The 41,991-nt window shown below is 39.8% G+C and carries 37 protein-coding genes, 1 tRNA gene and 2 pseudogenes; 17 read left to right on the top strand and 23 right to left on the bottom strand.

Going from position 1 to position 41,991, the window contains the following annotated elements; genetic code table 11:
- Window positions 1-146 precede the first annotated feature (146 nt).
- The 4 genes and pseudogenes from VB715_RS22010 to VB715_RS20880 form a co-directional block, all read left to right on the top strand.
- Window positions 147-251 (top strand): annotated as a pseudogene (locus VB715_RS22010) (hypothetical protein); the annotation flags it as partial.
- A gap of 21 nt (window positions 252-272) precedes the next feature.
- A complete protein-coding gene (locus tag VB715_RS20890; RefSeq protein ID WP_323303127.1) occupies window positions 273-443 on the top strand; it encodes a hypothetical protein in 171 nt (56 codons plus the stop codon).
- 363 nt (window positions 444-806) lie between these two features.
- Window positions 807-2,330: a photosystem II chlorophyll-binding protein CP47 gene (gene psbB / locus VB715_RS20885; RefSeq protein ID WP_323303126.1), complete on the top strand. Its 1,524-nt coding sequence runs from the start codon at window positions 807-809 to the stop codon at window positions 2,328-2,330.
- A gap of 85 nt (window positions 2,331-2,415) precedes the next feature.
- Complete coding sequence (locus VB715_RS20880) at window positions 2,416-3,141, top strand: sulfite exporter TauE/SafE family protein (RefSeq protein WP_323303125.1); 726 nt, start codon at window positions 2,416-2,418, stop codon at window positions 3,139-3,141.
- An 11-nt stretch (window positions 3,142-3,152) separates the two neighbouring features.
- Here the strand turns inward: VB715_RS20880 and VB715_RS20875 are convergent, their stop codons facing one another.
- The 6 genes from VB715_RS20875 to VB715_RS20850 all read right to left on the bottom strand — a co-directional run bounded on the left by VB715_RS20875 (window position 3,153) and on the right by VB715_RS20850 (window position 13,328).
- Entirely contained in the window at window positions 3,153-5,411 is a 2,259-nt protein-coding gene (locus VB715_RS20875; protein ID WP_323303124.1) for a GumC family protein, read from the bottom strand.
- 68 nt (window positions 5,412-5,479) lie between these two features.
- On the bottom strand, window positions 5,480-7,195 hold the full coding sequence (locus VB715_RS20870) for an ATP-binding protein (RefSeq protein WP_323303123.1): 1,716 nt from the start codon (window positions 7,193-7,195) through the stop codon (window positions 5,480-5,482).
- Window positions 7,196-7,437: 242 nt separating this feature from the next.
- The gene (locus VB715_RS20865) at window positions 7,438-9,234 is read right to left on the bottom strand and encodes an iron uptake porin (RefSeq protein ID WP_323303122.1); all 1,797 of its coding nucleotides are present in this window, start codon (window positions 9,232-9,234) and stop codon (window positions 7,438-7,440) included.
- A 244-nt stretch (window positions 9,235-9,478) separates the two neighbouring features.
- The gene (locus tag VB715_RS20860; RefSeq protein WP_323303121.1) at window positions 9,479-11,254 is read right to left on the bottom strand and encodes an iron uptake porin; all 1,776 of its coding nucleotides are present in this window, start codon (window positions 11,252-11,254) and stop codon (window positions 9,479-9,481) included.
- A gap of 43 nt (window positions 11,255-11,297) precedes the next feature.
- Entirely contained in the window at window positions 11,298-11,966 is a 669-nt protein-coding gene (phoU, locus tag VB715_RS20855; protein ID WP_323303120.1) for a phosphate signaling complex protein PhoU, read from the bottom strand.
- A 75-nt stretch (window positions 11,967-12,041) separates the two neighbouring features.
- Window positions 12,042-13,328, bottom strand: a complete 1,287-nt coding sequence (locus VB715_RS20850) for a sensor histidine kinase (protein WP_323303128.1) — start codon at window positions 13,326-13,328, stop codon at window positions 12,042-12,044.
- 160 nt (window positions 13,329-13,488) lie between these two features.
- Between VB715_RS20850 and VB715_RS20845 the strand changes: the two genes are divergently transcribed.
- Entirely contained in the window at window positions 13,489-14,631 is a 1,143-nt protein-coding gene (locus VB715_RS20845; RefSeq protein ID WP_323303119.1) for an SGNH/GDSL hydrolase family protein, read from the top strand.
- A 146-nt stretch (window positions 14,632-14,777) separates the two neighbouring features.
- Entirely contained in the window at window positions 14,778-16,115 is a 1,338-nt protein-coding gene (locus VB715_RS20840) for a glycerophosphodiester phosphodiesterase family protein (protein ID WP_323303118.1), read from the top strand.
- Window positions 16,116-16,176: 61 nt separating this feature from the next.
- On the opposite strand, the pseudogene VB715_RS20835 reads toward VB715_RS20840, so the two are convergent.
- Window positions 16,177-16,578, bottom strand: a pseudogene (locus VB715_RS20835) (RNA-guided endonuclease InsQ/TnpB family protein); the annotation flags it as partial.
- A gap of 239 nt (window positions 16,579-16,817) precedes the next feature.
- On the opposite strand from VB715_RS20835, the gene VB715_RS20830 reads away from it, so the two are divergent.
- Together VB715_RS20830 and VB715_RS20825 are read left to right on the top strand one after the other, a co-directional pair.
- A complete protein-coding gene (locus tag VB715_RS20830; protein ID WP_323303117.1) occupies window positions 16,818-17,765 on the top strand; it encodes a TAXI family TRAP transporter solute-binding subunit in 948 nt (315 codons plus the stop codon).
- Between the two features lie 30 nt (window positions 17,766-17,795).
- A complete protein-coding gene (locus VB715_RS20825; protein ID WP_323303116.1) occupies window positions 17,796-18,428 on the top strand; it encodes a DUF3011 domain-containing protein in 633 nt (210 codons plus the stop codon).
- Between the two features lie 143 nt (window positions 18,429-18,571).
- On the opposite strand, the gene VB715_RS20820 is transcribed toward VB715_RS20825, so the two are convergent.
- Entirely contained in the window at window positions 18,572-18,892 is a 321-nt protein-coding gene (locus VB715_RS20820) for an SH3 domain-containing protein (RefSeq protein WP_323303115.1), read from the bottom strand.
- 116 nt (window positions 18,893-19,008) lie between these two features.
- Window positions 19,009-20,610, bottom strand: coding sequence for an NAD(P)H-quinone oxidoreductase subunit 4 (locus VB715_RS20815; protein ID WP_323303114.1), 1,602 nt, complete (start codon window positions 20,608-20,610; stop codon window positions 19,009-19,011).
- 220 nt (window positions 20,611-20,830) lie between these two features.
- Here VB715_RS20815 and VB715_RS20810 point away from each other — a divergent pair, with 220 nt between their 5' ends.
- The gene (locus VB715_RS20810) at window positions 20,831-22,519 is read left to right on the top strand and encodes an alpha/beta hydrolase (protein ID WP_323303113.1); all 1,689 of its coding nucleotides are present in this window, start codon (window positions 20,831-20,833) and stop codon (window positions 22,517-22,519) included.
- 136 nt (window positions 22,520-22,655) lie between these two features.
- Here VB715_RS20810 and VB715_RS20805 read toward each other — a convergent pair whose 3' ends face one another.
- The 7 genes from VB715_RS20805 to VB715_RS20775 all read right to left on the bottom strand — a co-directional run bounded on the left by VB715_RS20805 (window position 22,656) and on the right by VB715_RS20775 (window position 28,917).
- On the bottom strand, window positions 22,656-23,078 hold the full coding sequence (locus VB715_RS20805) for a hypothetical protein (RefSeq protein WP_323303112.1): 423 nt from the start codon (window positions 23,076-23,078) through the stop codon (window positions 22,656-22,658).
- Window positions 23,079-23,205: 127 nt separating this feature from the next.
- Window positions 23,206-23,808, bottom strand: a complete 603-nt coding sequence (locus VB715_RS20800) for a sulfite oxidase-like oxidoreductase (protein WP_323303111.1) — start codon at window positions 23,806-23,808, stop codon at window positions 23,206-23,208.
- 97 nt (window positions 23,809-23,905) lie between these two features.
- Window positions 23,906-25,171, bottom strand: coding sequence for an MgtC/SapB family protein (locus VB715_RS20795; protein ID WP_323303110.1), 1,266 nt, complete (start codon window positions 25,169-25,171; stop codon window positions 23,906-23,908).
- 57 nt (window positions 25,172-25,228) lie between these two features.
- On the bottom strand, window positions 25,229-25,714 hold the full coding sequence (locus tag VB715_RS20790; protein ID WP_323303109.1) for an allophycocyanin subunit alpha-B: 486 nt from the start codon (window positions 25,712-25,714) through the stop codon (window positions 25,229-25,231).
- A gap of 294 nt (window positions 25,715-26,008) precedes the next feature.
- Window positions 26,009-26,710, bottom strand: coding sequence for a Uma2 family endonuclease (locus tag VB715_RS20785; RefSeq protein ID WP_323303108.1), 702 nt, complete (start codon window positions 26,708-26,710; stop codon window positions 26,009-26,011).
- Window positions 26,711-26,777: 67 nt separating this feature from the next.
- The gene (locus VB715_RS20780; protein WP_323303107.1) at window positions 26,778-28,172 is read right to left on the bottom strand and encodes a hemolysin family protein; all 1,395 of its coding nucleotides are present in this window, start codon (window positions 28,170-28,172) and stop codon (window positions 26,778-26,780) included.
- A gap of 28 nt (window positions 28,173-28,200) precedes the next feature.
- Window positions 28,201-28,917, bottom strand: a complete 717-nt coding sequence (locus VB715_RS20775) for a hypothetical protein (RefSeq protein WP_323303106.1) — start codon at window positions 28,915-28,917, stop codon at window positions 28,201-28,203.
- A 116-nt stretch (window positions 28,918-29,033) separates the two neighbouring features.
- On the opposite strand from VB715_RS20775, the gene VB715_RS20770 reads away from it, so the two are divergent.
- Window positions 29,034-29,106: transfer RNA gene (locus VB715_RS20770), tRNA-Ile, on the top strand.
- Between the two features lie 85 nt (window positions 29,107-29,191).
- On the opposite strand, the gene purE is transcribed toward VB715_RS20770, so the two are convergent.
- Window positions 29,192-29,722: a 5-(carboxyamino)imidazole ribonucleotide mutase gene (purE, locus tag VB715_RS20765; protein ID WP_323303105.1), complete on the bottom strand. Its 531-nt coding sequence runs from the start codon at window positions 29,720-29,722 to the stop codon at window positions 29,192-29,194.
- 94 nt (window positions 29,723-29,816) lie between these two features.
- Between purE and glgA the strand changes: the two genes are divergently transcribed.
- Window positions 29,817-31,253, top strand: coding sequence for a glycogen synthase GlgA (glgA, locus tag VB715_RS20760; protein WP_323303104.1), 1,437 nt, complete (start codon window positions 29,817-29,819; stop codon window positions 31,251-31,253).
- Window positions 31,254-31,362: 109 nt separating this feature from the next.
- Here glgA and VB715_RS20755 read toward each other — a convergent pair whose 3' ends face one another.
- The 6 genes from VB715_RS20755 to VB715_RS20730 all read right to left on the bottom strand — a co-directional run bounded on the left by VB715_RS20755 (window position 31,363) and on the right by VB715_RS20730 (window position 36,360).
- Window positions 31,363-32,079 (bottom strand): cyanoexosortase B system-associated protein, encoded by a 717-nt coding sequence (locus VB715_RS20755; protein ID WP_323303103.1) that lies wholly within the window; start codon window positions 32,077-32,079, stop codon window positions 31,363-31,365.
- Between the two features lie 4 nt (window positions 32,080-32,083).
- On the bottom strand, window positions 32,084-32,992 hold the full coding sequence (gene crtB, locus VB715_RS20750) for a cyanoexosortase B (protein WP_323303102.1): 909 nt from the start codon (window positions 32,990-32,992) through the stop codon (window positions 32,084-32,086).
- A 67-nt stretch (window positions 32,993-33,059) separates the two neighbouring features.
- Window positions 33,060-34,199 carry a DegT/DnrJ/EryC1/StrS family aminotransferase gene (locus VB715_RS20745; RefSeq protein ID WP_323303101.1) on the bottom strand — a complete coding sequence of 380 codons (1,140 nt, stop codon included), beginning with the start codon at window positions 34,197-34,199 and terminating at the stop codon, window positions 33,060-33,062.
- 164 nt (window positions 34,200-34,363) lie between these two features.
- Complete coding sequence (locus VB715_RS20740) at window positions 34,364-35,242, bottom strand: ABC transporter permease (protein WP_323303100.1); 879 nt, start codon at window positions 35,240-35,242, stop codon at window positions 34,364-34,366.
- Window positions 35,243-35,362: 120 nt separating this feature from the next.
- Window positions 35,363-36,007 carry a hypothetical protein gene (locus VB715_RS20735; protein WP_323303099.1) on the bottom strand — a complete coding sequence of 215 codons (645 nt, stop codon included), beginning with the start codon at window positions 36,005-36,007 and terminating at the stop codon, window positions 35,363-35,365.
- A gap of 74 nt (window positions 36,008-36,081) precedes the next feature.
- Entirely contained in the window at window positions 36,082-36,360 is a 279-nt protein-coding gene (locus VB715_RS20730; RefSeq protein ID WP_323303098.1) for a hypothetical protein, read from the bottom strand.
- A 231-nt stretch (window positions 36,361-36,591) separates the two neighbouring features.
- Between VB715_RS20730 and VB715_RS20725 the strand changes: the two genes are divergently transcribed.
- From VB715_RS20725 to VB715_RS20700, 6 genes are all read left to right on the top strand, one after another.
- Complete coding sequence (locus tag VB715_RS20725) at window positions 36,592-36,876, top strand: DNA polymerase beta (RefSeq protein ID WP_323303097.1); 285 nt, start codon at window positions 36,592-36,594, stop codon at window positions 36,874-36,876.
- Between the two features lie 86 nt (window positions 36,877-36,962).
- Window positions 36,963-37,961 carry a hopanoid-associated sugar epimerase gene (gene hpnA, locus VB715_RS20720; RefSeq protein ID WP_323303096.1) on the top strand — a complete coding sequence of 333 codons (999 nt, stop codon included), beginning with the start codon at window positions 36,963-36,965 and terminating at the stop codon, window positions 37,959-37,961.
- 5 nt (window positions 37,962-37,966) lie between these two features.
- Window positions 37,967-38,713, top strand: coding sequence for a chemotaxis protein CheW (locus tag VB715_RS20715; protein WP_323303095.1), 747 nt, complete (start codon window positions 37,967-37,969; stop codon window positions 38,711-38,713).
- Window positions 38,714-38,764: 51 nt separating this feature from the next.
- Window positions 38,765-39,745 (top strand): ATP-binding cassette domain-containing protein, encoded by a 981-nt coding sequence (locus tag VB715_RS20710; protein ID WP_323303094.1) that lies wholly within the window; start codon window positions 38,765-38,767, stop codon window positions 39,743-39,745.
- Between the two features lie 13 nt (window positions 39,746-39,758).
- The gene (locus VB715_RS20705) at window positions 39,759-41,171 is read left to right on the top strand and encodes an aminopeptidase P family protein (protein ID WP_323303093.1); all 1,413 of its coding nucleotides are present in this window, start codon (window positions 39,759-39,761) and stop codon (window positions 41,169-41,171) included.
- Window positions 41,172-41,256: 85 nt separating this feature from the next.
- Complete coding sequence (locus tag VB715_RS20700; RefSeq protein ID WP_323303092.1) at window positions 41,257-41,871, top strand: Crp/Fnr family transcriptional regulator; 615 nt, start codon at window positions 41,257-41,259, stop codon at window positions 41,869-41,871.
- Window positions 41,872-41,991: the final 120 nt, after the last annotated feature.

Below are 41,991 nucleotides of genomic sequence, written 5' to 3'. Positions count from 1 at the left end.
AAATGACATTCTTGTAACCGTCCCTATGAAAACAGGCTAGTTAGACTAGGAGCCGGATGAGGTGAAAGTCTCATGTCCGGTTTTGAATGGGAGTTGTGGTAGGTGACTACCACTTCGACCCCTAATCTTGTCTTTCGAGTAAGTCGATGCTAGTTGATGATTTTCTGCAATTAAAACTAATTACTAAGATTTTTAGCATAAAATCTGACTCAAAGGGCTTGACTCTCCTTGAACTTCTAATTTCTGTCATAATTTTGGGCATTCTTGCCACTATGGTTATCCCTAGTTTATTAAGTCAAGCCGCTCGTTCTAGAGAGACAGAAGCCATCTCTAATTTAGCAGCAATTAATCGAGTTCAAATTGCTCATCGCTTTGAATATGGTACCTTTGGGTTAAATAGAGCCTACCAATACTTTCGATGTTGTCCTTTGTCGAGACAATGATCATAGAGAAGATGATTTAAAAAAGATTCGACCAAACTTAGAATTGCCAACATGGAAATGGATGTGTTTGGGCAATAGCACTCAAATTAGGTAAAATACCTCCCACTGGGCTGTCACTATAGGGAGGGCTTGCCAATTGAGAACAAGAGAACTACTAAAATTAAGACAATCACTTGCAATCGATCCTAACAATAGTTACACTTCTTTAAATAATTTTCACTTTCTTGGCATAATGAAGGTTAGCTGACTTTGGGGCCTTGATGGTTGTTAACCAGCGATCGCCCCCAAAGAATCATCCATAAGCCAACACCATAAGAAAAAAGCGTCTAAGTAGACATATTGTCAATAGGAGGAGCGTAGTCAATGGGACTACCTTGGTATCGAGTTCACACCGTTGTCCTGAATGATCCAGGACGACTCATTTCCGTTCACCTGATGCACACCGCTTTAGTAGCTGGTTGGGCAGGTTCCATGGCTCTTTATGAGTTAGCTATTTTTGATCCCAGTGACCCCGTACTCAACCCCATGTGGCGACAAGGGATGTTTGTACTTCCCTTCATGGCCCGTTTAGGGGTAACAGGTTCTTGGGGTGGCTGGAGTGTCACCGGAGAAACGGGAGTTAATCCTGGTTTCTGGTCTTTTGAAGGCGTTGCCGCCGCCCATATTGTCTTATCTGGTTTGCTGTTCTTAGCAGCGGTTTGGCACTGGGTTTTCTGGGACTTAGAGCTATTTGTTGATGCTCGGACAGGAGAACCCGCCCTTGACTTACCGAAGATGTTCGGGATTCACTTGTTCTTATCTGGCCTACTCTGCTTTGGTTTCGGAGCTTTTCACTTAACTGGACTTTGGGGCCCAGGAATGTGGGTATCTGACCCCTATGGTTTAACGGGCCATGTCCAACCCGTTGCACCAGAATGGGGGCCAGCAGGCTTCAACCCCTTTAATCCAGGGGGTGTGGTCGCTCACCACATTGCTGCGGGTATTGTGGGCATTATTGCGGGTCTATTCCACTTAACAGTAAGACCCCCAGAAAGGCTCTACAAAGCTCTGAGAATGGGTAACATTGAAACCGTACTCTCTAGCAGTATTGCTGCTGTGTTCTTTGCGGCTTTCGTGGTAGCTGGAACCATGTGGTATGGTAATGCCACCACTCCCATCGAATTGTTTGGCCCAACCCGTTATCAGTGGGATGGCAGCTACTTCCAGCAAGAAATTGATCGTCGTGTGGAAGCGAACTTAGCGGCAGGGGATAGCTTATCAGAAGCTTGGTCAAAAATTCCCGAAAAACTCGCCTTTTATGATTACGTGGGTAATAGCCCCGCTAAAGGCGGTTTATTCCGTACTGGTGCCATGGTTAGTGGGGATGGCATTGCCCAAGAATGGTTGGGACACCCCGTGTTTAAAGACCCTGAAGGTCGGGTATTAACCGTTCGTCGGATGCCTAACTTCTTTGAAACTTTCCCCATTGTTTTAACTGACGAACAAGGAATTGTTCGTGCTGACATTCCTTTCCGTCGGGCGGAGTCTAAACTCAGTGTTGAACAAAGTGGTGTCACTGTTAGTTTTTACGGTGGTGCTTTAGGGGGTCAAACCTTCTCTAATCCGGCTGAGGTGAAGCAATTTGCTCGTAAGGCGCAATTAGGGGAACCCTTTAACTTTGACCGTGAAACCCTCGGTTCTGACGGGGTATTCCGTACCAGTCCCAGAGGTTGGTTTACCTTTGGACACGCGGTATTTGCTTTATTGTTCTTCTTTGGCCACATCTGGCATGGTTCTCGGACTCTCTACCGTGATGTATTTGCGGGTATTGATCCCGATCTTGAAGAACAAGTGGAATTCGGTTTGTTTGCTAAAGTGGGTGACTTGAGTACCCGTAAAGAAGCTTAAGGCTATCTCTTTAGTAACAAATAATTGTTAATCTAAATTTTTGAGAGTCAAGGTAATTTATCCTTGACTCTTATTTTGTAAAAATATGGATCATTTATTGATTTCTTTAATTATTTTTTTAGGGGTGTTTATTCAAACGCTGTCCGGGTTTGGGTTAGGTTTGGTCGTGATGCCTTTATTAACGCAAGTGATAGATGTAAGTCTTGCTGCCCCTTTATTGGCTTTAATTGCGTTAGTTACTTTGTTGACTCTTTCGATTTTTTATGGTAAAAACTTTGAATTTACCTCTATGTCTAGGTTAATTATTACTTCTAGTGTAGCCATTCCTTTCGGGATATTTTGTCTGAAAAATCTTAATGAAACGATTACCCTGACCTTTTTGGGCATTATAGTTTTAAGTTACGGTTTTTATTCCTTATTTGAGTTTCCTTTTCCTTTAATTAGTTCTCCAAAATGGGGCTATGGATTTGCTTTTTTCTCAGGATTATTGTCAGGAGCCTATAATACAGGTGGGCCACCCATTGTAATTTATGCCACTTGTTGTCGCTGGCCACCTGAACAGTTTAAAAGTAATCTCAATGTTTTCTTGTTATCTAATGTGATTGTGGTTTTGATTAATCATTTAATTCAGCATAATGTTAAGCCCGAAGTTTGGCAACTTTTCATCACTAATATTCCCACAATATTAATAGGTTTATTAGCAGGTTTTTTGACCTCTAAATTTATTGATTTTTTACTGTTTCGTAAATTAGTTCTGCTACTCTTGATTATTATGGGTAGTCAATTAATCATCAAAGTGCTGCTATTTTAACAACTCCCTGGTTAGATTAAATGGTTAACAACGACTCCCATTAAAGGTAGGTTGAGAGATTGTATTTCTTTGACAGCTTTTTTAGCAAGAGATTGAGACGTTTTCTTAAGGGCAACAACCATTAACATTCCCTCAGCTTTTTTAGCCATAAATTTTAAATCGGAACTGTCTAGGAAAGGAGGGGTATCGTAGATGACTAAATCATAGGTTTTAGCCAATTCTTCCATGAGATTATCAAGTTGTGGCGACCAAAGTCGTTTGGTTGTTTGTCCCATTGACTCCCCTGCTGTCAAGATTGATAAATTCTCGATATCAGGGACATCTTGAATAATTGCCTGGGGTGATACTCGATCTTTAATAACCTGAATTAGTCCCTTGTAATTAGAAATATTTAATAAATTGTGGAGTTGAGGATTAGAAAAATTTGTATCGACTAATAACACCCGTTGACCATTGTTTGCCGCACTAATGGCTAAATTTAAAGCAACTGTTGATTGACCATCTTGCGGTTCAACGGAACAGACCATCAAAGAACGAATGGTTGAAGATTGCAGCAAATATAATTGGGTATAAAGACGATCAAAGGCTTCAAGAAAAAGAGACTCATTCGGGATAGTTAATACCTCATCATGAAGATATTTTTTTTGAGCTTGATCTTTGGTTGCCATTGACTTAGCGTTAATATCTGGTAAAGAGGCTGACAATGAGGAAAACTCTGGCGATAAAGCCGTACGATCATCTTTAGGTATCTCACCCAATAAAGGCAGAGAAAGAAGATCTGAAACATCATCCGCTGTGTAAAACATATTCTGTCGTTTTTCCCAGCCAATAGCTAATCCCATACCCAACAATAATCCACCCATGAACCCTGCGAAAAGTTTCTTTTTGCTATCAGGAGGATATCCAATGGGGTCTCCATTTTCGTCAAGGGGAATTTGCGGCTTAGAAATCAATTGCCAAGGAAGTTCTTGAGCCGATTCAACTTCCAGGGTTTCTCGTTGTAGTAGTAGTTTATTGAGAATATCTTGAGTCAACTGAATCTGATTTTCAAGATCACTGTATTCGTTAATGAGATTAGGGTAGCGTTTAACTTGTTGTTCCCGTTGTTGCTTAGCGGGTTTAATGGTTTGAAGTTGACTTTCTAGGAGCTTAACTTGATTACTGGCCTCTAATAATTGTTGGATTAATTGTAACCGAGTGGGATCATGAAAACTTAGGGCCGGCGAACCTGGAGAAACTGATAAAGAATTTAGAGTAATAATTTCTTGAGTTTTTTGATTGAGTAAAGTGAGGACATTTTGTCGCTTATCTTGTAAATCTTGAAGTTGGGGACTGCCATCAGTAAACGTAGCTGAAGCGACGGCAATTTGACTATCAAGTTCTTGGAGTTGGGAGAGTAAAGCCATGCGACTCGGATCTTGACTTAAGGTAGCGGCAGCAAAGGCTTCCTCTGGGGATAAATTTAATTGTTCTTGTAAGGAATTTACTAGTTCTTTCTGGGCTTGAAGTTGGATTTCTGTCGTTAATAGCTGACTTTCTAAGGTGCTAATTTGGTTAAGAACTTCATTGTTTTTTGGGGTTGGATCGATTAATTCGTAGGTTTGTCGTAGCTGTTTTTGTTTAGTTTTGAGATCCCTTAATCGTTTTTGTAAATCGGGAAGTCGACCGTCAATAAATTTTACCCCTGCTTTAATATTAGTTTCTCGATCCTCCGCACTATACTTCACAAAAGTCTCTGCTGCCGTTGATAGAATTGTTTGAACTTCTTTAGGATTTTCTCCCGTATAGTAGACTTGGAAAATTTTCGTCTCCCCGCCCCTTCCTTCTAAAGCCGCTCGTTCAACTTTCAGATTTTCCCGTAAATCTTTCCATATAGCTGGAACAGGACGAGTTTTTTCTTTTTCATAAACCTCCTGAGCAATTTTGAAGGTCATCCCAGGACTCTTAAGAAAAACTAAATTAGTAGGATAATCCAATTCAAACATATCTTCACGGGGAACCCCTTGTGTACGAGTTAGGGTACTAGGATTCGTTAATTTTGCACTGGCACTAATGGGTTCAACCAGCAAAAAAAAGTTTCCCGTGTAAGTATAAGGATCTTTGGTACTATACAACCAAGCGGCCAAAGTTGTTAAACTGGCTAACCCTGCAATTAGCCAAACTTTTCTCAGACAAATTCGTAAATAAGGACGAAAATTAAACCCCTTTGTTCCAGAGGGACTGACATCTTCAAGTTGTTCTTCTGGTAGATTAGGTAATGATACACTCACAGATCTGTTCAACTCATTAACTCATTATATTGTCTCGATTTTAGCACTCCGTTTATCAAGAATTGGTCTTATCCATCATGGGATGTTACTGTTTTGAGAACTGGCATTTGTTCCAAGGCAACGGTAAAGGTGACGGTTGAGCCGAGTCCTTCTCCCATACTATAAAATTCTACCTGTCCCCCCATCGCTTCTACCAGTTTCTGAGAAATAGCCAAGCCGAGTCCTGTTCCTCCATAGGCTTTGGTATGGGAACCATCGACTTGGACGAATTTTTCAAAGAGTTTTGCTTGTTTATCAAGGGAAACTCCAATTCCTGTATCAGCAACGCTGACTTTAACTAACCCAGGAAATTCTTGCTCCTGAAAAACAATTTTCTTTTTCGTGATTTCTGCACTCACTTCAATACCCCCTTCATGGGTAAATTTAATGGCATTACTGACTAAATTGAGCATTACCTGTAAGAGTCGTTGATAATTCCCATAAACCATGATCGGAGTGAGAGTCTGGGGAAGTTTGCTGCGAAAACTCAAATTTTTGCGTTGTGCTTGGGGCAGAGTAAAATTATCAATGGCTTGAAATAACTCGGCTAATGCGATCGCACCAAGTTCTAAGTCCATTTTACCCGCTTCAATCTTAGCAATATCGAGAATATCATTAATAAGATTTAATAAGTGTAAAGCAGATTTATGGGCTTCTTCGAGAAATTCTTGTTGTTCTTCGGCATCATCCGCCATGCCATCTAAACTGAGTTTAAGAAAGCCAATAATCCCATTGAGGGGTGTTCTTAATTCATGGGTGGTGCTGGCGAGAAACTCACTTTTGAGGCGGGAAGCTTCTTCCGCCGCTAAAGTGGCTTGTTCGAGTTCTTGATAGAGGGTGGCGTGGGCAATGGCCGTTCCCACCTGATCGGCTAATTCTTGGATCAGTTCTAGTTCTGCGGGATACCAATAACGACTGCGATCGCATTGTTGTAAACAAATTAACCCATTGCGTTGATTTTGATAGAAGGTAGAGACAATTAATACGGATTGAATTTGATGACAATTATCAGTCAATTCTTCAATAATGATCGCTTCCCGTTGGGTTAAAGCCTGTTCCCACCAAGGTTCCGTTAGGGGATCAAAGCGATAACCTAACTGAGATGAACAACAAGGTTGACGATATTCGGCCTTGACTTCTAAATATTCTTGGTTTGGGGCGATCGCTATCATTAAACAGCGACTTACTTGTAGGGCATCTCCCAAACTATCAACGGTTTGTTGCCAGATAGTTTCCAAATTCAGGGTGCGACGAATTTTGCGGGCAATTTTAGTCAGTAGGGTTTGATAAGGATCGGGATGAGTGGGTAAGGCGGAATTATTAATTAAGCTGTGATCAATGTCTAGTAAACGATGGCCCATCACCAACACCGTGGTAGCTTGTCCTTGTTGAGTCAAAATGGGACTGATCACCAATTCTAAAGGAAAGGATTGACCTTGATATTCAAATAGACAATAACATTGTTCAGGGATACGTCTTTCTAAAATTCGTCGAATTCTCTCATAATAAGCATCAGGTAAAGCGGGCTTCAGACTCTGTTCAGGAAAAAAGCCAACAATGTCCGAAGAGTCAATGCCTAAACTTTCCCCTAACTCCCAATAAAATGATAAATATTTACCTGATCGATCTTGAGTAAAGACCAATTCAGCTTGCAGTGTTGGCCACGGAGAAGGGTTCGGTAGATCTTGAGCCGACATCTCACTGTTTTGAATAGAAAGATTTTGTAAATTTACCAAAGAACTCATGGGTCAGTATAGGGAATAGAGGACTAGCGAGTGGCATGAGATCAAACATTCTTAGCAAGTAATTTTTTAACTTTTCATCCTGAGTGCTTCACTCTCATACCCTATGACTCTAAGATTCCCCAAAATTTGATAAAACTATCAAATTTGACCACAAGGTGGTGAATACCTCAAAAATAATAGGGACGTGACTGGCAACGTCCCTAAAGAATTAGGATAACCTTAACTGAACAGGTAAGCTAGTCTTAGAACTTAAAGGTTGTCCGTAGGGCACCAACCCAGATGCTATTGTTGTCGTTGTTGCCATCAGGTTGCAGGATGACATAGAAACCAGGTGTCAGCAAAATATTGTCATTGAGAGGATACTGATACTGAGCTTCAACGATATAGGGAGTATCTTGGTCAGGAACGGCTAAATCACCCGTCAGAGCATCGATCCGACGAGCATTGGTGATAGAACCACCACCGACAGAAAAGACAGCCCCCTCTTTGAAAACATCGACTACATTAAGGGCGGCCATCCATGACCAAATATCAGCCCCAAAACCGCGACGACTTTGACCGTTACGATCCAAACCTTGGGCCCGGGCTAAAGAATAACCCGCCCAACCAGTGAGGTTAAAGGTTTCATTAATGCGCCAGTTTCCGTTCACACCGTAACTATCACGGATTGTAGGCGCACCCAAGAAGGGGTCACGAGCGATCCCAGTTCCTGTTTGACGGGTACGAAACGCTGGTTCAACATAACTCCCTGTACTGGCAGTTATGTTCACATCATTGGCCGTGTAGTATGAGTGCAAGTATTGGATGTTAAAGCGGAGACTATCCGTAGGATAGAAACCAATTTGACCCCCAGCACTAAAGTTACCATTAAACAAACCTTCGCCCAGATCAGGGCTGTTACCATTTTCTGAGAGGTAAAGCCCACGAACGGTGAACATATCGCTGAATTTGTAGGCAAAACCAACACCCCGACCTTCTGGCCCCCTCATGGTTAGGGGATCATAACGCATGAACCGGGATAAAGCACCTGTACCTGATTCATTTAAGAAGGGGTTGCCCACATCAAAGATGTTATCAATATCTAAAGCACTGGCACCGACATAACCCGTAAAGTTGCCAATGGGGAAACGATAGTAAAGGTCATCGATAACCGCATTCGCGTTGTTGAAATTGTCGTGGGACAAACGGGCCATATTAGTACCCGTGAAGTTGGAATAATCCACGATAGAACCCGCTTGAATACGGGTTCTCAGTCTGTCTTTTCCGGTAAAACTGGTATCTAAATTGAGACGAGTCCGGAAACCAAAGGTCGCATTATCATCAATCCGTCGGCGTTTCCCAGGAAGCTTTCCTTGATTAAACAAATCTTGTTCACGGAAGTCTAAGGCCCGTTCCCCTGCTGTTGAGGAAAGGGTAAAGAGAACTTCCCCTCTTAACTTGGTTGTCGTCGAAAATTGATGATCTTCGAGGAAGGAAACCCGTTCTTCAAGATTACTCACTCTGGCACCCAAAGCCGCTAATTCGGCTTCAAATTCTTGGGCCAGTCGCTTCAGCTTTTCAAGATCTTCCCGTAAAACGGCCACATTTTCTTGTAATAACCGTTCAATGGTGTTTAAACAGGCATTTAACCCCGCCGCAAATTCCCAACGAGAGGTGGCCCGGTTGCCACGGAAGGTGCGATCAGGATAACCGACAATACAGCCATACCGTTCTACTAAACTCCGCAAAGCTTCATAGGCCCAGTCCGTGGGAGAAACATCCTGTAACTCAGAAATACTGGTTACTTGGGACATGGAAGGAGTAGAAGTCCCATCGGTAAATTGTTTGCTAGTATCGCGGTTTAAGGGGGTTTTCAGTTGCGGGCGATTTTGTAGAACCCCTAAAGCTTCTTCGGGAGAAATCACATCAGCAGTGGGGGTTGATTCCCTAGACCCCTCAATTGTAGGGTTGGGGCCTGCCATGACCCCTTGGGCTACTAGGAAGGAAAATCCTAGGGCGACTGGCATTGACTTTAGCATTCGCGCTAATAACGTTGACATAAATACAATCCTCACACCTTAAATTAGACCAGCTTAATTATAGAATCTGGACAGACTAATAAATCCTATCCTAAATAACTATTTTTAATAAAAGGTTAAAAAATGGCAAGTTTTTTTTTCTTAATGATAATTTTCCCCGTTCCCCGGAATCATTATGTATTCCCAATAATATCCATAAGAAAAATCTTAACATTGAATATTTTTTGTTTTAACCCATCCTTAATCTTCAGGTTCAACTCTTGTATTAAAACGTAAAGGTAGTCCGAATCGCACCCACCCAGATACTATTGTTTAATTCATTGCCATCAGGGCGCAAAACCACATAGAAACCAGGGGTTAACAAGATATTATCGTTTAAGGGATACTTGTACTGAGTTTCGATGATGTAGGGCGTATCCTTATCAGGCACGGCTAAATCTCCCGGAATGGCATCAATGCGACGGGCCGTAACATATTGACCCCCGGCCACAGATAAAACAGCCCCTTCTTTGCCAAAATCTACCACAGACAGGGCGGCACTCCATGTCCACAAATCCGCACCAAACCCACGACGATTTTCACCGTTGAGATCTTCGCCTTGGGCCCGGGCCAACGCATAACCGCCCCAAGCAGTCAGGTGAAACATCTCATTAATGCGCCAGTCCCCTTGAATGCCATAGCTATCCCGCAGCGTTGCCGCACCTAAGAAGGGATCTCTCGAAACCCCTCGGCCGGTTTGACTGGTACGGAAGTTACTTTCTACGGAACTCCCATTACTAGAGGCGGCATTAACATCATCTTCCGTAAAATAGGAAAGCAGATAAGTAAAGGTGAAATCTAGATTATCTGCGGGATAAATTCCTAGCTGACCCCCCGCGCTATAGTTGCCATTAAACATCCCTTCTCCTAAATCTGGACTATTCCCGTTTTCTGTCAGGTAAAGTCCTCGAATTACCACTAGATTATCAAAGAGTTGATAGGCAAAACCGCCTCCTATGCCTTCAGGGCCACGAAAAACCAGAGGATTATAACGAATAAACCGAGATAAGCCTCCTGTTCCCGAACTAGCTAAGAAAGGGTTTCCTACATCAAAAATGTCATCAATATCAAGGGAGTTAGCTCCTACCCAAGTGGTTAAGTTACCTACAGAGAAACGATAGTAGAGATCCCCAATGCGAGCATTGGCATCATTAAAGATATCGTGTCCCAAGCGGGCCATATCGGTTCCGGTAAAGTTGGCATAGTTAACGATATTTCCCGCTTCTATCCTTGTTCTCAGGCGATCTTTTCCGGTAAAACTGGTATCTAAATTTAGCCGAGTCCGAAAGCCGAGAGTCGCATTATCATCAATCCGACGGCGTTCACCACGAAGCCTTCCTTGATTAAACAAATCTTGTTCCCGTGCGTCTAAGGCCCGTTCTCCTGCGGCTGAGGAGAGGGTAAATAGCACTTCTCCCTTTAACTGGGTAGTGGTGGAAAATTGATGATCTTCGAGAAAAGAAACCCGTTCTTCAAGATTACCAACTCTGGCACCAAGGGCCGCCAATTCTTGCTCAAATTCTTGGGCCAACCGTTTCAGCTTTTCGAGATCTTCCCGTAAAACGGCTACATTTTCCTGTAATAACCTTTCAATGGTATTTAAACAGGCGTTTAACCCCGCCGCAAATTCCCAACGAGAGGTGGCCCGGTTGCCGCGAAAGGTACGGTCAGGATAACCGACAATACAGCCATAACGCTCGACTAAACTGCGTAATGCTTCATAGGCCCAATCTGTGGGGGAAACATCCTGTAACTCAGAAATACTGGTTACTTGAGACATGGGATGATTAGAAGTCCCATCCCTAAATTGTTTACTTTTATCTTGGTTTAAAGGGGTTTTTAGTTCAGGACGATTTTGCAGAATTCCTAAGGCTTCTTGAGGAGAAATTACCTCAGACTCAGAAGATGGCAAACTTTCGGCCAGGGTACTTTGGGCAACAAACAAAAATAATCCCGTTGCCAACGGGGTTATTTTAATCAATTGGGAAACTAATTTCCACATAAATACAATCCTCACACCTATATCAATTAGATTTTAATTGTGATTAACCCCGATGACCAGTAACAATATAAGAAACACGCTGAGCAATATTAGTAGAATGATCGGCCATTCTTTCTAAATGACGAATCACTAAGGCTAGTAATAAGAAAGGTTCAATTACCCCTTTAATGTCTCGCTGATAAGCTAAATGTTGATAGAGTTGTTCATAGGCATCATCTACAGTGTCATCTAATCGCTTAACTCTTGGCCCGGCACCTGCGTCTAAATCGGCTAAGGCCACTAAGCTTGTTGCTAACATCATTTGAGCATGGGCTGACATTGCCGCGATCTCTGACATACAAGCATGAGGTTCATAGGTAAACAATTTTACCGCAATTTCTCCCAAATCCTTCGCATAGTCTCCAATTCGCTCTAAATCTCTTACCAACTGCATAAAGGCACTCAATAAACGCAAATCTTGAGCAACGGGAGATTGCAGGGTCATCAATGTTGCACAATCGAGTTCAATTTTGCGATAGTAACGGTCAATTTGTTTGTCAAGAGCAGAAATTTTCTCGGCTGCCTCAATTTCCCTTTCAAATAAGGACTTATGACTGAGACGAAAAGATTCCTCTACCAAGGTTCCCATTCGCAAAACTTCCTGTTCGAGTCGTTTAAGACATCGTTCAAAGTAGGTACGTTCGGGATAATTATTCTGAGTAGATAAGTTCACTATATTTATCCTTAACCTATCCCTAACATAACAGCCTAAGCTGAGATTTAATATCTACTTTCATTGTACCTTGTCTTAAATTTTCTCTGGTAAAATTATTTGTATCCAAGCTCCCCCTGTATCTGGATGATTTTGAGCCATAATTGTTCCTCCATGAGCGTGAATAATTTCTTGAACTATGGCTAGTCCTAACCCACTCCCCTGATGTAATAATTGGTCTTGAGAACCTTGACGAGTACGGGATGAATCTCCCCGATATAATCGCTCAAAAATATGGGGTAAATCTTTTTCTAAAAATCCTGAGCCTTCATCTAAAATATTAATTTCTATCTGGTTATTTTCACAATCTTTCAAACCATTGATCGTAATTTCTACCCCTGGGGGACTATGTTTAATACTATTATCTAAAAGATTAAGAAAAACCTGCATTAAACGAGAGCGATCTCCTGAAAATTCAAGTTGATCGAGTCCTTGATAGTTTAAATTTACCTCTTTTTGTTGTGCTAAAGGCTCTAAATTTTGCCAGGTATCTAAAATAACTTCCCGTAATTGTAAAGGTTGACGAGACAGCGTTTGATAGGGGTTTTCTTGTAGTTGACTTAAATCTAACCAATGTTCGACTAAACTAATAAGACGACGGGTTTCTTTTAACATTTGCTCAACCCAACGACGCTCTGGCTCTTGTAAACGATTTTGTAACCGTTCAGAAACTAAAGAAATAGAGGTTAGAGGGGTGCGTAACTCATGGGTAAGATCGGAAAAAGCGCGATCGCGGGAACGGGATAATTCAATCAAAGGTTGTTGATTTTCAATAAATACCTCAATTTGTCTTTGGGAGAGGGGATAACTAAAGCCTTTGATGGCGATAGAGGCAGCGATAGGGCGTAATTTAGTTGTGGTGTTTTGAGGGGCATAAGTGATAGGATAAAAAACCCATTCACTAATTTGAGGGGTTTGGGTTTGACGGGTTTGTTCAATCAGTTGATCGAGTTCATAGGAACGGACTAATTCCAAAAGAAGGCGAATTTGCCCAGGTTTCCAGCGATCAATTTGTAACAATTCTTGAGCTTTTTGGTTACACCAAAGCAGTTGATTTTCTTCGTCAACCCGTAAATAGGCGATCGGTGCATGATCTAAAGATTGTTGTCTTAATTGTAGTTCTTGTTGTTGGCGATCGCATTCTTGTTTGAGATAAAGAACTTCTCGCTTAATCAAAGAAATGGTCGGTAATGATCCTAACAAATCTTCTGTATCTGGCGATGCGGTTAAAACGTTTTTTAGTTGGGATTTTAGGGCATAACGGTTCCACAAAAGGATACCAAGGCCTACCAATAAACCTAGAAGGAAGAAAAACAAGGTTATATCAGAGATTTTATAGACATTGCCATTATTGTACGTTCGTTTTCAAATGAATCCTAAAACGGGTTGAAAATTTTTTAATGGTGGGTTAGGGTAGAACCAAAATTAACCTACCTCATCCACCCTAAACAGAGATTTACTGTTTTTCCTTATTATGAATATTATGAATCAGCAGCACTCTCGCGCGATTGTCAGTGTTTTGGTTGGTTTGTGTAGCCTCTTACCCACAACGAAAATACTAGCTCAAGATGTTACAGACCAACTCAATGAGATTACGACACAATTTAATCTACTATTAGAGCAGGAAATCTCCGACCTCAACTCAGAATTAGCTGGTGTCAATATTGCCCTATTTGATGTCAACACACTTTATAGGGATGTGTTTCCCAACGAGTTTACTAATTTTAGTTCCGGTTGTATTCAAGGGCCTCCTCTCTCTCCTTTCATTGCACCAACCAGTATTTGTGACAATCCTGATGAATTTGTGTATATTGATAACACTCACCCAACTTCAGCGGCCGCGGGACGCATTGCAGATGTTGCTCTAGAAGCTCTTGATATGGGCGTAGTTGATTCGGTGAATGAAATTTTTATCTTTGGTGACAGTCTCAGCGATCGCAACAATTTATTTAGTTTTTCCGGTGGCATGATCCCGCCAACTATCGCTCCTTTTGGCCCCCTGGTAGGAAGTCCCCTTTATAGTTCTGGGGCCTTTACTAATAATCTGTTATGGTGGGAAGACCTCATCAACGATCTAGGGGTGTCAAATCCGGTAGCTTACTACCAAAACTTACCCACAGATCCCAATGGTGGCATTAATTTTGCTCTTTCCGGTTCGACGACAGGACAAGATAATGCGGGCAATACGATGAATCCTCCCTTTCCGGTGGATTTACCAGGGGTTACAGACCAAATTAATACCTTTGCGGGTTTATTTGGCCCAGGGGAGCAGGCCAACCCTGACGCACTCTATGTTATCTGGGCAGGAGCTAACAACTTTTTAGGGGCGTTTGCACCCATGACTCCTGATAATCCTTTCGCACCGTTTAATGATTTCACCACCAATGCTCAACAACCTGTAGACGATATTGCCGCAGCGATCGCAATTTTGCATGGGTTAGGGGCAAGAAATTTCTTGATAGGTAATCTATTTGATATAGGAGATATCCCCTTAGCACAGGAGTTTGAGGCCATAAGTGCAGCTTCTACCCCTGAACCCTCGACTGCGACACCTTTAGCCGTTTTGTTGGGTTTAGGATTGTTTGCAAGAACCCAACGGCGACAGCATTCAAGAAGTCACAAGTAAAACTTCTCTCTACTTAGTTACTATTTACTTATAGCTTATTAAACACCAAAAAACTAAAACTGTTAATAAGATGCTTACTTCCCCTTAACTCATAGTTAAAATCTTGTCTATACAATCATCATGTTAATGAAAAATTGTGAGGAGACATGATGTTTCGTTTGGTTAAACTGCTATTATTAGTTACGGCCACATTTTCCCTCATGCCCACTGTTAAAGTTATGGCAAATACCCTAGTTATTGGTCATCGTGGTGCTAGTGCATTTCGTCCTGAACACACTTTAGCTGCTTACGAATTAGCCATTGATTTAGGAGCAGATTTTGTTGAACCTGACTTAGTTTCCACTAGAGATGGTGTCCTAGTCGCACGTCATGAAAACCAATTATCAGGAACAACAGATGTAGCAGATAGACCAGAATTTGCTGATCGTTTTACCACTAAAATAATTGATGGAGACTCTGTTAGTGGGTGGTTTAGTGAAGACTTTACCCTAGCAGAATTAAAAACATTACGAGCAGTAGAAAGAATTCCTGGGACTCGTCCAGACAACACTGATTTTGATGGTTTATTTGAAATTCCTACCCTCGAAGAAATCATTGCTTTAGTTAATCAAAAAAGCGCAGAAGTAGGGCGAGATATTGGTATTTATCCCGAAACGAAGCATCCTACTTTCTTTGCAGAAGAAGGAACATTTTTCGGGGGTGCAGAAGATGGAGAAACCATTAATATTTCTTTAGGACAACTATTAATTGATACTTTAGTTGCTGAAAACTTTACTAATCCTAATCGGGTATTTATTCAGTCTTTTGAGTTTGCGAACTTGATTGAACTGCAAACAGTAATTATGCCTAATGCGGGGGTTGATATTCCTTTAGTGCAGCTTTATGGTTCGACGATTTTACCTACTGCTAGCAGTTTTGATCGTCCCTATGATATCTTTTTTAATGCTCAAAATGGGGCGGATCTGGCCGCAATTTATGGCTGTGTTTTCACCACTGCTGAAGGGGGTGGACTTGATGTTAATACGGGTTATGGCAACTTAGATAATGCTGCGACTTTGCAGTGTATGGGTGATACTTATGCGGAAGGAGTTGGCCCTTGGAAAAACAGTCTTTTACCTCGTATTTCTATTCCTCCTGTCGATGGAAATGGGGACGGAAATGCCCAAATTACCAGCCAATTAACGGGAGAAGTCACAAGCTTTGTCAATGATGCTCATGCTGCTGGTTTAGTGGTGCATCCTTATACTTTACGACCTGAAGAAGCCTTTTTGACCTTAAATGCTGACGGAACTCCTCAAACCTTAACTGATGAGGTAGAACAGTTAGTAGGTATTGGAGTTGATGGGTTATTCTGTGATGACCCTGGAACTTGTCGTCAAGCTGTTGATGCTATTGAGTCTGCATCGGTTCCCGAACCAAGTATGACCTTTGGTTTAGGCGTTTTACCCTTATTAGGTTGGTTGCGTCGTCGTCGTAACAAATAAAGTCTAAAACATTATTAACATTTGTAGAGATGTTGGATGTAATGTCTCTACAAATCTTTTTTTATGGGTGAATAAACTTTTGTTGACGTTCGCCCCTGCTATCACGGCGAGGGGATTCTTCATTCAACGAGTCTCCGTTAGCCAGCAGGATTTCTCCAACCAACCAAGAGGGAATCTCTCCTGAAGCGTTTAAAGTTTGGCTGCGCCCCAACCTACTTAATCCCTTCTGCAAGATGTTTAAAGCGGCATTCCTATCCCTACAATCCGTATATCCACAATGGGGACAAATATGAGTTCGAGTTGATAGAGACTTCTGCACTTTGTTACCACAATTAGAACAATTTTGACTGGTATTATGAGGAGATACAGAAATCGTTATTTTGCTATATTTATCCCCAAAATACTCTAACCATTGCCTAAAAGTAGACCATCCTGCATCAGTTATCGATTTAGCTAAACGACGATAATGGCTTGTATTTGACCTGGTTTGGGTTTAACTTTGTATTCGATTACGAACATTTTGACACCGCTTTACCTTGTATCAAAATCATAGCACAGGATTGATCGAATGGCAACATTTCTCAAATTTCCCATAACGAGACTGTGCGCCGTAAACGGCGGGGCTTGAACCCCCACTTTTTTGGTCAGAAATACAGATTATCTGATAAAATCCTAAAGTGAAACAAAATCACGGGAAAATTCATGAAAAAACGACTGTATTATCTGCTTTGTGGATTTCTGGGAGTAATGGCAATGCTCCTTATTTTCATCCCTTCTCATACCGTAGCACAAACACCGCCTTTAGAAATTAATATTGTCACAGGAAATGAGGCAGGAGAATATTATTCTGTGGCAAAAGATATCGAGAAATTGGCTCTAACCAAGAACCTAGATATTGATATTATTCCCACAAAAGGAGCCTTACAAAACATTGATAATGTCTTCTATTACCAAAGTATTCCATTAGGAATTACTCAAGGTGATATCTTGGCATTTCTTAATACCTTTGCCAATAAAGATGAAGAAGCGCGCCGTCAAGCAGAATCCATTCGAGTGGTTATGCCCCTTTATCAAGAACAAGTACATATCATTACCAGACAAGACATTAAATCTGTCAAAGAATTGACAGGAAAACGGGTTTCTATTGGAGAGTCAGGAAGTGGTACCAGTACAACAGCCGCAACTTTATTACATCAGCTAAATATCAACCCTAAAAAGTTGGAAACCTTTGATATTAAAAGAGGGATTGATGCCCTACGGGAAAAAGAAATTGATGCCCTATTTTATGTTGTTGGAATGCCCGCAAAAGTATTACAAGAACAAATTTTTACCGACGATAACTTCCACATTTTACCCCTAACTTTGCCCCCACAACCCAATGATGATTTTTTGTCAAAAATATACTCAAAAGCAGTGGTTCCAGGGAATACTTACCCTTGGCAAAAAGAAGCGGTGGAAACCTTAAGTGTTCAATCTTTTCTCTTTAGCGTTGCTGAAGAAAACTGTGATCATGTAACCCCTGTCGCCAAATTAATCATAGAAAATTTATCTTGGTTGCAAGAAAATGGCGACCCCATTTGGAAACAGATTAACCCAAAAGACTTATCTAAACTAGACTCTAAACGAGTTTCTAAATGCGCTGTTTTATAATAAATTTAAACAATTTCGGAGTACACTCAAATGATGATCGCTCACATTAACCAACTAACATTAATTGCGGGCATTAGTCTGGGATTAATTTTAAGAACAATTCCCGTTTCTGCTCAACAAACAGTGACTTGTGAGTCTTACAAATATCGCTATCAATTCTGTCGAGTTAATACTCGCGGTGGGGTAAGATTAGTCAGACAACTTAGTAATACCCGTTGTGTTCAAGGAGAGACTTGGGACTATGATCGAGATGGCATTTGGGTTGATAAAGGTTGCAATGCTGAGTTTTCAGTTCGGGGCAGAGATAGCGGCTACAACAACAATAATAGTTACAATAACAATAATAATAGTAGTAGTGGGGATGGCACAGCAGCGGCTGTTGTTGGGGGTGCATTAGTCATTGGTGCTATTGCTGCTGCGATCGCAGGAGGTTCTGATGACAATAGTAGCAACAATAATTCATCGAGTGACTACCCTACCATTACTTGTAATTCAAAGGATAACAGTTATACTCTTTGTCCGGTTGATCTTCGTGGCAGACGGGCTTATCTGGAACGTCAACTGAGTCAAGCAGGTTGTTGGGAAGGGGATACCTGGGGATACGATAGGGAAGGTGTTTGGGTAGATGGTGGCTGTCGAGGTATCTTTGAGATTAGAGGTTGATGTATTTGTTAGGAGCAATTGATGAATTGCTCTTACATTAGTTAATCTGATATCTTTTTCCGATTTCAGAAGCATCAAGGATTTGTGCTACCGTTAATGTTAACTCTGGAAAGATAGCAGAAATAATAGTATCTTTGAATCATTTATTCACCCCCATCGGCAAAGATAATAAAGTCACTACGAATCCAACCGATTGCTTTAGACTTGACAAATTGTACCTTACACCAATTGAGGTCACTACCCCTGGTATCTTTGTCTTGAACACACTCAATCACCTGCACCTTGTCTCCAGGTAGTCCGTATTGGGGCGCACTGGAGTTAATTGTCGGTTGCGATCGCACATTAATGCGTGTATTAGGATTAGTAGCTCTTAAAGTAGAAATACCACGAGCTAAAACAGATGATACTGGTAGTAAAAGGGCGATTGTCGTGAGTAATAAAGATAAACTTTGCTTCAATAACATGATGATTCTTGATTAGTTTTCTATGATAATGACGACGATGTCTCAATTAATGCAAAAAAGGCTGATAAGGCAGCCTTGATTTATGTAGTCTCAAATTTTAATCTGTTGATAGTTGATTAATCAATTTCAGGGGCAATAAATACCGTTGAGGCTAATTCTTCCTGAATTTGACTAGGTTGAGAAATGTTTTGCTTTTGGGCAAAAGTTGGTAAAGCAGAACGAACTTTAGAAGCTACTTCTACGGTTTTTACATCATAGGTAGTCGTCGCTAATTTAGGATATAACCCGATACCAATGATAGGCAGTAATAAGCAAGCGGTAATGAAAACTTCACGGGGTTTGGCATCTAAGTTAAATTTCGGCAATGTTAACGCTTCATTCTTCTCACCATAAAAGACAACGCGCAACATGGAAAGGAGATAAATGGGGGTTAAAATTAAACCCACTGCCGTTAAAAAGATAACCACTGTCTTAAATGTCGCACTGTAAGCATCACTATTCGCAACGCCTAAGAATACGGTTAATTCTGCGACAAACCCACTCATTCCAGGCAAGGCTAAAGATGCCATAGAAGCTGCTGTAAATAAAGCAAAGGTTTTGGGCATTTTCTGCGCTAAACCGCCCATTTCATCCATCATTAGGGTATGGGTACGCTCATAGGTGCTGCCACAGAGGAAGAATAAGGCCGCAGCAATTAACCCGTGAGATACCATTTGTAATACTGCCCCATTCATCCCTAATTCGGTGAAAGAAGCAATACCGATGAGGACAAAACCCATGTGAGAGATAGAAGAAGAAGCGAGACGGCGTTTGAGGTTAGTTTGACCAAAAGCGGTAAATGCGCCGTAAACGATGTTAATTACACCCAAAATGACCAGTAAGGGGGCAAATTTAATGTGAGCATGGGGTAACATTTCAATGTTGAAGCGAATTAACCCATAACCACCCATTTTGAGCAATACACCCGCTAAAATCATGGAAACAGGGGCAGAAGCTTCACTGTGAGCATCGGGTAGCCAAGTATGTAGGGGGAAGATGGGCAATTTCACCCCAAAAGCAACGAGGAAACCTGCATAAGCTAAGACTTCTAAAGCTAAGGGAAAATCTTTCATCCCTAGTTGAGCCATGTCAAAAGTCACGGTATCACCATAAAAGGCCATAGCGAGGGCCGCAACCAAGATAAAAATAGAAGCGAGGGCAGTGTATAAAATAAATTTGGTGGCTGCGTAGAGACGCTTTTTGCCACCCCAAATAGAAATTAATATATAGACAGGTACTAACTCTAGTTCCCACATAAAGAAGAATAAGAGTAAGTCTTTGGCAGCAAATACGCCCATTTGTGCGCTGTATAGCACCAACATGAGAAAGTAGAACAAACGAGGCTTTTTATCAACTTTCCAAGATGCTAATAGGGCTAAAGTCGTAATTAACCCCGATAAAACCATTAAAGGCATCGATAAACCATCGATGCCTACTGACCAGTTTAATCCGATTTGGGGAACCCAGGAATAGGTTTCTTCTAATTGAAAATTGCTGTTATTGAAGTTGTATTGACTAGAAACGGCGAATATAGTTAAGGCAAAGTTGAGTAAACCCACGCCTAAAGCGTACCAACGGACGGTTTTGCCTTCTTTATCGGGAATTAGAGGAATGGCCAAGGCAGCCATCAGGGGAAAAAGGATAATTGCTGTAATCCAGGGAATTTGTGTGATCACCATAAGTCCTAGTAATAAATACTCAGGTTTGCTTCTGCTATTATATTAAGTTTTGTTGCAATTTGAAAAGAGGTGTAACAAAAAAAGTTTTGTATTTTTTAGATAGATAAAAGTCTATAATTTCTTTTTAAGAAATTGTCATAAATCTATGGATAACCGATTTCATCAATAAACCAGTAAAATATGAAAGCTTTTTGAAACATCTTTCCTTAATTGTTGCCCCATGACTCCCCTACCCTCTTTTGGTTGGTTTCGCCCCTTAAAATCGGGAATATTTGGCCTTATCGCTTCATTAACCTTGGCCTTGCCGAGTTACGCTGCTGAAAAAATCTCCTTTGTTTTTGACTCCCTTATTCTTTCTATTCCCGTCAGTGACTTAGAAACCTATGCTAAAGATGGGGAGTTAAGTCAACAGTTAACCCGATATTTCAGCTTAGCGGGAGCAACGGAAGAAGATAAAGCAGCTTTTCGACAAGCATTGTTAACTCCTGCCCCCGTTAAACCTTTGCGGTTTTCTCGTATCCTTAATACTGAAGAAGGGGAACGTCTTTTAAAATATTTTGGTAAGGTTATTAATGTTCAAGGGGGGAGCAATGGTAAATTCCTGATTCGGGGTGCTTTGGTAGAAGCGGCCCTTGATAAAGAAGGGTTAACCTTGATTAATTTTCTGAAAAAGCTTTCTACAAATGTACAGATTGATCTTAAACAAGCTCTTAATTTAGGGCAACAGGTAGAGATTGTTGTTAATGCAACCTATCTGTTTACGGAAGAAGTGGATAGATTAGCTCAAATAGAAGCAGAAAAAACAGAAAAAGTCAATTTTTCTCAATTAAGTGATCCCCGTCAACCAGGGCCTTTTGAGGTTAAAAAACAAACTTGGAATTTAACCGATGAAAAACGCAATCGCCAATTTTATGTTGATGTTTATCAACCCCAAATATTGCAGTCTGAAAAAGTTCCAGTAGTCGTTATTTCTCATGGGTTAAGTTCTCGTCCTGAAGATTTTAGTAAATGGGGCCAACATTTAGCTTCCTATGGTTATGTCGTGGCACTTCCTCAACATCCAGGCAGTGATATTAAACAAACAGAAGACTTTTTAGAAGGGTTTTCTCGACAGATTTTTTTACGCAATGAATTTATAGATCGTCCTCTTGATCTTAGCTATACTATTGATGAGTTAGAAAGACGCAATCAAAGTTCTTTTGCAGGACGATTAAATTTAAAAGAAGTTGGGGTTTTAGGTCATTCTTTTGGCGGTTATACTGTCTTATCTGTGGCCGGTGCAACCATAGACTTTGACCGACTTGAAGAAGTTTGTAACTTAGAAATAGGGGATTTGAATACGGCCTTATTATTACAATGTCGCGCTTTAAAATTAGAGCGAAAAGACTATAATTTTAAAGATCCCAGAGTTAAGGCAGTGTTTGTCGTTAATCCAGTTAATTCTGGTCTTTTTGGTAGTAAATCTCTCAGAAAAATTGATATTCCTGTGTTTATTAGTGCCGGAAGTTATGATCCAGCAACACCTTTTATTTTTGAACAAGTTGTATCCTATCCTCGCTTAAAAGTAACGGATAAATATCTTCAATTGCAAGAAGGACAAGCTCATGTTGATTTTTCTCAATTAGATGCAGGCCTTACTGATATGTTAGAAACTACTACAGATTTAACGCTTCCTAGTCCTCAATTATTAGACAGTTATACAAATTCAATGATCCTATCTTTCTTTGAGGTTTATATTAACAATAATCCTGAATATACTCCTTATTTATCCTCTGCTTATGCCAACTATTTGAGTGAAGGACAAGAGTTTAAGACTTATTTGATTACCGAAAAATCTTCCGAGAGTTTAACGACATCCATTGAAAAATTTATCCGAGAAAATAGCATTAAAGTTCCTCAAAATCGTTAATTTTACCTTTTGGGAGAAATTGATCAAAATTTGTGTCTTGAGTTTGATCAATTTGATTATAAATTGTAATATGCTTGTGTTTTTTGTAAGGATAATTGTAGTATAGATACTCTATTGAACCTTTAACGAGAGCTAATTAATCTACACTTGGTGATATGGCAAAAGCCTGTTTAACTTTAGGTTGATAGAGATAGTATAAGATGAAACCTGCGATCGCTAGACTTATAATTGATCCTACTATATTTCTACCATTGAGAATACTGGTAATATAAGTCAGTATGTAGACAAATTGAATAATGATCGCCATTGCCCAAGCCCAAGTTTTCATCATAAATAGACCATAACTAACCCCTAAAGAGAGAAAACTATTAATCACACCAATTATAGCTGTTATTACCATAAAAAAGCTTGTTCCGGCAAAGTCTGCTTGTCCAGAAACAAAACCCCCTAATGTTCCCACGCTACCTAACAAGAAAAAGATAAAACCAAAGACAATACCGAGTATTCCTCCAAGTAAGTTCAGTATTGCTAAAATTATCACACCTTTAGGACGTTCCATCTTTAATTACTCCTCTGAATGAATAGTTTTAGGGTTGTAATGGCTAGTTTATTCTTAGTTTAGCATAATTTCCATCCTTCAATTAAATGGAATCAATTCCCGTTACTTCTCTAGCATAAAACCTATCTTATTTTAATTTACCCCCATACCGTTCTTGTTGCCAAGGATCACCCCGTCTATGATAACCATTTTTTTCCCAAAAACCTAACTCATCTTGGGGCAAAAATTCTAACCCATTGATCCATTTTGCACTCTTCCAAGCATATAAATGAGGAATCACAGAACGCATGGGGCCACCATGATCTGCTGGTAAAGGATCTCCTAATAATTTAAAGGCAAAAAAATTGTCTTCCAAAACAAAATCTTTTAAAGGAAGATTCGTGGTATATTCTCCATAACAATGTTGCATCACATGAGTCGCTTTCGGATCAACATCTAATAAGGCCATAAAATCAGTAATTTTGATTCCTGTCCACTTCACATCTAACTTAGTCCAACGAGTAACACAGTGAAAATCTTTGGTAAACTCATGATGAGGTAAACTCATAAAATCTGACCAAGAAAATGTCTGAGGAGTCACTAAACCCCAAACCCGAAATTGCCAAGTATCTGTACTAACTTCGGGGGTTTTTCCATAGGTTAATACGGGAAAACCTTTGGCTAAATATTGTCCAGGGGGAACCCGATCATTTGTTTCAGAATCTGGTTTTTGAAAAAATTTGCGAAACATTTGTTTTAAGAGAAAATTGGCTAAAATTCTGACTAATTTACTGTAACACAAGAGTCTTGCTTGTGACAGCCTAGAAGGTTGTGTTACTGTTGATATCTTAAGGGAAAATAGACACTTTTATGAGAGTGATTAACATACTTAAAACGAGAGAACCTAAGAGAATTCCAGCACACCAATAAGCTAAAATTTTACCTCCAATTATAGCAGTCATTCCCACTTTAACCATAGTGTTCATGGCGACAGCTAATAAAGTGCCAATCATTCCTACTTTTATCGACATATTATCATTAACGGCCTGGGCCAAAGAAATACCTACCGCGTCCACATCGGCCAGTCCAGAAATAGCAGATAAGACATAAACTCCTCCCTCTCCAAACCAAGCTTGCGCCCCATGAACTAAGACTGATAAAATAGCTAATAAAGCTGCATATTGTAGGGCTGCTCCTAATTCTACCGGATTTGATAACTTAAGAGGAGTCATAGACTTGGAGGGAGATAACCGCCAAACCAGAACTGCAGCACAAATTAAGGGGTTAATTCCTAATACAATTAAAGGTAACATCAATTGTTGAGCTAAAGCGGGATTAATGACGGCAATTTCTATCAGTAAACGGGGAGCCATCATGCCATTAGCAAGAGCAATTCCTGCGGCCAACAAAATTGTTATATCCTCTCGTTGTTTAGCCAGACGAGAAAAGGCCAAGGTTAAGGCAGTAGAAGAAGCAATGCCACCAAATAATCCCGTTAATAAGAGTCCAACATGATTCCCTAAAATCCGAATAGAAAAATAACCAATATAAGAAATTGCCGCAATTAATAACACTAATAACCCAATCGAACGGGGATTAATAGCCTGCCAAGGCCCCATCGACTGATTGGGTAATAAAGGCAGAAAAACGACGGCAATTAATAATAATTGTAGGGTAGCAATTAATTCTTGACGTTGGAGTAAAATGAGATAGCGATGTAATTCTTCTTTGAGTCCCAATAACCAAGAGATGATCACGGCGATCGCCACGGCTTCCAGCATCCAACCACTAACCACCATGGCTCCTAAGGCAAAGGTGATTAATAAAGCGATTTCTGTGGTTGTTCCATAATCTTGAGATTTTTGGGCAGTTAAGACATAGGAAATAGACACTAAGGCAGATAATCCCAAAAAGATCACCCCTAGGATCATAATTCCCCATTTCGCAGCTAATAAGGCAGCAATACCACCAAATAATCCACTTAATCCAAAATTCCGAAGTCCCCCATCACCATGTCCTGTGGGGTTTTTACGGGTTTTCCAACCCCGTTCAAGGCCAATAATTAACCCGATGATTAAGGCGATCGCTAATTGAGTCGCAATGGTTAAGTCCATTCTTTAGGATAGCTCACCAAAGGCACGATTTAATTTAATCGTGCCTTTAAGGGCAATTTATGACATGACCTGAATCATGTAATCAAAGTAAGGAGCAGTTTCGGCTGCATCTTCGTTATTGAGCAGGCCCAAAGCCGCTTCTTTGAGACAGCGAATGGCTTCTACCATACCAGGAACAGGCACATTAAGGGAGTTATACATTTCCTTAACGCCAATTAACCCGATTTTTTCAATGGGTTCTTTGTCGCCCGCTAAAACCCCATAACTGACTAAACGAAGATACCAGCCATAATCCCGTAAACATTGATTATACTGGCGTTGACCATAGGCATTGCCACCAGGGGCCCGGAAATCAGGACGTTTTTGAAACAACCGTTTCTGAGCTTGATCAACAATTTTCTTTTCGTTTTCTGCGAGAGTCTCAGCGATACGGACACGCTGTTCTCCGGTACGCAAAAAACTTTGGATACCCTTGAGTTCACCACTGCTAGGATATCGGAGTTCATCGTCTGCTTTGAGGATAACTTGGCTAACTACACTCATGATGGTATTAACAAAAATCTTATATCATACTGTAGTTTATCTTGAAAGGGGGGATAAACATAGAGGATATAAGGTTTACACTCTGGCTTGTCATTCCCAATTAAGTCGTTGACTTTATGGTTGACTGGGTTACTTGGTTTTAATGTCTCTAGTGAGTACATTTAACCTAATTCATAACTGGAGATCGGCTAACTTAACCAAAACTCATTTTACTTGTCCCTGTGCCAGCTTTAGATGAAGATTGATTTACTTTTCCATCCATATCCCAAACTGATAACTTATAACTGGGGTAATTCACGCTTCTGGTTCTATTCCCAATGCTCTTAACTGAGCCGCTAACTGTTCAGCCCTTTGCTGTTGTTGTTCAGCCCTTTGTTGTTGTTCTTGAGCAAACCTTATTTGTTGTTGTGCTTCTTCTTCTGGTGTGGGAACAAGTTGACCTTCTAGGGTAAAATATCTAAGCTGTTGTTGATAGAGTCCCAAATATAATCCTAAGCTTTCACTCCATAACCAACCCAACTCATTCGGACTAATTTCTTCATATTTTCCTTGATTCAAGCGAAACCCAGCAAACTCTAAATTATCTGGTGAAAACCAAAAATATTCTGGGGTACGAAGTCGATGTTGATAAAGCTCTTTTTTAAAATTTTTATCAACATCTGCAGTTGATTCTGACAATAATTCAATAATTAAATCAGGATATTTGCCTTCTTCTTCCCAAGTTACCCAAGATTTTCGTGGGCGTTTTTTGGTTTGTTTAATCAAGAAAAAATCGGGGCCACGAAAGTCTTTATTTTTGAGTTGTTGACGATTAAAGTAGATAGTGAGATTAGCCCCAATAAAAAAATCATTTTTATCACGCCACAGCCATTCTAAACAGGAAACTAATAAAGCTAACTGAATATAATGTAAACTACTTTCCATTTCCGGCTCATCACTTTCAACTTCAGTGGCATCGGGCATCAACTCTGCTAATTGTCGGGCAGTTATAGACATCAGCTATTTTCCTATGGGATGTTAGGAGCTTTTCTTAAGTATAATCAAGATCAGAAATTTCTACCATTTACTCATAATTTGAATCATCAATAACTTCTAAAGATTCTGTTTCTATTAACTCAGATTCAGTCTCAGAAGCCTCTTTTCGATGAAGACGAATTTGTAATAAACGAGGCCCTTCAGATGCGATGACAGTAAACTCAAAAGACTGATAAGCCAAAGTTTCCCCCACCATCGGAATTTTTTGCCATTGATATAATAAAAAGCCCCCCAAGGTTTGATATTCATCGGTTAAGGGTAAATCTAACCCTAAAACATTATTTAATTCTTCTAAATTAATTTGTGCTTCTACTAAAAAAGTTTGTTCATCAATCATTTGTAAGGCAACTTCTTCTTCTCCGCTTCCTTCCAAATCATTACCCAAAATTTCCCCAATTAAATCTTCTAAGGTAATTAAGCCTGATGTTCCCCCAAACTCATCCACCACCATCACCATTTTTAACTGCGATCGCTGCATTAAGGCCAATAATTCATCAAGGGGCATAGACTCAGAGACAAATTTTACAGGTTTAATCCATTCCTCAAGGGCAGAATTCGGGTTTAATAGTCCTTGAGAGAGGGGTTGAGCCAAATCTTTAAAATCAATAATCCCTAAAATATCATCAAGGGAGTCTCCCTCAACAGGATAACGAGAATGGCCAGCTTGAGTAACTTCTTCCAAAAATTCCTTAAAAGTTGCGGTTTCGGGAATCGCAATTAATTGGGTGCGGGGAACCATCACTTCCACGGCTGTCACTTCCCCAAATTCAAACACATTCTTTAATAATGCCCGTTCTTGGGCTTCTAATCCCGTTGACTCTCCCTCAGTGGCAATAATTAATTGCAGTTCTTCTGACGTGACTTGATTATATTTACCCTCACCCGTGTAGGGAATGCCCACACTCCTTAATAACCAGCGAGTTGATTGATTTAAAATCCAAATAAAGGGGTTAAAAATTTGGGCAATTACCCCAATGGCCGGCCCTAAAAAACGGGCTAATTGTTCTGCATAAAGTAAGGCCACGGATTTGGGACACAATTCCCCTAAAACAATTTGTAAATAAGCTAGGGAAAAGAAAGCGATGGGAATAGCAAAACTATGAGAAAGACTGATAGTTAATAGGGGAGGTAAGGGCAGTTTGGCCAAAATTTCCCCCACCAATTTCGCCATGGTACTTTCTCCAATCCAACCCAGAGCTAAACTAGAAAGGGTAATCCCTAATTGGGTTGTTGAAAGTAGACGCTCAATACTACGCTGTAGAGATTGAACCGTTTGGGCTTGAATATCCCCTGCTTCCACTAATTGGCTAATCCGCGATCGCCTGACTGATACCATGGCAAATTCTGCGGTGACAAAAAAGGCGTTGATGGCGATCAGTAACAAAATTGATAATGCCCTGATTAAAATGTCTTGGGCTGTCATGAAGATTAATTATTCAGAGATAACGGGACTATCTAACCACCGGAATTTGGGCTAAACTCAACTTAAGTTTTTGGTCGGGATAATCCGTTAAATTTAGGGAAAGGGTTGGACTTTTGCCCACTAGAGCGATGGGAATTTTAATCATACCGACAAAATTTTCGCTGTTTGGGGGTAATTCTTCAGGAAGTCCCTCGGTAATGGCACTCATCGCATTACCTTGAGCATCTTTCACCTCTAAAAAACTATAGAGAAATTTAACGGGTTTCGTCCCTTCATTTTTGAGATTAACTTTTAAGGATAGGGTTGTGCCTTGATTGGTCGCTTCATTAACTTCTAACTTAACTCCCTTATCTTCCGTCTTCAAGGGAAAGTCAGCCGCCAATTGAGTAGGGTTTTCCTGCTTATCCTGATTTTCAAGGGATTGACTGGTTTCTTTTTCCTCTTTTTTAACCTCTTTCTCTGGTTTTTTCTCTGAGTCACCCTGAGCAGGGGACTTTTCTTTATTATGGACGTGATCGTAAACTTTAACTAAAATTGTCTTTTCATCAACAGGTTTGAATTCCGTCGGTTCCGTGGAGGTTTTGGGCGCATCAGTCAGCTTTTTGGTCGGATTAATATCGGGTTGACTGACTCCTCTCAGGGCTGCATGGCCAGCATGATAAGCAAAATAAGCACTGGCGGTTCCTGCCCCTGACATCACCAATAATAGTAATACTGTTAGTTTAATGGTTGAGTTAATGGTCATTGTGATCATTAAATGAATAAAATTTCTCTTGATTATAAGGTAATTAGGCAATATGTCGCGCAACGATTGATGCTCTAAGGGCTATAATGAGAAATGGCTCTCAGGGGAGAGCATTACCAGGGTTGGCCGAGCGGTTTAGGCAACGAACTCATAATTCGTGCTAGGCAGGTTCAACTCCTGCACCCTGGATCACCGATGGTTAATTGAGTAAATACTAAGTAAGGCTGGGACAGGCTTTTAGAGATAACTGACGGTTCAAATCCGCCTCCCGCCATTACCCACTCATCTGTTTTAAATAAGCTTCATACCCTAATTGTGCCAGGGTGGTTTGCTTATCTAAGACCATCTGTTTGAGGTTTTGACGATATTGTTGCACTTTAGCCAGTAAAACAGGATTATGGGACGCTAAAATTTGGATAGCGAGTAATCCGGCATTTTGAGCGTTACCAATGGCCACAGTAGCCACAGGAATGCCTCTGGGCATCTGAACAATAGAATAGAGGGAGTCTACCCCTTGTAAGTGACGAGTGGGGACAGGGACACCAATAACAGGGAGAGGGGTCAAAGATGCTACCATACCTGGTAGATGGGCGGCTCCTCCTGCCCCTGCGATAATGACTTTTAGCCCTCGTTCATGGGCGGTTTGGCCATAGTTTACCATTTGTTCAGGGGTACGATGAGCCGAGACAATAGCCACTTCCCAAGGGATATCAAAGTCTTGACAAACGGCGATCGCTGCTTTCATCGTGGGCAAGTCTGAGTCACTGCCCATGATAATGCCAATTAGTGCAGATGAATTAGTCATAATTTTAGCCTCCCTCAAAATATTAACTACGATAAAAGGGGTAGATAGTCTCCTATAATCCTAAGAGTGCCAAGAGAGGGAACCATTAGCAACCATGCGAATTTTATTTGTTGGGGCAGAAGTCGCCCCCTTAGCTAAAGCGGGCGGAATGGGGGATGTAATCGGGGCTTTACCCAAAGTATTACATCAATTAGGGTATGATGTGCGGATTCTGATGCCCTATTACGGTTTTCTTGCCGATAAAATCGAGATTCCCAAGGAACCGATTTGGCGAGGAAATGCTATGTTTCAGGAATTTGCCATTTATGAAACCACCCTCCCTGATAGTAATGTTCCTCTCTACCTATTAGGACATCCTGTGTTTTTACCCCGTCGTATTTATGGCGGCGAAGATGAATTTTGGCGGTTTACTTTCTTTGCCAATGGGGCGGCTGAATTTGCCTGGAATTACTGGAAACCTGACATTATCCACTGTCATGACTGGCATACCGCTATGATCCCCGTCTGGATGCACCAATCCCCTGATATTACAACCGTTTTCACTATTCATAATTTAGCCTATCAAGGGCCGGGTCGGGGCTTTTTGGAACAAACGACTTGGTGTCCCTGGTATATGGAAGGGGATAACGCGATGGCTGCGGGAATTCAATTTGCAGGACGAGTAACGACGGTTTCCCCAACTTATGCCCAACAAATTCAAACCCCTGTCTATGGTGAGAAGTTAGAAGGGTTACTATCTTATGTTCATGAGAATTTAGTGGGCATTCTCAACGGCATTGAGATGGAACTTTATGATCCTGCTCATGACAAATTTATTTATCAGCCTTTTAGCCCTGATACTTTAGAAAAACGGGCGGCCAATAAAATTGGTCTTCAGGAAGAAACGGGGCTAGAAGTTAATAAGAATGCCCTATTAATGGGAATGGTGACTCGTTTAGTCGAACAAAAGGGCATTGATTTAATGCTGCAAGTTTTAGATCGGTTTATGGCCTATACTGATGCTCAATTAATTATTTTAGGTAGCGGCGATCGCTATTATGAAAGTCAATTATGGCAGTTGGCCTCCCGTTTTCGGGGTCGGATGTCAGTGCAACTTCTCTATAATGATGCCCTTTCCCGTCGTATTTATGCGGGATCAGATGTCTTTTTAATGCCTTCTCGTTTTGAACCCTGTGGTATTAGTCAATTGTTGGCCATGCGCTATGGTTGTGTACCCATTGTACGAAGGACTGGGGGTTTAGTTGATACGGTGGGTTTCTATGATCCTATTAATGAGACAGGAACAGGTTATTGTTTTGATCGCTATGAACCCTTAGACTTCTTAACCTGTATGATTCGAGCTTGGGAAGGTTTTCGGTTTAAAGCTGATTGGGCTAAACTACAACAGCGGTGCATGAATCATGATTTTAGTTGGTACAAAGCTACTACTGAATATATTAAGGTGTATAAGGAAGTCAAAGGACATCCTGGAGAGTTAAGTGAAGATGAAAAAGACAAATTAGCTGCTTTAATGAAAGCAAGTGCCTTATAAACCAAAGGGTAGGGGTCAACGGCCGTTGACCCCTACGGATATCAAGATTCTCTAGCTGAGAAAAGATTATTATTACAACATATTTTTTTATTTTTATTCCCTTTAAACATTAATTTTTCTTGACATCAAAAATATCTTTTTCTAGAGTTGTTTGTACTGTTTGACCAAGGGATTTTGCTAAAGGTTCAATATCTTTTAATTCTCCTAATGGTTCCATGGGAATTTCAATAGAAACCACAATCCAAGGTACTCTTTTACGATGTAATTGGGCTTTTTGATCAGCCCAAAACCATTGAGAAGGCGCATAATGTCCCCCACCGGGCCAAGCATACCATTGAAGAACACCATAGGTGTTATTATTCCAAGCTTGAAACCAACGGGCAGTTACTGAATTTTTGGGATCAGTATCTGAAGAAAATTTCAGGGTTTTATAATTGTCAGGTTTCCATTTTTCTACCCCTTGTAAATCTACCCATTCTACTTGAGGATGATTTTTGTAGTAATTTTGAGGCATCATGGCGACAGTAATAGGCTCTTGTCCTGGTTTTTCGATAACTTGAAATGACCAACGATCTTTACTGATACGAATTTCTTTTTGGGTAATTGTTTGCCATCCAGGAAAATTTAATGGGGCTTTAGGAATCTTTCTCATTTGGTCAATTTCTGGGACAGGAGGTAAATCAGACCAAGACCATTTTCCTGTAAAATAACTGGGAAGGGCGACAAAAATAATTGCCAAACTTAGAAGACATAAGATGACAATTTGAGAAAGAAAAATACCCTTTTTAAATTTTAACATACCCACTGATGGGATTATTTTCGACATAAAACTATTCATTAAAGTTATCATCCTTTTCATCAGAGATTATCATCGAGCTTTCTTCAAAACGATCCAGAGACCAATTCAGTCCAATAATTACGATTAGCATTCCTGTTGAATAGATATCACCTCCCCATCCATCATGAAGAATTTCAAAGGCTTTCTGTTGACCATTACCATGAAATACTGCTAGTGTTGTATTACGGATAATGTTGGCAATGATGCTAATGATTAATGCACCACTTAGAAGGGTAACAACTCGACCACGATCACTTATTTTACCTGTCCAATGTAATAGTAATAAACTAACATATAAACTGGTAAATAACATTTTTAATCCGGCACAATAGGGGGCAACTTCCACAGGAATGTTATTGACATAGAGATAAATTCCATCGACTTGACTATTAACTCTTAATTGTTGTAAAAGAAACCCCGCCATGGCCGCAATGAATTTTTGTAAGGGTAAGGTATAAGGCGTTAAAAGGTAGGGGATTGAATTAGGGGTTGCGAGTAAGATTAATAGCAAAGGAAACCCATTAAGTTTTAAGCCGGGTATTCCTTTCAACCATAGCATAACTCCTGTAATAATAATGGGGAATGATATAGCAACTAATTCAGCCGAACCTGTTAAATAAAATGCGATTCCTAAAGCCAGGAAAAAACCACCCAGAGGATGATTTTTATTCGGTAATCTTTGCCATTGGTGACGATTTTTACCAAAGATCAGATAAGCAGCATAGGGGAAACCAATCAGAGCATGGCTAAAGTATTCGTGTTCAATATTAATACTCTTATTTAACCAACCATCATACCAATGTAAAAGAATTGGAGTATAGAGAATGGCCAGGAAAGCAATAATTAAGGTATTGCCTAGGTTTCGTTCAAGAAAGGGAGGGATCTTTTGGGTTATTTGCATTTTAAAGAACCTATAGCTAGGATGATTTATTGATTAAGAAAAGGGAACAAAAAATTAATAATGTACATCAACTTATTCGTAAGGAAAGTTGTTCAATCACCCAATCAGTATGTTCTGAACTTATTCCAGGATACATGGGTAAGGATAAAATTTGATTACAAAGGTTTTCTGCATGGGGAAAATCCCCCAATTGATAGCCTAACTCTTTATAACCCGGTTGTAAATGACAAGGAATCGGATAGTGAATCCCTGTTTGAATACCTCTTTCTAAGAGATAGTCTTGCAGCTTTTCCCGATTCAAAGTACAAGTATCATGAACACGGATCACATAAAGGTGATAAACATGACCGCGATCGCTGACATTTTGAATAGGAATAATTCCTTTGTCTGCTAATAATTGTAAACCCTGATCATATTTTTTGGCCGCTTGATTTCGCAATTGATTCCATTGAGAAAGATGAGGTAATTTAACTTGTAAAATAGCCGCCTGTAAGGTATCTAAACGGCTATTGCTGCCAATCTGAGTATGATAATACTTACTGGGTGCGCCATAATTTCGCAAAGTACGAACATTTTGGGCAACTTCTTCATCAGAGGTAATTAACATCCCCCCATTACCAAAAGCCCCTAAATTTTTACTAGGATAGAAACTAAAGGCCGCTGCTTTGCCAATAGATCCTGCGGTATAGCCTTCTCGTTGGGCTAAATGAGCCTGGGCCGCATCTTCAAAGATAATTAAATTATAAGCTTGGGCAAAGTCTAATAATTGGCTAGGGGATACCATTTGCCCGTATAAATGGACGGGGACAATAGCTTTGGTTTGGGGGGTGATAGCTTTGGCCGCGGCATTTAAGTCAATTAGGGCGGTTTCTGGGTCACAATCCACTAATATAGGGGTTGCACCGGATTTGATCACTCCGATCACTGTGGCGATAAAAGTATTAGCGGGGACAATCACCTCATCTCCTTCATTAATACCACAGGCTTGTAATCCTAGGGCGATCGCATCTGTACCGGAGGCCACCCCAACCCCATAATTAACCCCACAAGCTTGAGCAAATTCCCTTTCAAATTCCCTTAAAGCTTGTCCTAAGACGAAATCTCCGCGTTTGACAACGGTTTCCATGGCTTTTTCTATGGCGGTTTGTAGGGGTTGATGTTGGATCGTTAAATCAACAAATGGGACAGTTTTTGAGAGTACAGTCATTGATAATAAGTTTACTAAAGAGAATGTCTAAGATTAGAGTCATAATCTATTATGCCCCTACGTTAGTTACAAATTATAGTGTTCTGTGCCAAAAACAGGAAACAGAGAATAAATTTTTGATTTTTTACTTCTTCCTGCTAAATTTTCCCTTTTGAAAAGGGGTCTTAGCGGCGTGTTTTGGGGTCAAAAGCATCCCGTAAACCATCTCCAATATAGTTGATACTTAAAACCGTGAGAAAGATGGCTAAACCAGGAAAAAATGCCATGTGGGGGGCTGTTGTTAGATAATCTTTGGCTTGAAATAACATTTGTCCCCAAGTTGGTACGTCAGGGGGAAATCCTAACCCTAAAAAACTTAGGGTAGACTCGGTAATAATACTATTGCCTACTCCTAAGGTAGCGGCAACAATAATAATACTTAAAACATTGGGTAAAATATGCACGCGAATGATACGATTAGGGGTTGCTCCTAAGGTGGTTGCTGCGTCAACAAATTCCATTTCTCTTAATCTTAATACGCTACCTCTAACCAGTCGCGCGACGGACATCCAGTTAAGTCCTCCAATGACAATGACAACTAAGATAAATATACCTAATTCTGGGCCGGCAATGGTTTTTATGGGTTCTCGAAATAGATAGACAATTAATAATAATAGGGGTAATTGGGGTAGGGCTAAAAATAGATCAGTTACACGCATTAATGAGTTGTCAATTATGCCGCCATAAAATCCGGCGATCGCCCCGATGGTTGTGCCGAGAAAAATGGCGACTAACATGGCAGAAATGCCGACAGTTAAGGAAATTCTACCCCCAAATAATACCCTCGCTAAGATATCTTGTCCGAGGGAGTTTGTGCCGAATATATGGGTTAAATTGGGGGGGTTACTGGACTGGGTAAAGTCAATTTTATCAATGGGGGTTTGATAAATCAAGGGGCCAATAAGGATGGCGAGAATTATTATTATGAGGGTGATAATGCCAAAAATGGCTAGGCGATCGCGTTTTAATTTTTGCCAGAGGTTGTTAACAGGTTTGAGGTTCATTTTTTATCTTAGTTCGTAGTAAGGGCTTTCGCCCTAAAAAGCACCTTTAAAAAGCTTACTACAAACTTGAAGGAACTCGATACATTCTTTCTTCTATTTCTTTCCAAGTTTCATCTGTTACTAATATAGCCCTATCTTTACACTGTAACATGAGGTTATAAATATAAAAATATAGTAACTTAATAAAACGATGATTATTAGGGAAAGATTTGATATAGGATAAAGCTTTATTTTCCATAAACAAAAGTAATTGAGTAGGGTTAAATGGGAGAAAGAATAAATATTGTCTAATCTTTCCACTAAAATTCCCTGTTGAATAGCAATAGCATTAAGTACCGCTTGTCCGTCTAAGTCTTGGGGTGCGTTCAAATTTCTAGCTAAAAATGTTTTTATTTTGTCTACTAATTCTTGCGTCTCAAAAAAGAGTTTATCAACAATAAAACCATCATAAGCAACTTCTGAGAGCAGCATTATCTCTAATTTTGTTGTAAAATTTTGATAGATTGGGTCACGTTCTAATCGTTTTTCTGATGACCATTTTTCTAATCCCGTTTCGAGTTGTTGTTTTCGTTGTTCAATTAATGCCTGACGATATTCTAGACGAGACTGAAATGCAGAGGGTTTTAAGGTTTCAGTAGTTGATGAAGTTGACTGATCTTCTCCTAATACCACTACGACTTGTAAGATTTCATCCTTGTCTGCATGAGGTAAGATTTCTTTTAAAAGAGGATCAATTTTTGCTTCTTGTTCGGGTGTAAGGTTCATAATATAAATATCTTACATGGTAGGGTGGGCATTGCCCACATTAAATTAGATAATAAATACTGATTAATGGTGGGTTACGACGGATAGATAAATTTAGTAAAATGCTTAATCTTTTTTAAGTGCCATAAATCATCATCTGTTAAGTCATTTTCAGTTTTAAAACTTGCTGTAACTTTCTCAGGTTTAATGAGGTCAATGGGTTGATCTTTTAAGATAAAAAAATCAGGTAATTGTGTTTGGGTTGCTGCTGCTTTTCCTTTCGAAATTTCTATGAGTTCTGTTCCTGTAACCCCAGGATTTTCAGAACTCTTGAGAATTTGTAAATTTTCTTTTTCTCTAATATTTTTGATCATTTAATTAAGGTTTGATACCCGGAATCTTCTTGATAAATAGCTTCAACATCTTGGTTTTTTTTGACGACTTTCACTGGTTAATTTACGAGAGATTAAGCCTAAGGATTGGGTGACTATGTTTGCTTTAGGACGAATAATGTAGATGGGCATGGAATAATCTTTATTTTAAGTGTTATTCTAAATTTTAAGTTAGAATGGTTCAAAGGGCAATCATTAAGTCAATCAAAAATTATGCTCATGTTAGAAAACTTAAAACAAAAACTTGAAGCCTATAAACCCATGCTTCTCAAAAAATACAAAATTAACCAATTAGGAATTTTTGGAATACTTTCTAGTCAAAATGACAATAAGGAACAAAACTCAAACATTTTAATTGATTATATTGATGCCCCTAGTTTACTCGATTTAGTTGAATTAGAAAATTTCTTAACTGAACAATTAAGCATCAAAGTTCATATTTTCACTAAAAATAGATTAAAAGGACAAAGAATTCTATCAGAAGTTGTTTATCTATGACAAAAAGAGAACAAGTAAGGTGGGCATTGCCCACCCTACTGACTTTATGAATTAAAATAGATAAATAATAATGGTGAGGATAATTTATGAGTATCAAAGCATTTGTTACGGGAGGAACGGGATTTATTGGGGCCAACTTGGTTAGACTTTTATTGGAGGAAGGCTATCAAGTTCGTGCTTTAGTGCGTCCCCAAAGTTCCTTAGATAACCTGAAAAATCTTGATGTTGAAATCATTAAAAGTGACCTCAATGATCCCAATTTATCTAATAAAATAAAAGGCTGTCAGGTACTCTTTCATGTAGCAGCCCATTATTCCTTATATCAAGCCGATAAAGACCAATTATATCAAAGTAATGTGTTAGGAACTCGTTCTATTTTAGCCGCCGCAAAACAAGCAGGAATTGAACGCATTGTTTACACCAGTTCCGTTGCTGCTATTGGGGTGGGAAACCCTGGGGAAATTGTTAACGAAACCCATCAAAGTCCTGTAGAAAAATTAGTCGGGCATTACAAAAAATCTAAATATTGGGCGGAACAAGAAGCCCACCAAGCTGTTAAAAAAGGTCAAGATATTGTTATTGTTAATCCTAGCACTCCTGTTGGCCCTTATGATATTAAACCCACCCCCACAGGAGAGATTATTTTACGGTTTTTACGCCGTCAAATGCCTGCTTATGTTAACACAGGCTTAAATTTAATTGACGTGCGAGACGTAGCGCGGGGTCATCTGTTAGCATTAGAAAAAGGGAAGACGGGGGAACGTTATATTTTAGGCAACCAAAACCTAACTTTAAAAGCCCTATTAGATGAATTATCAACCTTAACACGACTAGACGCACCCCAACAAACCTTACCCCTCTGGCTACCCTTAACTGTCGCTTGGATAGAAGAATATTTACTCTCTCCCTTGGGGAAAAAACCCTCAATTCCTATCGATGGTGTGAAGATGTCTAAACAACCAATGTATTATGATGCTTCTAAGGCAATTAATGAATTAGGGTTGTCTCCTTCTCCGATTAAAACTGCTCTCCAAGATGCCGTTAATTGGTTTATTAATCATGAATATGTTGCACCTAACCGTTAAAGATAATGAATACTTCTATTAACCAATGCTGGAATAAAATTGGGGTTTATGGTGATAGTTCTTGCCCTGAATTAAAAACCGTTATCCACTGTCGTAATTGTGCCATTTATGGGGCAGCAGGACGCAATTTATTACAACGACAGTCTCCTGAAGGATATGTTGAAGAATGGACAGATTTATTAGCCCAAGATTGGCAAGAAGTAGCCTCAAAAAAGGCTTTAAACAAGCAAGAAGCTTTAACAAATGAGTCTCTTGGCTTAATTATTTTTAGGGTTGCTCAAGAATGGTTAGCCTTGCCTGTCTGGGTAGTTAAGGAAATCACTCATGTTTTTCCGGTTCATACTTTACCCCATCGCAGTAATCACGTTTTTGCTGGAATTGTTAATATTCGGGGCGAGATTTTAATGTGTATTTTACTGCGAAATCTTTTAGGTTTATCCGCCATAGATTTTAGGCCAGAAAATAAATCATCACAAATATCAAATTATCAAAATCATGAGATAATTCCTGTTATTTATCAACGTATGGTTGTTTTAGAAATTCAAGGGAATCGTTGGGTATTTCCTGTTGATGAAATATTAGGAGTCTATCGATTTTCTGGCGATCAATTAAAAGATGCACCTGTTGTTATTTCTAAAACACCTGATACTTATACGAAAAAAATATTATCTTGGCAAGGAAAACAGATCAACTATTTAGATTATGAATTAGTTTTTTATGAATTGCTATTTTATACCTTAAATCGAGCTTAAAATATGAGCAGCAAACAAGTTTCAATATTATCTATTATTCTTATCTAAATTATGTCTACCATCGTTGTTAAAAATCTTAGCAAAGTTTATAAAGTCGCCGTCAAGAAACCAGGAATTAAAGGAACATTAAATCATTTTTTTAACCGTACTTATCGAGAAATACAAGCAGTTAAAAATGTTTCTTTTACAATTGATTCAGGGGAAATTGTGGGATTTTTGGGGGCAAATGGCGCAGGAAAAACCACCACATTAAAAATGTTAACAGGACTTATTCATCCCTCAACGGGAGAGATAAAAATTGTGGGCTATGTTCCCTTTCGCCGTCAACCCCAATTTCTCACAAAAATGAGTTTAGTTATGGGACAAAAACAACAATTATTGTGGGATTTACCAGCTTTAGATTCTCTGAGAATTAATGCAGCAGTTTATCAAATTCCTGAACAAATTTTTCAGAAAAGACTGAAAGAACTCGCAGAAATGCTATCCATTGAAGAACAATTAACTCAACCAGTTCGTAAGCTTTCTTTAGGTCAAAGAATGAAAGCAGAATTATTAGCAGCTTTATTACATCATCCCCAAGTTTTATTCTTAGATGAACCCACTTTAGGATTAGATGTAAATGCTCAAGCTGCTGTCAGAGATTTTTTAAGAGAATATAATCAACGCTATCAAGCTACCATTCTATTAACCAGTCATTATATGGCTGATATTACTGCTTTATGTAAACGGGTTTTATTGATTCATGAGGGCCAATTGATCTATGATGGAAGTCTAGAGAAATTAGTCGAAAAATTTGCTCCCTATCGAGAGGTAAAACTGGAATTAGCTGAGACAGTTTCTTCAGAAAAATTAGCCATTTATGGAGAAATTGAAAGCATACAAGGTCAAGAGGTTCGCTTCCTTGTCCAACAAGAAAAGCTAACAGCAACTATCGCCCAAATTTTAGCACAATTACAGGTTATTGATCTTAATATAACCGATCCTCCTATTGAGGAAATTATTGGCCGACTTTTTCAATCAGGAAATGTTTAGGAAAGTAATAAGTATGAATGACTTTTTAATATATACCTTGCAACAACGCCGACAAAAATTAGCCCAGTTAATTGATAAACCTGCTATTTTCTGGTCAGGAAAAGCACTATCTCGTAATTTTCGGGCTAACCGTTACCCCTTTCGCGCTAGTAGTCATTTCCTCTATTTTACGGGATTAAATCTGGAAAATGCGGCAATTATTGTTGAGAATGGCAACTTATCCCTATTCATGGATAACCCATCTCCTGATAGTACCCTCTGGCATGGAGAAATGCCCACCAGAGAAGATATAGCGGCGCAAATTGGGGCAAATCAAGCCTATCCTCTCACAGAATTGGGCAATCATACCACAGATGCCCTAACAATTCCCGTCCAAGATGTTACAACCTATCAACAACAATGGGAAATTCTTAACCGTTCTTTTTCTGCTAAAAATCCCCTAACAGCCCTTGATCTTGACCTAGTAAAAGCCATTGTTACCCTACGACTTAGCCATGATAAAAATGCCTTAACAGAAATCAAAAAAGCGGCATCGGTTGCCATAACATCTCATAAAATTGGCATGAAAGTTTCAAAAAATGCCCAAACAGAAGCCGAAATTAGAGGGGCAATGGAGGGGTATATTATGGGACAAAATATGACTTGTGCTTACAATAGTATTGTTACAGTTCATGGGGAAGTTTTACATAATGAACATTACCATCATCATTTACAATCCGGTGATCTATTATTAGCTGATGTTGGAGCAGAAACCTCTTTAGGATGGGCATCAGATATTACGAGAACTTGGCCAGTCAATGGTCAATTTTCCCCGACGCAACGGGATATTTATGATCTAGTTTTAGCGGCTCATGATGCTTGTATTGAACAGATTAAACCAGGCCAAGAATATCGAGAAATCCACTTATTAGCTGCCAAAATTATTGCAGAAGGATTAGTCAATTTAGGGATTTTGCGAGGCAACCCTGAAACCTTGGTAGAAAAAGATGCCCATGCCCTCTTTTTTCCCCACGGAATCGGTCATTTATTAGGCTTAGATGTGCATGACATGGAAGATTTAGGAGACTTAGCGGGCTATGAATTAGGAAGAAGCAGAAGTCAAAGATTTGGGTTAGGATATCTTAGATTAGATCGTCCCCTTAAAGCTGGGATGGTAGTGACAATTGAACCAGGATTTTATCAAGTTCCTGCTATTTTAAATAATCCTCAATTCAAAGAAACTTATGATATAGATATCAATTGGGACAAATTAGCCCAGTTTTCTGATGTGAAGGGGGTTCGCATTGAAGATGATATTTTAGTGACAGAAATGGGTGCAGAAATCTTAACGGTTAATTTGCCGACTCATCCCTTAGCAATTGAAGCTTTAGTTAATGAAGGTGTTGACTCTGGGAAAACTGAAGATTCTGCAATAGCAAAAACTTAATCTATTGATTACCTAATTTTTACTTTTATCTCATAGAATTATAGACAAAGTATTGTCGTTTGACGGCGGGAAGACTAAAATAGAGATGCTGTTAGCTTATAATCCCACTCAACCTCTGTCCCCCCATGAAGTCACAGAGGGAGGGCGACTGCACTTTTATGATCGTAGCGAAAATATCCCCCTTGTGAGTGATGGGATTTGGCAGGTTTATCGGGGAATTGTTCAACTCAGTCAATTATCTCCCCAAGGGGAAGAAATCTTATTGGGATGGGCTCAACCTTCGACCTTATTTGGGTCATGGTTAACCCACATGGAATCTTATCAGGCGAAAGCGTTGTCTGAAGTATATTTGAAGTGGTATCCTGTTGATGAAATCCAGACTTCTTCTCAATTAAGTCAAATGGCCCTGACTCAATTAGTGCGTCGGATGCGACAAACTGAGGCCCTGCTTGCTATTGCAGGATTAAAACGGGTGGAAGATCGTTTGCAACAATTATTATATTTGCTCAAACAAGAATTAGGGGAACCTGTTAAGGAAGGAACCCGTTTTGGGGTGCGTCTTACCCATCAAAATTTGGCTAGTGCTATTGGAACAACGCGGGTCACGGTGACTCGTTTATTAGGAGACTTTCAACGTCAAGGATGGCTTCGTTTTGATGGTGATCGCCATATTATTATAAGTGAGCCTTTTTTAACTTAATGTCGCCAGAATTCCCCATCCCTCTATAGGGTGGGGATGAATGGCGACCAGTAAATAAACTGCGAAGCATCGATTAATTCCGTCCTCCTGATTGTTCCGTTATGTATTTTTTCACCGTTT

The sequence above is a fragment of the Crocosphaera sp. UHCC 0190 genome (genome assembly GCF_034932065.1).
Taxonomy (GTDB): domain Bacteria; phylum Cyanobacteriota; class Cyanobacteriia; order Cyanobacteriales; family Microcystaceae; genus UHCC-0190.
The sequence above is the reverse complement of the archived record's forward strand: the minus strand, read 5'-3'. Positions and strand labels throughout refer to the sequence as shown.

Bases quoted from the DNA above. Each gene is read 5' to 3' on its own strand.
- VB715_RS20890 (WP_323303127.1), top strand. From the start codon at position 273: ATGGTTATCCCTAGTTTATTAAGTCAAGCCGCTCGTTCTAGAGAGACA.
- psbB (WP_323303126.1), top strand. From the start codon at position 807: ATGGGACTACCTTGGTATCGAGTTCACACCGTTGTCCTGAATGATCCA.
- VB715_RS20880 (WP_323303125.1), top strand. From the start codon at position 2,416: ATGGATCATTTATTGATTTCTTTAATTATTTTTTTAGGGGTGTTTATT.
- VB715_RS20870 (WP_323303123.1), bottom strand. From the start codon at position 7,195: ATGAGTTCTTTGGTAAATTTACAAAATCTTTCTATTCAAAACAGTGAG.
- VB715_RS20865 (WP_323303122.1), bottom strand. From the start codon at position 9,234: ATGTCAACGTTATTAGCGCGAATGCTAAAGTCAATGCCAGTCGCCCTA.
- VB715_RS20860 (WP_323303121.1), bottom strand. From the start codon at position 11,254: ATGTGGAAATTAGTTTCCCAATTGATTAAAATAACCCCGTTGGCAACG.
- VB715_RS20845 (WP_323303119.1), top strand. From the start codon at position 13,489: ATGAATCAGCAGCACTCTCGCGCGATTGTCAGTGTTTTGGTTGGTTTG.
- VB715_RS20840 (WP_323303118.1), top strand. From the start codon at position 14,778: ATGATGTTTCGTTTGGTTAAACTGCTATTATTAGTTACGGCCACATTT.
- VB715_RS20830 (WP_323303117.1), top strand. From the start codon at position 16,818: ATGAAAAAACGACTGTATTATCTGCTTTGTGGATTTCTGGGAGTAATG.
- VB715_RS20825 (WP_323303116.1), top strand. From the start codon at position 17,796: ATGATGATCGCTCACATTAACCAACTAACATTAATTGCGGGCATTAGT.
- VB715_RS20820 (WP_323303115.1), bottom strand. From the start codon at position 18,892: ATGTTATTGAAGCAAAGTTTATCTTTATTACTCACGACAATCGCCCTT.
- VB715_RS20815 (WP_323303114.1), bottom strand. From the start codon at position 20,610: ATGGTGATCACACAAATTCCCTGGATTACAGCAATTATCCTTTTTCCC.
- VB715_RS20810 (WP_323303113.1), top strand. From the start codon at position 20,831: ATGACTCCCCTACCCTCTTTTGGTTGGTTTCGCCCCTTAAAATCGGGA.
- VB715_RS20805 (WP_323303112.1), bottom strand. From the start codon at position 23,078: ATGGAACGTCCTAAAGGTGTGATAATTTTAGCAATACTGAACTTACTT.
- VB715_RS20800 (WP_323303111.1), bottom strand. From the start codon at position 23,808: ATGTTTCGCAAATTTTTTCAAAAACCAGATTCTGAAACAAATGATCGG.
- VB715_RS20795 (WP_323303110.1), bottom strand. From the start codon at position 25,171: ATGGACTTAACCATTGCGACTCAATTAGCGATCGCCTTAATCATCGGG.
- VB715_RS20790 (WP_323303109.1), bottom strand. From the start codon at position 25,714: ATGAGTGTAGTTAGCCAAGTTATCCTCAAAGCAGACGATGAACTCCGA.
- VB715_RS20785 (WP_323303108.1), bottom strand. From the start codon at position 26,710: ATGTCTATAACTGCCCGACAATTAGCAGAGTTGATGCCCGATGCCACT.
- VB715_RS20780 (WP_323303107.1), bottom strand. From the start codon at position 28,172: ATGACAGCCCAAGACATTTTAATCAGGGCATTATCAATTTTGTTACTG.
- VB715_RS20775 (WP_323303106.1), bottom strand. From the start codon at position 28,917: ATGACCATTAACTCAACCATTAAACTAACAGTATTACTATTATTGGTG.
- purE (WP_323303105.1), bottom strand. From the start codon at position 29,722: ATGACTAATTCATCTGCACTAATTGGCATTATCATGGGCAGTGACTCA.
- glgA (WP_323303104.1), top strand. From the start codon at position 29,817: ATGCGAATTTTATTTGTTGGGGCAGAAGTCGCCCCCTTAGCTAAAGCG.
- VB715_RS20755 (WP_323303103.1), bottom strand. From the start codon at position 32,079: ATGTCGAAAATAATCCCATCAGTGGGTATGTTAAAATTTAAAAAGGGT.
- crtB (WP_323303102.1), bottom strand. From the start codon at position 32,992: ATGCAAATAACCCAAAAGATCCCTCCCTTTCTTGAACGAAACCTAGGC.
- VB715_RS20745 (WP_323303101.1), bottom strand. From the start codon at position 34,199: ATGACTGTACTCTCAAAAACTGTCCCATTTGTTGATTTAACGATCCAA.
- VB715_RS20740 (WP_323303100.1), bottom strand. From the start codon at position 35,242: ATGAACCTCAAACCTGTTAACAACCTCTGGCAAAAATTAAAACGCGAT.
- VB715_RS20735 (WP_323303099.1), bottom strand. From the start codon at position 36,007: ATGAACCTTACACCCGAACAAGAAGCAAAAATTGATCCTCTTTTAAAA.
- VB715_RS20730 (WP_323303098.1), bottom strand. From the start codon at position 36,360: ATGATCAAAAATATTAGAGAAAAAGAAAATTTACAAATTCTCAAGAGT.
- VB715_RS20725 (WP_323303097.1), top strand. From the start codon at position 36,592: ATGCTCATGTTAGAAAACTTAAAACAAAAACTTGAAGCCTATAAACCC.
- hpnA (WP_323303096.1), top strand. From the start codon at position 36,963: ATGAGTATCAAAGCATTTGTTACGGGAGGAACGGGATTTATTGGGGCC.
- VB715_RS20715 (WP_323303095.1), top strand. From the start codon at position 37,967: ATGAATACTTCTATTAACCAATGCTGGAATAAAATTGGGGTTTATGGT.
- VB715_RS20710 (WP_323303094.1), top strand. From the start codon at position 38,765: ATGTCTACCATCGTTGTTAAAAATCTTAGCAAAGTTTATAAAGTCGCC.
- VB715_RS20705 (WP_323303093.1), top strand. From the start codon at position 39,759: ATGAATGACTTTTTAATATATACCTTGCAACAACGCCGACAAAAATTA.
- VB715_RS20700 (WP_323303092.1), top strand. From the start codon at position 41,257: ATGCTGTTAGCTTATAATCCCACTCAACCTCTGTCCCCCCATGAAGTC.